Source organism: Kitasatospora kazusensis (genome assembly GCF_039529945.1).
Lineage (GTDB): Bacteria > Actinomycetota > Actinomycetes > Streptomycetales > Streptomycetaceae > Kitasatospora > Kitasatospora kazusensis.
Map to the genome: position 1 here is coordinate 1 of NZ_BAAANT010000042.1, position 56482 is coordinate 56482.

At 70.5% G+C, this 56482-nt stretch carries 51 protein-coding genes and 3 tRNA genes; 11 read left to right on the forward strand and 43 right to left on the reverse strand.

What is annotated here, in order from left to right; translation table 11 throughout:
- Positions 1-100 precede the first annotated feature (100 nt).
- From ABD330_RS26470 to ABD330_RS26515, 10 genes are all read right to left on the reverse strand, one after another.
- On the reverse strand, positions 101-1387 hold the full coding sequence (locus ABD330_RS26470) for an NsdA family TPR-like regulatory protein (protein WP_344468520.1): 1287 nt from the start codon (positions 1385-1387) through the stop codon (positions 101-103).
- Between the two features lie 105 nt (positions 1388-1492).
- Positions 1493-1565, reverse strand: a tRNA-Ala gene (locus ABD330_RS26475).
- 414 nt (positions 1566-1979) lie between these two features.
- Positions 1980-2052, reverse strand: a tRNA-Ala gene (locus tag ABD330_RS26480).
- 41 nt (positions 2053-2093) lie between these two features.
- Positions 2094-2166: transfer RNA gene (locus ABD330_RS26485), tRNA-Ala, on the reverse strand.
- A 126-nt stretch (positions 2167-2292) separates the two neighbouring features.
- Positions 2293-2943, reverse strand: a complete 651-nt coding sequence (locus ABD330_RS26490) for a histidine phosphatase family protein (RefSeq protein WP_344468564.1) — start codon at positions 2941-2943, stop codon at positions 2293-2295.
- Positions 2940-3425, reverse strand: a complete 486-nt coding sequence (rsfS, locus tag ABD330_RS26495; RefSeq protein WP_344468521.1) for a ribosome silencing factor — start codon at positions 3423-3425, stop codon at positions 2940-2942. The genes ABD330_RS26490 and rsfS overlap by 4 nt, the downstream gene beginning before the upstream one ends.
- A 102-nt stretch (positions 3426-3527) precedes the next feature.
- Positions 3528-5402 (reverse strand): LytR C-terminal domain-containing protein, encoded by a 1875-nt coding sequence (locus ABD330_RS26500; RefSeq protein WP_344468522.1) that lies wholly within the window; start codon positions 5400-5402, stop codon positions 3528-3530.
- Positions 5403-5418: 16 nt separating this feature from the next.
- A complete protein-coding gene (gene nadD / locus ABD330_RS26505; RefSeq protein ID WP_344468523.1) occupies positions 5419-6045 on the reverse strand; it encodes a nicotinate-nucleotide adenylyltransferase in 627 nt (208 codons plus the stop codon).
- A gap of 79 nt (positions 6046-6124) precedes the next feature.
- Positions 6125-6271, reverse strand: a complete 147-nt coding sequence (locus ABD330_RS26510; protein ID WP_344468524.1) for a hypothetical protein — start codon at positions 6269-6271, stop codon at positions 6125-6127.
- Between the two features lie 165 nt (positions 6272-6436).
- A complete protein-coding gene (locus tag ABD330_RS26515) occupies positions 6437-6583 on the reverse strand; it encodes a hypothetical protein (protein WP_344468525.1) in 147 nt (48 codons plus the stop codon).
- Positions 6584-6809: 226 nt separating this feature from the next.
- Here ABD330_RS26515 and ABD330_RS26520 point away from each other — a divergent pair, with 226 nt between their 5' ends.
- Positions 6810-7895 carry a M48 family metallopeptidase gene (locus tag ABD330_RS26520; protein WP_344468526.1) on the forward strand — a complete coding sequence of 362 codons (1086 nt, stop codon included), beginning with the start codon at positions 6810-6812 and terminating at the stop codon, positions 7893-7895.
- A gap of 21 nt (positions 7896-7916) precedes the next feature.
- Here ABD330_RS26520 and ABD330_RS26525 read toward each other — a convergent pair whose 3' ends face one another.
- The 11 genes from ABD330_RS26525 to ABD330_RS26575 all read right to left on the reverse strand — a co-directional run bounded on the left by ABD330_RS26525 (position 7917) and on the right by ABD330_RS26575 (position 21553).
- Positions 7917-8984, reverse strand: coding sequence for an SCO2583 family membrane protein (locus ABD330_RS26525; protein ID WP_344468527.1), 1068 nt, complete (start codon positions 8982-8984; stop codon positions 7917-7919).
- A gap of 93 nt (positions 8985-9077) precedes the next feature.
- Positions 9078-9638: an SCO2584 family spore wall biosynthesis protein gene (locus ABD330_RS26530; protein ID WP_344468528.1), complete on the reverse strand. Its 561-nt coding sequence runs from the start codon at positions 9636-9638 to the stop codon at positions 9078-9080.
- 86 nt (positions 9639-9724) lie between these two features.
- Positions 9725-11005 carry a glutamate-5-semialdehyde dehydrogenase gene (locus ABD330_RS26535; protein WP_344468529.1) on the reverse strand — a complete coding sequence of 427 codons (1281 nt, stop codon included), beginning with the start codon at positions 11003-11005 and terminating at the stop codon, positions 9725-9727.
- Between the two features lie 86 nt (positions 11006-11091).
- Entirely contained in the window at positions 11092-11586 is a 495-nt protein-coding gene (locus tag ABD330_RS26540) for a hypothetical protein (RefSeq protein WP_344468530.1), read from the reverse strand.
- An 86-nt stretch (positions 11587-11672) separates the two neighbouring features.
- Entirely contained in the window at positions 11673-12809 is a 1137-nt protein-coding gene (proB, locus tag ABD330_RS26545; protein WP_344468531.1) for a glutamate 5-kinase, read from the reverse strand.
- A gap of 226 nt (positions 12810-13035) precedes the next feature.
- Positions 13036-14508: a GTPase ObgE gene (obgE, locus tag ABD330_RS26550; protein WP_344468532.1), complete on the reverse strand. Its 1473-nt coding sequence runs from the start codon at positions 14506-14508 to the stop codon at positions 13036-13038.
- 137 nt (positions 14509-14645) lie between these two features.
- Complete coding sequence (gene rpmA, locus ABD330_RS26555) at positions 14646-14903, reverse strand: 50S ribosomal protein L27 (RefSeq protein ID WP_280718232.1); 258 nt, start codon at positions 14901-14903, stop codon at positions 14646-14648.
- 16 nt (positions 14904-14919) lie between these two features.
- Positions 14920-15234 carry a 50S ribosomal protein L21 gene (gene rplU / locus ABD330_RS26560; protein WP_280718231.1) on the reverse strand — a complete coding sequence of 105 codons (315 nt, stop codon included), beginning with the start codon at positions 15232-15234 and terminating at the stop codon, positions 14920-14922.
- Between the two features lie 226 nt (positions 15235-15460).
- Positions 15461-19027, reverse strand: a complete 3567-nt coding sequence (locus ABD330_RS26565) for an Rne/Rng family ribonuclease (RefSeq protein WP_344468533.1) — start codon at positions 19025-19027, stop codon at positions 15461-15463.
- A 489-nt stretch (positions 19028-19516) separates the two neighbouring features.
- Positions 19517-20281 carry a TIGR03936 family radical SAM-associated protein gene (locus tag ABD330_RS26570; RefSeq protein WP_344468534.1) on the reverse strand — a complete coding sequence of 255 codons (765 nt, stop codon included), beginning with the start codon at positions 20279-20281 and terminating at the stop codon, positions 19517-19519.
- 153 nt (positions 20282-20434) lie between these two features.
- Positions 20435-21553 carry a hypothetical protein gene (locus ABD330_RS26575; RefSeq protein ID WP_344468535.1) on the reverse strand — a complete coding sequence of 373 codons (1119 nt, stop codon included), beginning with the start codon at positions 21551-21553 and terminating at the stop codon, positions 20435-20437.
- A 440-nt stretch (positions 21554-21993) separates the two neighbouring features.
- Here ABD330_RS26575 and ABD330_RS26580 point away from each other — a divergent pair, with 440 nt between their 5' ends.
- Positions 21994-23664 (forward strand): recombinase family protein, encoded by a 1671-nt coding sequence (locus ABD330_RS26580; protein ID WP_344468536.1) that lies wholly within the window; start codon positions 21994-21996, stop codon positions 23662-23664.
- Positions 23665-23845: 181 nt separating this feature from the next.
- On the opposite strand, the gene ABD330_RS26585 is transcribed toward ABD330_RS26580, so the two are convergent.
- From ABD330_RS26585 to ABD330_RS26610, 6 genes are read right to left on the reverse strand one after another with little or no spacing between them, the layout of a single operon-like run.
- On the reverse strand, positions 23846-25306 hold the full coding sequence (locus tag ABD330_RS26585) for a replication initiator (RefSeq protein ID WP_344468537.1): 1461 nt from the start codon (positions 25304-25306) through the stop codon (positions 23846-23848).
- Positions 25303-25455, reverse strand: coding sequence for a hypothetical protein (locus ABD330_RS26590; RefSeq protein ID WP_344468538.1), 153 nt, complete (start codon positions 25453-25455; stop codon positions 25303-25305). The genes ABD330_RS26585 and ABD330_RS26590 overlap by 4 nt, the downstream gene beginning before the upstream one ends.
- Before the next feature lie 15 nt (positions 25456-25470).
- Positions 25471-25662, reverse strand: coding sequence for a hypothetical protein (locus ABD330_RS26595; RefSeq protein WP_344468539.1), 192 nt, complete (start codon positions 25660-25662; stop codon positions 25471-25473).
- Positions 25659-26981 (reverse strand): FtsK/SpoIIIE domain-containing protein, encoded by a 1323-nt coding sequence (locus ABD330_RS26600; protein ID WP_344468540.1) that lies wholly within the window; start codon positions 26979-26981, stop codon positions 25659-25661. The genes ABD330_RS26595 and ABD330_RS26600 overlap by 4 nt, the downstream gene beginning before the upstream one ends.
- Positions 26981-27187, reverse strand: a complete 207-nt coding sequence (locus ABD330_RS26605) for a hypothetical protein (protein ID WP_344468541.1) — start codon at positions 27185-27187, stop codon at positions 26981-26983. The genes ABD330_RS26600 and ABD330_RS26605 overlap by 1 nt, the downstream gene beginning before the upstream one ends.
- Positions 27184-27558: an SCO3933 family regulatory protein gene (locus tag ABD330_RS26610; protein ID WP_344468542.1), complete on the reverse strand. Its 375-nt coding sequence runs from the start codon at positions 27556-27558 to the stop codon at positions 27184-27186. Before ABD330_RS26610 ends, ABD330_RS26605 begins: the two co-directional genes overlap by 4 nt.
- Positions 27559-27812: 254 nt before the next feature.
- On the opposite strand from ABD330_RS26610, the gene ABD330_RS26615 reads away from it, so the two are divergent.
- Both ABD330_RS26615 and ABD330_RS26620 read left to right on the forward strand, forming a co-directional pair.
- The gene (locus ABD330_RS26615) at positions 27813-28604 is read left to right on the forward strand and encodes a GntR family transcriptional regulator (RefSeq protein ID WP_344468543.1); all 792 of its coding nucleotides are present in this window, start codon (positions 27813-27815) and stop codon (positions 28602-28604) included.
- 258 nt (positions 28605-28862) lie between these two features.
- The gene (locus ABD330_RS26620; protein ID WP_344468544.1) at positions 28863-28994 is read left to right on the forward strand and encodes a hypothetical protein; all 132 of its coding nucleotides are present in this window, start codon (positions 28863-28865) and stop codon (positions 28992-28994) included.
- A gap of 657 nt (positions 28995-29651) precedes the next feature.
- Here the strand turns inward: ABD330_RS26620 and ABD330_RS26625 are convergent.
- Positions 29652-30257: a hypothetical protein gene (locus ABD330_RS26625; protein WP_344468545.1), complete on the reverse strand. Its 606-nt coding sequence runs from the start codon at positions 30255-30257 to the stop codon at positions 29652-29654.
- 448 nt (positions 30258-30705) lie between these two features.
- On the opposite strand from ABD330_RS26625, the gene ABD330_RS26630 reads away from it, so the two are divergent.
- The 3 genes from ABD330_RS26630 (at position 30706) to ABD330_RS26640 (ending at position 34555) form a co-directional block, all read left to right on the forward strand.
- Complete coding sequence (locus ABD330_RS26630; protein WP_344468565.1) at positions 30706-32238, forward strand: ATP-dependent nuclease; 1533 nt, start codon at positions 30706-30708, stop codon at positions 32236-32238.
- A 14-nt stretch (positions 32239-32252) separates the two neighbouring features.
- On the forward strand, positions 32253-33377 hold the full coding sequence (locus tag ABD330_RS26635; protein WP_344468546.1) for an ATP-binding protein: 1125 nt from the start codon (positions 32253-32255) through the stop codon (positions 33375-33377).
- A 1031-nt stretch (positions 33378-34408) separates the two neighbouring features.
- On the forward strand, positions 34409-34555 hold the full coding sequence (locus ABD330_RS26640; protein ID WP_344468547.1) for a hypothetical protein: 147 nt from the start codon (positions 34409-34411) through the stop codon (positions 34553-34555).
- 227 nt (positions 34556-34782) lie between these two features.
- Here the strand turns inward: ABD330_RS26640 and ABD330_RS26645 are convergent, their stop codons facing one another.
- The 4 genes from ABD330_RS26645 to ABD330_RS26660 all read right to left on the reverse strand — a co-directional run bounded on the left by ABD330_RS26645 (position 34783) and on the right by ABD330_RS26660 (position 36792).
- A complete protein-coding gene (locus ABD330_RS26645; RefSeq protein WP_344468548.1) occupies positions 34783-35082 on the reverse strand; it encodes a hypothetical protein in 300 nt (99 codons plus the stop codon).
- Positions 35083-35248: 166 nt separating this feature from the next.
- Positions 35249-35542: a hypothetical protein gene (locus ABD330_RS26650; RefSeq protein WP_344468549.1), complete on the reverse strand. Its 294-nt coding sequence runs from the start codon at positions 35540-35542 to the stop codon at positions 35249-35251.
- Positions 35539-35802, reverse strand: a complete 264-nt coding sequence (locus ABD330_RS26655) for a hypothetical protein (RefSeq protein ID WP_344468550.1) — start codon at positions 35800-35802, stop codon at positions 35539-35541. Before ABD330_RS26655 ends, ABD330_RS26650 begins: the two co-directional genes overlap by 4 nt.
- 531 nt (positions 35803-36333) lie before the next feature.
- Positions 36334-36792 (reverse strand): ATP-binding protein, encoded by a 459-nt coding sequence (locus ABD330_RS26660; protein ID WP_344468551.1) that lies wholly within the window; start codon positions 36790-36792, stop codon positions 36334-36336.
- 181 nt (positions 36793-36973) lie between these two features.
- On the opposite strand from ABD330_RS26660, the gene ABD330_RS26665 reads away from it, so the two are divergent.
- Both ABD330_RS26665 and ABD330_RS26670 read left to right on the forward strand, forming a co-directional pair.
- Positions 36974-38266: a tetratricopeptide repeat protein gene (locus tag ABD330_RS26665; protein WP_344468552.1), complete on the forward strand. Its 1293-nt coding sequence runs from the start codon at positions 36974-36976 to the stop codon at positions 38264-38266.
- 17 nt (positions 38267-38283) lie between these two features.
- Positions 38284-38997, forward strand: coding sequence for a creatininase family protein (locus ABD330_RS26670; RefSeq protein ID WP_344468553.1), 714 nt, complete (start codon positions 38284-38286; stop codon positions 38995-38997).
- A 283-nt stretch (positions 38998-39280) separates the two neighbouring features.
- Here ABD330_RS26670 and ABD330_RS26675 read toward each other — a convergent pair whose 3' ends face one another.
- The 11 genes from ABD330_RS26675 to ABD330_RS26725 form a co-directional block, all read right to left on the reverse strand.
- The gene (locus ABD330_RS26675; RefSeq protein ID WP_344468554.1) at positions 39281-41236 is read right to left on the reverse strand and encodes a TIGR03960 family B12-binding radical SAM protein; all 1956 of its coding nucleotides are present in this window, start codon (positions 41234-41236) and stop codon (positions 39281-39283) included.
- A gap of 260 nt (positions 41237-41496) precedes the next feature.
- Entirely contained in the window at positions 41497-42696 is a 1200-nt protein-coding gene (gene rodA, locus ABD330_RS26680; protein ID WP_344468555.1) for a rod shape-determining protein RodA, read from the reverse strand.
- Positions 42693-44930 carry a penicillin-binding protein 2 gene (gene mrdA, locus ABD330_RS26685; protein WP_344468556.1) on the reverse strand — a complete coding sequence of 746 codons (2238 nt, stop codon included), beginning with the start codon at positions 44928-44930 and terminating at the stop codon, positions 42693-42695. The genes rodA and mrdA overlap by 4 nt, the downstream gene beginning before the upstream one ends.
- 89 nt (positions 44931-45019) lie before the next feature.
- Positions 45020-45676, reverse strand: coding sequence for a rod shape-determining protein MreD (mreD, locus tag ABD330_RS26690; RefSeq protein WP_344468557.1), 657 nt, complete (start codon positions 45674-45676; stop codon positions 45020-45022).
- A gap of 2 nt (positions 45677-45678) precedes the next feature.
- Positions 45679-46623, reverse strand: coding sequence for a rod shape-determining protein MreC (gene mreC, locus ABD330_RS26695; protein ID WP_344468558.1), 945 nt, complete (start codon positions 46621-46623; stop codon positions 45679-45681).
- A gap of 100 nt (positions 46624-46723) precedes the next feature.
- Positions 46724-47749: a rod shape-determining protein gene (locus tag ABD330_RS26700; protein ID WP_104820811.1), complete on the reverse strand. Its 1026-nt coding sequence runs from the start codon at positions 47747-47749 to the stop codon at positions 46724-46726.
- Positions 47750-48046: 297 nt separating this feature from the next.
- Positions 48047-48460, reverse strand: coding sequence for a nucleoside-diphosphate kinase (ndk, locus tag ABD330_RS26705; RefSeq protein WP_344468559.1), 414 nt, complete (start codon positions 48458-48460; stop codon positions 48047-48049).
- Positions 48461-48715: 255 nt separating this feature from the next.
- Entirely contained in the window at positions 48716-49039 is a 324-nt protein-coding gene (locus ABD330_RS26710) for a DUF4233 domain-containing protein (protein WP_344468560.1), read from the reverse strand.
- Between the two features lie 2 nt (positions 49040-49041).
- Positions 49042-50442, reverse strand: a complete 1401-nt coding sequence (gene folC / locus ABD330_RS26715) for a bifunctional tetrahydrofolate synthase/dihydrofolate synthase (RefSeq protein WP_425555645.1) — start codon at positions 50440-50442, stop codon at positions 49042-49044.
- Positions 50443-50551: 109 nt separating this feature from the next.
- A complete protein-coding gene (locus tag ABD330_RS26720; protein WP_344468561.1) occupies positions 50552-51085 on the reverse strand; it encodes a hypothetical protein in 534 nt (177 codons plus the stop codon).
- A gap of 695 nt (positions 51086-51780) precedes the next feature.
- Positions 51781-54408, reverse strand: coding sequence for a valine--tRNA ligase (locus tag ABD330_RS26725; protein ID WP_344468567.1), 2628 nt, complete (start codon positions 54406-54408; stop codon positions 51781-51783).
- 249 nt (positions 54409-54657) lie between these two features.
- Between ABD330_RS26725 and ABD330_RS26730 the strand changes: the two genes are divergently transcribed.
- Together ABD330_RS26730 and ABD330_RS26735 are read left to right on the forward strand one after the other, a co-directional pair.
- The gene (locus ABD330_RS26730) at positions 54658-55524 is read left to right on the forward strand and encodes a hypothetical protein (protein WP_344468562.1); all 867 of its coding nucleotides are present in this window, start codon (positions 54658-54660) and stop codon (positions 55522-55524) included.
- A gap of 224 nt (positions 55525-55748) precedes the next feature.
- A complete protein-coding gene (locus ABD330_RS26735) occupies positions 55749-56408 on the forward strand; it encodes a hypothetical protein (RefSeq protein ID WP_344468563.1) in 660 nt (219 codons plus the stop codon).
- The last annotated feature ends 74 nt before the right edge of the window (positions 56409-56482 follow it).

A 56482-nucleotide genomic window follows, 5' to 3' on the forward strand; every position in this document is an offset into this window, starting at 1 on the left:
TCCGATCCGACAACCGCTCACCCGCAGGTGCCTTGACCTGCCCCACCCTCGCCACACCACTACCAACGAGACAGACAGGACAAAGTCACCAGCATTGCGGCTAGCCCCGCGTCGCCGCGTCGAAGTCGCGCAGGGCCCGTGCCACCCGGACGGACTGCATCCCCGCCGCCAGCAGTCGCGCCTCCTCGGCGACCCTCGCGGCTTCCACGTGCTCCCCGGTGCGCTGGTAGGAGTCGGCGAGCCGGACCATCAGCAGGGCCTTGGCCCGGGCCCGCTCGGGCGAGAGCGCGGCGACGGCGCCGACGAGCAGCTGCTGCGCCCGCTCGTGGTCGCCGAGGAAGAGGTGGGCCTCCCCCACCATGCCCTCCAGGTCGGCCCGCTCCTGGGTGTGGCCCTCCTCGCCCTCCAGGGCCAGGAACGCCCGGTCGGCGACCGCCTCGGCGCTGATCTGCTCGCCCTTCTTGCCGTGTGCCCGGGCTATCCGGCCCAGCTGGAGCGCCCGCTCGCGCGGGGTCAGCACCTCGTCGGCGGCCCGCAGCGCGGTGGAGAGCATCGCCACCGCGTCCAGCCCCCGCCCGCCCGAGTTGTGGGTGGCCTGTACCGCGAGGCAGCCGACCACGCTCACCCCGAGCCGGGGGTCGCCCGAGACGTGGGCCGCCCGCAGCGCCGCGACGAAGGCCCGCTGCGCCGCCGCGTCGTTGCCGAGGTCGTAGTTGGCCCAGCCGACCAGCCGGGCCAGCCGGCTCGCCGCGCCGTAGAGCTCCCGTCCCAGCTTCTCGTCGTACGCGCCGAGTTCCAGCAGCTTGGCGACCATCGCCAGCTCGGCCTTGGCGAGGTCGAGGATCAGGCCGCCGCCGTAGGTGCGCTCCAGCCGCTGCTTGCTGTCGTAGCTGAGCCGGAGGTCGTCCAGGTGCTCGGTGGCGATCCGCAGCGCGCCCTCGCCCCCGGTGACCTCCGGTGGCGGCGAGGCCCAGTGGCGGGCGGCCTGTTCGAGCTCGTCGCCCCGGAAGAGGTCGGTGAGCCGGACGGGTGCGGCGTCCGCGCCGGCCTCGCGGAGCGCGGTCTGCGCGGTGTCGGCCGTCCACGGGTCGGTGAGCAGCCGGGGGGAGAGCATCTTGGCGCCGCGGTTGCTGCCCATCTGGCCCCAGAGCTGCTCGTACGTCACGGCGATGCCCAGGGTGCGGCCGAGCACCTCGCAGACCGCCTGGTCGTGCGGAGCCCTCGGCACCATGCCCCGGTCGCGCCACTTGTAGGGGGCGGTGGAGCTGATCGCCAGGGCGGCGGGGAGCACCGCGTTCACCTCGCGGGCCAGCCGCTCGGGGCTCCACCCGAGTTGGTGCAGGATCCGGGCAAGCTCTTCGTTGCGCTTACGCGCCAGATCGGCCATGCCACGACGGTAGCTGCCCGCCGCCGCAGCCGGGTAGGGCGGCGGGCACTCGCGGGGAAAAGGAAAGGCCGCCTTCCGGATTCGGAAGGCGGCCTTTCGCAAGGGTGGAGCTACGGAGAATTGAACTCCGGACCTCTTGCATGCCATGCAAGCGCTCTACCAACTGAGCTACAGCCCCTTGACCTGCAGTGTCACCGGGCGTTTCCCCCGGCGACATCCATTACTTTACACGGTCACCGGCCCACTCCCCTAATCAGTTCGCGGCGCCCCTCCCACGCCCGGCCGACCGGGCGCGCAACTGCGGGAGGCAGGACGGGACACAGGTCGGGAGATAGCGCGGACGCAGGGCGGGCGGCACGCCGGGGAGACGGCCCGGGAGGGGGCACCGACGGCCCGGCGGTGGCCGGCCCGCCCTTCCCCGAGCCCCTGAGCCCCTGAGCCGGGCGGGTGGCGACCCCGGCCCGGCCGCCCCGGCCCGCTCGCGCTCGCGCTCGCGGTCGACCACGTGCACCGGGACGGAAGGGCACCGGAACAGCGCCGGAACAGCAGGAAGGCCGCCTCCCGATGAGGGAGACGGCCTTCCTGTCCGCTGTGGAGCTACGGAGAATTGAACTCCGGACCTCTTGCATGCCATGCAAGCGCTCTACCAACTGAGCTACAGCCCCGCGACACGCACGGAACCCTTGCGGGTACCGCTGGTGCGGAGTGGAGCTACGGGGAATTGAACCCCGGACCTCTTGCATGCCATGCAAGCGCTCTACCAACTGAGCTACAGCCCCGCACTTCGGAGGAATTCCCCGCCTCCCTCTCGGTCGGCGTTCTTTCCTGCGAACGAGGAAGACTCTAGCTGGTCAGGCCCGGAAGTGTGAAATCCCGCCCCCCTGCCGGGGTGCGCCCCCCGTCACTCAGGTGTCGTCGCCGATCACCGGCTGCGGCAGGGTACCCGCGTTGTGCTCCAGCAGACGCCAGCCGCGTGCGCCCAGGCCGAGTACCGACCAGCAGCAGTTGGACAGGCCGCCGAAGCGTTCCCAGTGCGCGGGTTCCAGGTCGAGCAGGCGGCCGAGCATGGTGCGGATGGTGCCGCCGTGGCTGACGACCACCAGCGTGCCGTCCTCCGGCAGCTTGTCGACGGCCGCCAGCACGAGCGGGACGGAACGGTCCGCCACCTCGGTGCTCAGCTCGCCGTCGCCGCCGCGCCGGACCGGCTCGCCCTGCGCCCACGCGTCGTACTGCTGCGGGAAGCGCTCCCGGATCTCGGCGTTGGTCAGGCCCTGCCACTCGCCCGCGTACGTCTCGCGCAGGCCCTCGTGGTGCTGCACGTCCAGACCTGTGATCTTGGCGAGCTCGGCGGCCGTACGGGTGGCGCGCTTGAGGTCGGAGGAGATCAGCAGGTCAGGACGGAGACCGGAGAGCAGCCGGGCGGACCGCTGGGCCTGGAAGACGCCCTGGTCGGTCAGCTCGATGTCGGTGCTGCCCTGGAACCTCGACTCCAGGTTCCAGGAGGTCTGGCCGTGCCGCCAGAAGACGATGCGCGGCCCCCGCGCGGCGCGGCTCAGCTCTCGTCCTCGGCGTAGGTGTCCACGTGGTGGCTGCCCTCGTCGTCGTGGTCGGCGACCTCGACGACGTTGCCGTCCGCGTCGGTCACGGCGTTCTCCGGGCGGTTGCGGGTGGCCAGCGCGTCAGCGGGGATCGGGAGCTCCGGGCAGTCCTTCCAGAGCCGGTCGAGGGAGTAGAAGGAGCGCTCCTCGGAGTGCTGGACATGCACCACGATGTCCAGGAAGTCGAGCAGGATCCAGCGGCCCTCGCGCTCGCCCTCGCGGCGCACCGGCTTGACGTCCAGCTTCACCCGCAGCTGCTCCTCGATCTCCTCGGCGATCGACTTCACCTGGCGGTCGTTGGCCGCCGAGGCGATGAGGAAGGCGTCGGTGATCGCCAGCACGTCGCTGACGTCGAAGGCGATGATGTCGTGGGCCAGCTTGTCGGCCGCCGCCTGGGCGGCGACGTTGATCAGTTCCTGGCTGTGGTCCGTGGCAGTCACAGTGTTCTTCCGGCTTGGTGACAGAGATTCGCCTTCCAGGATCTCACGAACGAGAGAAGGCCCCGGCCGAATTCGACCGGGGCCTGCTCACGGCGACCGCCGCTACTGGCCTGCGCTCGGGCTGAAGTCCTTGCCCAGCACGACCACCAGGTCCGCGTTCTGCGGGTCGGTGACCTTCTTCACTGCGCTGTCCGGCAGGCCCAGCGTGGTCGCCAGGGACTTGGCGGCGGCCTGCTTGGCGTCGTCGGTGTAGCGGACCTCGCTGTTCGCCTGGGTCGCGCCGGCGGCGGCGCCGCTCGGGACGACGCTCAGCCCGGCGTTGGACACCTGGATGCTCGCGGCGGTGGCGTTCTTGTCGTTGCCGGAGGCGTTCTGGATGCTCACCCTGGTCGTCTTCGAGGCGGAGTCGGCGCTGTGCACGGTGCCCCCGAGGACGTCCTTGACCTGCTGCCCGGCGACGGCCGCGTCCAGTGTCCCGTCCGGCTGCACCTTCAGGGTGCTGGTGCTGAAGTGCCCGTCCTTGGCCTGCTGGGCCAGCTGCGCGAGCACCCCGGACAGTGCCTGCTCCGGCAGCGAGGGGTCGAGAACGGCGTTCATCCGGTGCACGTCGTACTGGGCGTCGGCCAGCGTCGTCGGCATGGTGCGGACGATCGCGTCGAGCACCTGCCCGAACCGCGCCAGCTGGGCGTCCCGGCCCTCGCCCGGCGCCTGGTAGGTGGCGTACAGGACGGCGGCCTGACCACTGAGCGTGACGCTCTTGCCGACCGGGGCCAGCAGCTTGCCGTCCGGCTTCCCACCCTCGTGCACCTCGGCGTTGGTGTCCACCTTGATGCCGCCGAGCTGGGCGACCAGCAGTTTCAGGTAAGGGGTGTCGAGCCGCCAGGTGCCGGCCACGGTGGTGCCGAGCACGATGCCCAGGCCGTCCCGGGTGCTGGAGGTGCCGAGGGTGTCCATCGCCTGGCCGAGCGGGGTGGTCCCGGAGTCGGATCCCGGCAGCTTGAGGGTGTCCGGCAGCATCAGCGCCGAACCCTTGTGCCCCGGAGCGTCGTTGACCAGCAGCGCGGTGCTGACGTTGCCCTGCAGGTCGCGCAGGTGCACCACGTTCACCTGGCGCTTCCCGGCCGCCGCCGCCACCGTGGCGGCGCCGCCGAACTTCCCGCTCCACCAGAGGTAGCCGCCGCCACCGGCGGCCAGCAGCACGAGCACGAGCAGGCCGCCGATCGCCCGGCTGCGCAGCTTGCGGCGGCGCTCGTCCCGGCGCTCGCTGCGCGACTCGGCGAACTTGAGCCAGTCGATGACGTCTTCGCTCTCCTCCGCCTCCTCGTCGACGAAGGTGAACTCGCCCGTCCCGTAGTCCTCCGAGCCCTTCGGCGGCGCCTTCGGCCCGCGTCGGCCGCCGACCTGCTCGGAGGGCTCCGCCGCAGCCCGCACCGCGACCGGCTCGGCCGGGCGGGGGCGCGGCGGCACCGGCACCACCGGCGGAGCGGCCCGCTGGACGGGAGGCTCGACGACGGGCGGGGCGGCGGCCGGCGGGACGACGACGGACGGCACGGCGACCGGCGGGGCCGCGGGAGCCTGGTACGGGTCCTGGACGTACGCCTGCTGCCGGCCATAAGCGTCGTACGGCTGCTGCTGCGGCTGGTACGGATACTGCTGTTGCTGCCCCTGGTAGGGGTCCTGGACGTACGCCTGCGGCCGGCCGTAGGCGTCGTACGGCTGCTGCTCGTAGGGCTGCGACTGCGGCTGCGGCTGCGGCTGCGGCTCGTACGCCTGCTGCTCGTACCCGGGCTGCCGGTACGGGTCCTGGTGGTACGCGTCCTGCTGCTGGTACCCGCCCTGCTGCTGACCGTAGGGGTCGTACTGCTGCGCGTACTGCTGCTGCTCGTAGCCGGGCTGCGGCTGCGGCGGCTGCTGGTACGGGTGCTGCGGACGGTAGCTGTCACCGTCCGGTCCGCTGCGGTCTGCCGTTCCGGTCACGCCGTCCCTCCCGGGATCAGGGCTGGGCCGGCGCGTAGAGCGCCCGCTTGTGGATGTAACGGACCACGCCGTCCGGGACGAGATACCAGACGGGCTCGCCCTTGGCGACGCGCAGCCGGCAGTCCGTGGAGGAGATGGCCAGTGCCGGGACCTCTATCAGCGAGACACCGCCCGCCGGGAGGCCGGCGTCCGACAGGACGTGCCCGGGGCGGGTGCAGCCGATGAAGTGGGCGAGCGAGAAGAGCTCCTCGGAGTCGCGCCAGCTGAGGATCTGGGAGAGGGCGTCCGCGCCCGTGATGAAGAACAGGTCGGCGTCCGGGTGGAGGGCGTGCAGGTCGCGCAGCGTGTCCACGGTGTAGGTCTGGCCCTGCCGGTCGATGTCGATCCGGCTGACGGAGAACTGCGGGTTCTCGGCGGTGGCGATGACCGTCATCAGGTAGCGGTCCTCGGGCGGCGTGACCTCCCGATGGCTCTTCTGCCACGGCTGCCCGGTCGGCACGAAGATCACCTCGTCGAGGTGGAACGCGCTCGCCACCTCACTCGCGGCGACCAGGTGTCCGTGGTGGATCGGGTCGAAAGTGCCGCCCATCACGCCGAGGCGCTTCTTCACCGGTCCGCCGGGGGTCTCGGCCTGCTGTCCCATGCCGCCACACCTTACGCGACGTCCGTTACGGCAGGGAAAGGCAGGCCGGGGCCCCCGGTCCGGTCCGGCCGGCAGCCGCTCAGCGGTCGCGGTTGAACCGCGTGGTCACGTAGAGCAGCAGCAGGAGGATGAACAGGGCCGAGCCACCGGTCAGGTACGGGTTCAGGCTGTCGTGGTTGCCGCCCTCGGCGAGCGGGGTCAGGGCTGGCAGGGTGTGAATGCTCATGGTCGGCGGGACCTTCTCGGCTCGGTGAGGGACCAGGACGCGGGCCGCACGGCTCGCGCGCTCATCGTACGGGTGCGGCCCCGGCAACCGCGCGGCGGCCCACCGCGTCTGACCCCTCGTGGAGAACCCGCCGCAGCCGGCCGGCGCCGGCCGGTCGGCGCCGCCTCAGTTGTCGCGGCCGGCCCGGACCAGGATCCAGCCGAGCAGGCAGACGCCCACGATCGAGGCGACCACGACGATCCGCAGGAACAGGCCGGGGCCGTTCTCGCTGGAGATGGGCGCAGCCAGCTGGACAAGGGTGCTGGTGGACATCGGTGGGGCTCCTCGGTCTGGCGGTGTCGGCGCTCGGCACGGTCGGCCGTCCGGCGCCGTCGGTCCGGTGGAGCCAGCGTAGACCGGGGCGTACCGGACACCGGACAGCACCCCCGGGCGTACCGTGGGCGGCGGGGACGAGTGGACGCGGACAGTCGTTAGCAGCAGTGCAGCACCGGGGGCCGGCCTGAGCCGGAGCCGACGTCGAGCAGGAGGCACTCAGACCATGACCGACCCGAAAACCGAGAACATCCCGAGCCGTCGCCGCCAACGCTTCCCGGGGATCTCCACCCGCGCCTGGGAGCACCCCGCCGACCGCTCCGCCCTGGTCGCCCTGCGCAAGCTGTCGGGCTTCGACGAGATCCTCCGCAGGCTCGCCGGGCTGGTGTCGGAGCGCAGCGTGCGGCTGATGTTCCTGGCCACGGCGGTCCGGACCTCGGAACGGCAGTTCCCCGAACTCCACGCGATGGTCCGCGACGCGGCGTACGTACTCGACCTGGAGCGGGTCCCCGAGCTGTACGTGACGCAGGACCCGACCGTCAACGCGATGTGCATCGGCATGGACACCCCGGTCATCGTGGTGACCAGCGGCCTGGTCGAGCTGCTCGACGAGGAGGAGCTGCGGGCCACGATCGGCCACGAGGTCGGCCACGCGATGTCCGGCCACGCGGTCTACCGGACGATGCTGCTGATGCTCACCAACATCGCCGGCCGGATCGCCTGGATCCCGCTCGGGGGCCTCGCCGTCACCGGTGTGGTCACCGCGCTCAAGGAGTGGTTCCGCAAGGCCGAGCTCTCCAGCGACCGCGCCGGGCTGCTGGCCGGCCAGGATCTCCAGGCGTCGATGCGCGCCCTGATGAAGCTGGCGGGCGGCCACAACCTGGCCGAGATGAACGTGGACGCCTTCCTGGAGCAGGCCGAGGAGTACGAGCAGGCCGGTGACCTGCGCGACGGCGTGCTGAAGCTGCTCCAGGTGCTGCCGCAGACCCACCCCTTCGCGGTGGTCCGGGTGGCCAGGCTGAAGGAGTGGGCCGAGAGCGAGGGCTACCGATCGGTCCTGGCCGGCAGCTACCCGCTGCGCGCCGACGACCCGGACACCTCGGTCGGCGAGCAGTGGCGGGCGGCCGCCGACTCGTACGCGAAGTCGGTCAAGGAGAGCAGGGACCCGCTGATGGGCCTGCTCCGCGAGGTCGCGGGCGGTGTCGGCACCGTGGGCGGCAAGCTCCGGGACACCTTCACGGGCGGCGGCAACGGGAACGGCAACGGGACCAGCAACGACAGCCGGACCGGGCAAGGCACCGGCACCGGCTGACGGACGGCTGCTGCGGGGTGGTCACCCGGTGATCGGGGCGAGCACCCCGCAGAGCTGCCAGGCCGGGTGCGAGTGGTCACCCGGGTTGACGGCGGGCGGCGCCGGCGCGGCCGGCGGGCCGCCCAGCGCGGCGAGGGCCGGCTCCAGGTGGTCCGCCTGCCGGCTGCCGCAGGCCGTCGGCCCCGCCTGCTCGACCGAGTCGACCAGGCGCAGCCGGCCCGCGGCGATGTCGGTGCGGTCGAACTCGAAGCGCAGCTCGCGGCGGACGGAGAACAGCGTGACCGGCGCGGAGTCGTCCGTCCCGGCCGGCCGCAGCGCGTAGACGAAGGTGTGGTCGGTGGTGACCTCCAGCGTGCCGCTGTCCGCCTCGGCGACCTGCATGGACCCGGTCACCTTGACGCCGCCTGCGGCGAGCGCGACCTGACCGGGGTCGAACCGCACCAGCCAGCCGGTGGCGGCGTGGTGCTGGTCGTCGCGCGGCTCGTTGATGCTCTGGTCGTACTGCGCCTGCTCACCGGGTGTGATCAAGGTCCGCACACCGCCGGTCTCACCCTGCACCAGCTCGGCCGGGGTGAGCGAGGAGGCCACCAGGAACTGCTGGGCGGTGTCCAGCGCCTTCGCCACCTCCGTCCTGGTGAAGTGCGCCGTCGCCGAGGACGCCGGGACGGCGAGCCCCGCGACGCCGTCGGCGTAGCCGCCCGGAACGGCGGCGAACGGGTTCTTCGGATCCGTCACGGCGGTGACGGGGGAACTCGGGGTGAGCGCGACCAGACTGACGGTGAGTTGGTTCCCGCTGGGCTGGGCGCCCAGCCTCGGCGGCGCGCTCACACCGAAGTAGACAGCCGCCGCGAACGCCATCGCGATCAGCAGCAACAGGGCCACGGCCTGCCGGGGCAGCGAACCGAGCGGTCCGAGGAAGATCCGGGGCCGGACGGCCCTGGGGTACTGGCCGCCGAGCCGCTCACGGGCCGACAGCTCCTGGATCCGGGCCGCACGCACGAACGACTCGTCGAAGACAACCGCCGCATACTCGTCGTCGTTTCCGGCACCGTCGGGCGTCCCCTCCGGAGGCTCACGCGGGTCACCCATACCACCAGGGTAAGGCGGCAGCCCGGCCCGCTACGAGAGTCCGGTCACAACTTCTCCGGACGGGTGACCCCGCCACCGGCACCGGCCCGGGCGTCAGCCGGGCAGCAGTACCACCGGGGAGGCGGACGGGCTCGACTGCGAGCCGGTGCTGCTGGCCCCGCTCTCCGGCCGGCGGGGCGATTCGGCGGCCCCGCCGCCCACCCCCCGGTAGATCGCCGCGACGGCCACCGCGACCAGGCTGACGCCCATCACCAGGGCCAGCACCAGCGCGACCGGCCGGTGCCAGCGCTGCTGCGCCACCCGGTGACCGCCGTGCCGCACCGCCTCGTACCGGGCCGCCCGCCCCCAGCGCGGCCGGCGCCGGCCGGACCACGGGTCGGAGTACAGCCGGTCGTCGTCGAGACCGCTGGGGTGCGGGCGCAGCTCCAGCGGCAGCCCATCCGCCCCGGTCACCTCGTAGCTCCGGCCCAGCGCCACGGTGTCCGGCTCGAACCTCGCCTCGGCGGCGGCCAGCTGCCGCTCCCTGGCGCTCGGCTCGTGCACGGCGGCACAGCGGACGAAAGCCTCGTCGAAAACCACGGTGGCGAACTCGTCGTCCGCACCACCGTGGTCGGCGCCGTCGGAGTCCGGCAAGCCCCCCACATCCTCAGCCACGGATTCAGCGTATTACCGGGCGGGCGTTTTGTCTGTGGCTCCCCGCAGTTGGTCCAACGCGGGGAGCCGCACCGCCAGGACGGCTGCTAGCCCCGGAGGTGGCCGTCACCGGTGACGACGTACTTGCTGGAGGTCAGCTCCGGCAGGCCCATCGGGCCACGGGCGTGCAGCTTCTGGGTGGAGATGCCGATCTCGGCACCGAAGCCGAACTCACCCCCGTCGGTGAACCGGGTGGACGCGTTGACGGCCACCGCGGCGGCGTCGACCAACTGGGTGAAGCGGCGGGCGGCGGCCTGCGAGGTGGTGACGATCGCCTCGGTGTGCCCGCTGGACCAGCGGCGGATGTGCGCCACCGCGGCATCCAGCGAGGGGACGACGGCGGCCGCGAGATCGTACGAGAGGTACTCCGTCTCCCAGTCCTCCTCGGTGGCGGGGACGACGGTGGCGGCGCTGCCCTCGGCCGCCTTCAGGACCGCCTCGTCACCGTGCACGGTGACCCCCGCCTCGGCCAGCGCCGCCAGCGCGAGCGGCAGGAAGGCGTCGGCGACGTCCTGGTGCACGAGCAGCGTCTCGGCGGAGTTGCAGACGCTGACCCGCTGCGCCTTGGAGTTGAGCAGGATGCCGACCGCCATCGCCAGGTCGGTGTCGGCGTCCACGTAGACGTGACAGTTGCCGGTACCGGTCTCGATCACCGGGACGGTCGAACCTTCGACGACCGTACGGATCAGCGAGGCGCCGCCGCGCGGGATCAGCACGTCGACCAGGCCACGGGCCCGCATCAGCTCCTGGACGGAGTCCCGGCTCTCGCCCGGCACCAGCTGGATCACGTCGGCGGGCAGCCCGGCCCCGGCCACCGCGTCGCGCAGCACCGCGATCAGCGCGGTGTTGGACCGGTACGCGGAGGCCGAGCCGCGCAGCAGGACGGCGTTGCCGGACTTCAGGCAGAGCGCGGCGGCGTCGACGGTGACGTTGGGACGGGCCTCGTAGATGATCCCGACCACACCGAGCGGCACCCGGACCTGGCGGACGTCCAGCCCGTTCGGCAGGGTGTAGCCGCGCAGCACCTCGCCGACCGGGTCGGGCAGGCCCGCCACGTCCCGGACGTCGGAGGCGATCGCCGCGACCCGCTCCGCGGTGAGGGTGAGCCGGTCGACCACCGACTCGGCGGTGCCGGCCGCGCGGGCCCGCGCGACGTCCTCGGCGTTGGCGGCGGTGATCTCCGCCGTCCGGGCGACCAGCGCGTCGGCGATCGCCAGCAGCGCGGCGTCCTTCGTCCTGCGCGGCAGTGGGGCGAGCCCGGCGGCCGCCTCACGGGCACGGCGCGCGACGGCGAGGACGGGGCTCTCGGTGCTGGCGTTACTGGTCATGCCGGAAAGGGTAGCGACTGTGCCGGGCCGTTACGGCGGGTATTTCACCCGGTGAGACTGTTGAACGAGTTGCCAACAGGCAAAGCTCAGTACGGCTGGACGCCGCCCAGGTTGCGGGGCGGGTCTCCGAAACCCTCGGCGACCCGCTTGTGGTAGGTCGGCCGGTCCACGACCTCAAGGCCGACGATCTCCCAGGGCGGGAGGTTGGCCGTCAACTTGTGCTCGCCCCAGAGCCGCAGGGCGATCGCCGCCGCGTCGTGCAGGTCGCGGGCCTGCTCCCAGTAGCGGATCTCGGCGTGGTCGGCGGCGTAACGGGCCGTCAGGAAGAAGGAGTGGTCGTGGGCCAGCTGCTCCAGCCCGGCCCGCAGTTCGGCCAGTGGTGCGGCCTTCCCCGCGACGCTGAGCACGACGTGCCAGAGCCTGGGCTGCTCGGCCTCGTCCACCACCCCGGCGGGCTTCAACTCCCGCACCGTGTCGGACGGTTCATCCACCCCGCCGCCTGTCTCGCGCCCGCCCGCGATGCTGGTGAGCCTCCGCTGGGGCGGCTGACCGGGCAGCGCTCCCTGGCGCCTGCGTCCCATCGGCTGCCTCCTGTTCGGCGACGTCGTGTCCGGGCCCGGCCGTCACTCGGCCCTACCCCTGAGGGCGGGCCCCTCGGGGCCGCGCGTCAGGCCCGCAGGACGACCAGGTCGTCACGGTGAATGACCTCGCGCTCGTACGCGGCACCGAACTCCTGGGCCAGATCTCGGGTGGACCGGCCGAGCAGACGGGGCAACTCCCTCGCATCAAAGTTGACCAGTCCACGGGCCACGATGTGGCCGTTTTCGCCAAGAAGGTCCACCGGATCACCCGCGACGAACTCCCCGTCGACCCGGGTGACCCCGGCGGGCAGCAGCGATTTGCGGCCCGAGACGACCGCCTCGACCGCGCCGGGGTCCAGCTGGAGGGCGCCCCGGGGGCTGCTGGCGTGCTCCAGCCAGAGCAGGCGGTCGGCGGTCCGGCTGCCGGTCCGCAGGAAGAGCGTCCCGGTCGGACGGCCGGCCAGCGCGTCGGCGGCCTGGCTGGCGGCGGTGAGGACCACCGGGATGCCCGCGCCGGTGGCGATCCGGGCCGCCTCCACCTTGGTGACCATCCCGCCGGTGCCGACACCGGCCTTGCCGCTGCTGCCGATCTCGACGCCTTCGAGGTCGTGCGCCCCGCGCACCTCGGCGATCCTGCTGGTGCCGGGCTTGCTCGGGTCCCCGTCGTAGAGGCCGTCCACGTCCGAGAGCAGGACGAGCAGGTCCGCGCGGACCAGGTGGGCCACCAGCGCCGCCAGCCGGTCGTTGTCGCCGAACCTGATCTCGGCGGTGGCGACGGTGTCGTTCTCGTTGACGACCGGCATCGCGCCCATCGCCAGCAGCTGGTCGAGCGTGCGGTACGCGTTCCGGTAGTGGGCCCGCCGGCTGGCGTCCTCGGCCGTCAGCAGCACCTGGCCGACCCGGACGCCGTACCGGGCGAAGGAGGCCGTGTAGCGGGCCACCAGCAGCCCCTGCCCGACGCTCGCGGCGGCCTGCTGGCGGGCGAGGTCCGAGGGGCGCTTCTCCAGGCCGAGCGGGGCCAGCCCGGCGGCGATGGCACCGGAGGAGACCAGCACGATCTCCGGGGCGTCGGGCCTGTTCCGGGCCTTGGCCAGGGCGTCCACCAGGGCGTCCACCCGGTCCGCGTCCAGCCCGCCGGCGGCGGTGGTGAGCGAGGAGGAGCCGACCTTGACGACGATCCGCCGCGCGGCCAGGACCTCCTGACGCAGTGTCCGATCGGTCATCGCTACTGTCCTCCGCTGGTGCATGCGGCGAGCCCGCCGCCGGACCGTAATGTACGCGATCCCACCAACGCTCCGCGTTGGCGGCTCAGCCGCTGGACACGGCAACGCTCACGCAACTGGGCAACCAGAAGGGGCGCGGGGACTGCGCGAGATCGGAAGGTGCGGACCTGTGCCCTGCCGATTTCGCGCAGTTCCCCGCGCCCCTTCTGGTTACCCGTAGAGAGGGTTAGTCCTCTTCGTCGATCTCGACGGCCTGGCGGCCGCTCGACATCGCCTCGAAGGCCAGGTACTCGGTCTCCGCCGCGTCGCGGCCCTTCTGCTTGTCGCGGCGGCGGTCGACGGCCGGGCGGTGGGTCTCCAGGCGGTGGTCCTCGCCACGGCGGCCGAGCATCTCCGCGCCGGCGGCCATGGTCGGCTCCCAGTCGAAGACGACCGCGTTCTCCTCGGCGCCGATGATGACGGTGTCGCCCTCCTGGGCGCCGATCTTCCAGAGCTGGTCCTCGACACCGAGCCGGTTGAGCCGGTCGGCGAGGTAACCGACGGCCTCGTCGTTGGAGAAGTCGGTCTGGCGGACCCAGCGCTCGGGCTTGATGCCGCGCACCCGGAAGGCGCCGTCCTCCTCGGTGACGGTGAAGCCGGCGTCGTCGACGGCCTTGGGCCGCAGGACGATCCGGGTCGCCTCCTCGACGGGCTTGGCCGCGCGGGCCTCGGAGACGATCTGCGCCATCGCGAAGTTCAGCTCGCGCAGACCGGAGCGGGAGGCCGCGGAGACCTCGAACACCCGGTAGCCGGCCTCCTCCAGGGAGGCACGGGTGATGTCGGCGAGGTCCTGGCCGTCCGGCACGTCCACCTTGTTGAGGGCGACGATCCGCGGGCGGTCGTCGAGGCCGCCGTACTGGGAGAGCTCGGCCTCGATGGTCTCCAGGTCCGTCATCGGGTCCCGGCCCGGCTCCAGGGTCGCGCAGTCGAGCACGTGGACCAGCACGGTGCAGCGCTCGACGTGGCGCAGGAACTCCAGGCCCAGGCCCTTGCCCTGGCTGGCGCCCGGGATCAGGCCGGGGACGTCGGCGACGGTGTAGACCGTCTCGCCCGCGGTGACCACGCCGAGGTTGGGGATCAGGGTGGTGAACGGGTAGTCCGCGATCTTCGGCTTGGCGGCCGAGAGGACCGAGATCAGCGAGGACTTGCCCGCGCTCGGGTAACCGACCAGCGCGACGTCGGCGACGGACTTGAGCTCCATCACGATGTCGCGGGCCTCGCCCGGCTCGCCGAGCAGCGCGAAGCCGGGGGCCTTGCGGCGGGACGAGGCCAGCGCCGAGTTGCCGAGGCCGCCACGGCCGCCGGCCGCGGCGATGAAGCTGGTGCCGTGGCCGACCAGGTCGGCCAGCACGTTGCCCTGGCGGTCCATGACGACGGTGCCGTCCGGGACGGGCAGGACGAGGTCGCCACCGGTGGAGCCGGTGCGGTGGCCGCCCGCGCCCGGCTTGCCGTTGGTGGCCTTGCGCTTGGGCGAGTGGTGGTACTCCAGCAGGGTGGTGACCTGCGCGTCGACCATGAGGATGACGCTGCCGCCCTCACCGCCGTTGCCGCCGTCGGGCCCGCCGAGCGGCTTGAACTTCTCCCGGTGCACGGAGGCGCAGCCATGGCCCCCGTTACCCGCGGCGACGTGCAGCTCGACGCGGTCCACGAAGGTGGTCATTGGATGTGCCTCCAGAGCGAAGAAATGGGGTCAGGGCGGACAAACCGCCCTGGGGTAAAGCAGGAAGGGCGGACCGGAAATTTCCGGCCCACCCTCCCAGAATCTCGCCGTTTACCGCTGACGCGGCATCAGGAAGATCAGGCCTCGACGGCCACGATGTTGACGACCCGACGGCCACGGTGCGTGCCGAACTGGACCGCACCGGCCTTCAGCGCGAACAGGGTGTCGTCGCCGCCACGGCCGACGTCCGCACCCGGGTGGAAGTGGGTGCCACGCTGGCGGACGAGGATCTCGCCGGCGCTGACGACCTGGCCGCCGAAACGCTTCACGCCGAGGCGCTGGGCGTTCGAGTCACGGCCGTTGCGGGTAGAGCTTGCGCCCTTCTTGTGTGCCATCTCGCTATCCCCTTACTTACTTCGCGGAGTCGATGCTGGTGATGCGGACGGCAGTGTGACGCTGGCGGTGGCCCTGGCGACGACGGTAGCCGGTCTTGTTCTTGTAACGAAGGATGACGATCTTCTCACCCTTGGTGTGGTCGACGACCTCGGCGTGAACCTTCACACCGGCGAGGACCCACGGGTCGGAGGTGACGGCTTCGCCGTCGACGACCAGGATGGTCGAGAGCTCCACCGAGTCACCCGGCTTGACGTCAACACGGTCGATCTCCAGCACGTCGCCGACGGCGACCTTGTGCTGGCGGCCGCCGGCGCGAACGATCGCGTACATGCGGTACCTGCTTTCCTTGCTCGGTCGGAACTCTCGATGCCAGCCGCTGGGTACGGACACAGCGGCCTCCCCCAGCCTGAGCCGTACGGCCCGGACCGGGAGGTGATGTGCTCGGGAGCATGGCGTAGACACGCCGAATGTCAAGAATACGGACCAGCCGCCTCAGGGGCAAACCGGCACCGTACGACCCGGGGGCGGGCAGCTGCCCGCCCCCCGGGTAACGGGCTTACTCAGCCGCCGAATCACCCTCGGCGGCCGCGGCCTTCTTGGCCGCCGCGCTCGTCCGCTTGGTGGCGGTCTTGCGGGCGGTGGTCTTCTTGGCCGCTGCCGTGGTCTTGGCGGCGGCGGTCTTCTTCGCGGCGGCCTTGCGCGGGGCACGCTTCTTCGGCGCGGGCGCCTCGGCCTCCGGCTCGGCCTCGACGGCGGCCTCGGCCACCGGCTCCGCCTCGACCACGGGCTCCGCCACGATCTCGGCCACCGGCTCGGTCACGGCCTCCGCGACCGGCTCGGCTGCGGCCTCGGCCGCGGCACGCTCGTCGGCGGCGTCCAGGGCGGCCTTCACGGCGGCCTCGGCACGGGCCTGGAGCACCACGATCTCGGCCTCACCGGGCGAACCGGCAGGCGCGGTCGCCTTGCGCACCGCACGGCGGCGCACCCGGCCACCGGCGGCCGGAGCGGCCACCGGCTCGACCGGAGCGGCCTGCGCCTCGGGCGCGGCCGGAGCCGCCGCCGGCTCGGCGACCGGCTCCGCGACCGGCTCGGTGACGACGATCTGGAGCGGCTCGCCGTTCGAAACGATCTCGAACTCCTCGTGCTCCTCCTCGTCGTGCCCGTGCTCCTCGTGCTCGTCCAGCTCCTCGACCGGCTGCGCGGCGTGCAGCTCCTCGCCGGCCGCCCCGCCCTTGCCCCGGCGGCGGCGCTTGCCGCCCGAGATCTGCTCGCCCGACGTGCCCACCGAGCCGCCGCCACCACCGAGGGCGGTCGGCTGCTCCATGTGCACGATCACGCCACGGCCGTTGCAGTGCACGCAGCTCTCGGAGAACGACTCCAGCAGGCCCTGGCCGACCCGCTTGCGGGTCATCTGCACCAGGCCCAGCGAGGTGACCTCGGCCACCTGGTGCTTGGTCCGGTCCCGGCCCAGGCACTCCAGCAGACGGCGCAGCACCAGGTCCCGGTTGGACTCCAGCACCATGTCGATGAAGTCGATCACGATGATGCCGCCGAGGTCGCGCAGCCGCAGCTGGCGCACGATCTCCTCGGCCGCCTCGATGTTGTTCCGGGTGACGGTCTCTTCGAGGTTGCCGCCCTGGCCGACGAACTTGCCGGTGTTGACGTCGACCACGACCATCGCCTCGGTCCGGTCGATGACCAGCGAACCGCCGCTCGGCAGCCAGACCTTGCGGTCCAGCGCCTTCATCAGCTGCTCGTCGATGCGGTACGTGGCGAACACGTCCACGTCGGAGGTCCACCGCTGCAGGCGCTCGCCCAGGTCGGGGGCCACCCCGCCGACGTACTCGTGGATGGTGTTCCACGCCACGTCGCCGGAGACGATGACCTTGGTGAAGTCCTCGTTGAAGATGTCGCGGACGACCCGGACGGTCATGTCCGGCTCGCCGTAGAGCAGCGCCGGGGCGTTGCCGGAGGCGGCCTTCTTCTGGATCTCCTCCCACTGCGCCTGGAGGCGCTGCACGTCACGCGTCAGCTCGTCCTCGCTGGCGCCCTCGGCGGCGGTGCGCACGATGACGCCCGCGTCCTCGGGAACGATCTTCTTGAGGATCTGCTTCAGGCGGGCGCGCTCGTTCTCGGGCAGCTTGCGCGAGATGCCGGTCATCGAGCCCTCGGGCACGTAGACCAGGTAGCGGCCGGGCAGCGAGATCTGGCTGGTCAGGCGGGCGCCCTTGTGGCCGATCGGGTCCTTGGAGACCTGCACCAGCACGGACTGGCCGGACTTCAGCACCGACTCGATCCGGCGCGGGCCGCCGTGGCCGCCCAGCGCGCCGAAGTTGACCTCACCGGCGTACAGCACCGCGTTGCGGCCCTTGCCGATGTCGACGAAGGCGGCCTCCATCGACGGCAGCACGTTCTGGACCTTGCCCAGGTACACATTGCCGACGTACGAGGTGGCCTGCTCCTTGTTGACGTAGTGCTCGACGAGCACGCCGTCCTCCAGGACGCCGATCTGGGTGCGCTCGCCGTTCTGGCGGACGACCATCACGCGCTCGACCGACTCGCGGCGGGCCAGGAACTCGGCCTCGGTGATGATCGGCACCCGGCGGCGGCCCAGCTCGCGGCCCTCGCGGCGGCGCTGCTTCTTCGCCTCCAGACGGGTCGAGCCCTTGATGGACTGCACCTCGTCCGGGTCGAAGGACGGCTCGGTGGAGCGGCGGCGCGGCTCGCGGACCTTGACCACGGTACGGACGCCGTCCTCGGTGGTCTCGGCGGCCACCTCGACACCGGCGGACTCACCGCTGCGGCGACGGCGGCGACGACGACGGCGCGAAGACGCCAGGCCACCGGCCAGGTCGTCCTCCTCGTCCTCCTCGTCGGCCTCGACCGGCTCCTCGACAGCCTGCTCGGCCTCGACGGGCGCCTCGGCCTCGAACTCCTCGGCCTCACCACGACGGCGGCGACGGCCACCCCGGCGACGGCGGCGGGACGGACGGTCGTCCTCCCAGTCGCCCTCGGCCTCGGGGCCGGTGGTGACGACGGCGGTGGGCTCCTCGGCGGCCTCCGGCTCGGCGACCGGCGGGGCCGGCGGCGCGACGACGGCGGGGGCGGCCTGCGGCGCCACCGGCTGGGCAGCAGCCGTCTGCGGGGCGGTGGCCCGGCGCGAACGCTTGGCCGGCTCCTTGGCCGCGGCGGCCTCGGCGCGGTTGGTCGGCTGCACCCGGACGGGCTGGCGGCCGGTACGACGACGACGGCCGACGCCGCTGTACTCGAACTCGTCCTCGGGCTCGGACGCGGCGGCGACCGGGGCCTGGACCGGCGCGGCCTGGGCGGCCGGAGCCGTCCGGGCGGCCGACTGCGGCGCTGCGAACGGGGCGGCGGCGGCCGGAGCGGCCGGAGCCGTGAACGGAGCCGGCTCCTGGAAGACCGGGGCCTGGAAGACCGCGGTGGACGGCCGGACGGCGCGACGGCGGGCCCGGGGCGCCGGAGCGTCCTCGACGACCGGTGCGGGCGCGGGCTCGGCGGCCGGCGCGGGCTGCGGCTCCTCGGCCACGGCCTCGGGCTCCTCCTCCGGGGTCTCCTCGACCACGACGGGAGCGGGCTCGACCACGCGGCGCGAGCGGCGGGCCCGGCGGGCCGGCGCCTCCTCGGCGGCGGGGGCCTCCTCGGCCACCGGCGCCGCCGGAGCCTCGGGTGCGGCCTCGGCGCTCTCCGGCGCACCGGCCGGGGACTCGGCGCGCTTACGGGTACGGCGGGCCCGGACCGGCTTCTCGGCAACCGGCTCGGCCGGCGCCTCGACGACGGGCGCCTCGACGGTCGGCGCGGGGACGGCGGCCGGGGTCACGACGACCTCGGCGCTCTCCGGCGCACCGGCCGGGGACTCGGCGCGCTTACGGGCACGACGGGCCCGGACCGGCTTCTCGGCCGGAGCCTCGACGGCGGGCGCCGCCTCGGTGGTGATGGCCTCGGCGGGCACCACGGTCTCCGCCGCCTCGGCGGCCGCGCCCTGCGGCGTGCCGGCCGGGCGGGAGACCGCCCGGCGACGACGGCGCGGCGGTGCGGCCCCGTCGGAATCAGCGGTGGTGGCCGGTGCCGCAGCCTGCTGCGGTTCGGTGTTCTCGAGCATGCGGGTGGATCTCCCGTCAGGCCCCCGGGCTCCGCATCCGGGCACGGCGCGGCACCTGTGTTCCGGTCGGCCGCGAGAGTTCGCGGGCCGACTTCCACGGTGTCGCCGTGCGGACGCGAGGCCGCACAGGGGCTCGTAGTCTCGCTCGGCGCCCCGCACGGTGCGGGGTGTCGAAAGTCTTCTGGTTCTCGACCAGTTCTTCTAAGTTTTCAAAGCCGGGCCGTCCCCCGAACCGGATGGCTTCCGGCGGGCCCCTCTGCCCCAGCCTCACGGCTGAGCGGGGCCCTCAACCCGATGACGGGCAAGGAGGGCGGATTCCTCGGGCCCACCGACCATCCGGGCCGGCGGGCCACAAGGAGACGGCCTGCGTTCGACGGCGCTCGCTCCCCTGGGGAGCCGCGGGGGCCTGGAGAGCCGGCGGCCCGGAGTGGCTCCGGGCCTGGCTCGCCTCCCACTAGGCGGACGCAGGTGCGCGCGGCCCGGCGGCCGCTAGAGGCCGGCCGGGGCCGCGGCGCGGTCGAGCGCCAGCGGGTCGGTCACCGTGCCGGACTCCTCGTCGAGCGGCCCCTGCGCCAGCCTGGTCACCTCAGCGGGGACCGGCGGCGCCAGGTCGGCCGTTGCACGGAGACCGGACAAAACGTCGTCGGGTCGTACGGCGGGTGTGACGTGTCGTACTACCAGCCGCAGTATCGCACAGGGATTGCCCGAACGAACATCGGCGGCACGTTCCGTACCGGTGTCGTTACCGTCACCGACCTGCGGCGGGAGGAGTTCCATGGCCGCCACGGCGGACCGGGCGTCGAATACCCGCAGGCCGTTCTTGGTCTGGCGCTTCACCTCGACCTGCTCGGCGGCGAGGAACGCGGCCACCGCACGGGCGGCGTCGGCGGGCTCCACATCGGCCAGCCGGACCAGCCACTCCGAGGCTTCGAGGCGCTCGACGAAGTTCGGGGTACGAACCTCGACGGCCTCGATGATGTCCAGGCCGACCGGCATCGACTCGTCGAGCTGCGCGCGCAGCGCCTCCGGGTCGCGGAACTCGGCGAGGCCGATCTCCAGGTACTCGGCCTCGCTGGCCACCCCGGTGGGGGCGGCGTTGGCGTACGAGACCTTGGGGTGCGGGGTGAACCCCGCCGAATAGGCCATCGGGACGGCCGAGCGGCGCAGCGCGCGCTCAAGGGCCCGCTGGAAGTCGCGGTGGCTGGTGAAGCGCAGACGGCCCCGCTTGGTGTAGCGCAGACGGATGCGCTGCACCGTCGGTGCGGGAGGCGGGCCGTCAGGCGTGCGGCGTGCCAGAGTCACTCAGTCCTTCGTCCGTGGCCGCGCCCGGCCGGCGCGTACTGGCTCTGGCCGGACTCTGTCAGGACAAGGGTACGCGCCCCGCCCGGCGGATCGTGCCGCACCCGGTCAGCGCAGCAGCGCCCGGCGCACCTCGCGGACGGTCTCACGGACCGTGTCGGCCGTGGTCCGCCAGGCCCGGCGCACCTCGGCCCGGACCGGCCACCACACCTCGCGCCGCACCCAGCGGCAGGGCCGCAGCACCAGGAACCGCCACAACCGCCCGCCGAGGCGCCAGGCCCGGACGACCAGCCGCCCGAGCCATCCCAGCGGACGCAGCACCAGGCGTTCCAGCAGCCACCCCAGAGCCCGCAGCACCGGCCGCAGCAGGTAGCGCCAGAGACCCCCGGCCAGCCGGGCCGCCGCCCGCCCGCCCGGGACCAGGACGTACCGCACCAGGGCCAGCACCGGGCGCACCACCAGGTACCGCAGCACCCGGGGCACCGCCGCCCGGACCAGTGCGAGCAGCCGGGCCACCCCGCGCCCGGTCGCGGACAGCCCGCCGGCCACCCCCCGGCCCAGCGGCCGCAGCACCCACCGGTAGAGCCGCACGGCAAGGCCGGGCAGCAGCGTCTCCAGCAGCCACCCCTGGGCCCGGTCCAGCAGATCGACGACGGCGGCCAGAACCAGCCCGACCGGACGCAGCAGGTAACGGACGGCCCACCGCAGCGGCACCAGCAGCAGCCGCCCGGCCAGCGGCCCGCCCGCACGCGCGGCGGCGGCCAGCAACCGGGCCGACGGCACGAGCAGGGCGCGGTACAGCCGGCTCAGCGGGAGCACCAGCAGGACGCCGATCAGCCAACCGAGCACCTCGCCCAGCCCGGCCGCACCGGCCTCGATGCCCCGCTTGCCCCAGCGGACCAGCACGGCCGCCAGCCGGAGCAGCCACAGCAACCCGCGCAGCGCCTGCCCGGCCACCCGGGCGAGCAGCCGGGCGAGCACCCGGGCGGCGGCACGGGCGGCGGCCGCCGACGCCCGGCCGACCGGTCGCAGGACATGCCGGTGGAGCCTCCCGAGCGGCCACCCCACCAGGGCGTACAGAGCCAGCCGGACGGCCCGGTCCAGCACCCGCCCTGTCCTGGCGGCCAGCCGTCGCACCGGCGCCAGCACCGCCAGCAGCAGCTCCCAGGCGAACCGCAGCGGCACCACGACCAGCACCGCGACGATCCGCGCGGGCACCCGCACCACGGCGACCAGGCATCCGCCGGCCTGCTCCTCGGCGCCCGGCCCGGCCGTCCGCCGGTCGTCTGTCGGGCCATCGGATCTCGGACCTTCGGGTCTCGGACCTTCGGCTGGGCGCATCACGGACTCCCCCGGGCGGTACCGCCGCCGGTCGGTCGAACGACCCCGGCTCGGCGAGCCGACGGGTCTTCAGTTCGACCGGCCGGGCGACGGTTTCGAAAGCGCGATCGTAGTGCAGGACACCGACGCCGCAGGCCACCCCCCGGCGGGCTCCGCACCTCCGGACACGGCAAACGCCCCCCTCGCAGGCGAGGGGGGCGTCCGGTGCCTGGCTTACTTGACGACCGTCAGCGGCAGCAACTTCACGCCGGTGGGGCCGATTTGGATGGAGGTGTCCATCTGCGGACAGATAGACACAGCTCGAAATCCATCCCTACGCTCTGCACATGGGCAATCGCAGGGGGCGAACGCGCTCCGCAGCAGCACGTGAGCAGTACTCCGTCGAGACGGAGTGGACCGAGGCCGACCTGGCCTTGTTGGAGGAGCTGAAGAGGAGAGAGGAGCTGCTGCCGGCGGACGCGCCACGGGGCCTCATCTCGGTACGGCTGTCCGTGCTCACCGAAGACACCACCTCGCCGGTGCGCCAGGAACTGGACCTCCGCATCCTGGCCCTTGAGCACGGCATCCGGGTGGCGGGTGTCGCGAGCGACCTGAACGTGTCCGCCACGAAGGTCCCGCCGTGGAAGCGCAAGCAGCTCGGCGACTGGCTGAACAACCGGGGGCCGGAGTTCGATGTCCTGCTGTTCTGGAAGATGGACCGGTTCATCAGGCGACTGACCGACCTCAGCACCATGATCGACTGGTGCCTGAAGTACGGGAAGAACCTCATCTCCAAAAACGACACGCTCGACCTCACCACCGCAGTCGGCAAGATCCTGGCGACACTCATCGGCGGCTTGGCCGAGATCGAGGCCACCAACACCAGCACGCGGGTGACCAGCCTCTGGGACTACACGAAGACCCAGTCCGACTGGCTCGTCGGCAAGCCCGCCTTCGGTTACGTCACCAGCGAGGACGAGAAGGGCAACGTCGTCCTGGCCGTCGACGAGGACGCGCACCGGGCACTGCACTGGTGCCGCCAGGCCGCGCAACGAGGTGTCTCTACTCGGCGCATGGCCATCGTGCTCAAGCGCTCGGGGCTGTGCGGCCCTGGACTGACCACCGCCACCCTTCTTCGCCGCCTCAGGAACCCTGCACTCCTGGGCTACCGGGTGGAAGAGGACAAGAACGGCGGGATCCGCCGATCGAAGCTCATCCTCGGACGGGACGGCAAACCGATCCGCGTGGCTCCGCCGATCTTCACGGAGGAGGAGTTCGAGTCCCTGCAAGCGGCGCTGGACCGCAGGTCCAAGAACCAGCCGACCCGTCAGCCGGGTGGCGCAACCAAGTTCCTCGGCGTGCTGATCTGCACCGACTGCAAGAGCAACATGAACGTCCAACACACGGTACGGACGGTGGAGAAGCCGCCGCCTTCGGATACGCCCCCGGGCCAGTCACCCGATGTCGAGGTCTTCCGGTACGCCTATCTCCGATGCCAGAAGTGCCGCAGTGGCGGTCTCGGCGCACCCAACCCGGACGTGATCTACGCCAAGCTCGTTGAGGACGTGCTCTCCGTACTCGGTGATGAGCCGGTCCAGATAAGGGAGTACGCACGCGGCGAGGAGGCCCGGAAGGAGCTGAGGCGCCTTGAGGAGGCCGTGGCCTACTACATGCGCGAACTGGCACCCGGCGGGCGGTTCGCCAAGACCCGGTTCACCCGCGAGCAGGGACAGCAGACGCTGGACAAGCTGATCGCCGATCTTGAGGCGATCGACCCCGAGACCACCCAGGACCGATGGGTGAAGGTCCACAACGGCAAGACCTTCCGCGAGCAGTGGGAGGCCGGCGGTATCGGCGCCATGGGTGCCGATCTACTTCGGGTCGGGATCAAATGCGAAGTGACCAGGACGAAGATCCCCAGGCAGCGTGCGCCCCAGGTCCACCTGAAGCTGATGATTCCGAAGGATGTCAGGGACCGGTTGGTGATCAAGCCTGACGACTTCGCAGATGTGTTCTAGACACCGATGCTCTTCGTGCAGCCCCCAGATCCGTTCGGGGGCTGCACGGCATCGAGGCCACCTGGGCCATAGGGCTCTTCGTTCCCTGCCACGTCCACAATGACGATCTCGCTGCTGACGACCGGTCCGGGACGGCTCACGGCAGACGGCTCCTTCGAGACGACTACGGCAGGGCTCCTGGTCACGGCAACGGCCCGCTGCGGTCATCCCTCGCCAGCTCTTGGCGTGCGATGTCGCGGTTCGTGGCGATGTCTTCGGCGATTCCGGCGGCGATGAGTGCTTCGGCGGGGGTGTGGCCGGTCCCGACGAAGCGCCAGGCGGTTTCGGTGGTGGTGTCGTCGTCCCGGTCGGCGAACAGCTGGCGGGCGCCGACCGAGGTGCGAGCGTGTTCGGCGCGGTCGGCCCGCAGCTGGCCGTAGGTGGTGGAGTAGGCGCGGGTTTTGGTGAGGCAGTGGCCCCGGTAGCCGAGCATGTGCGCCCAAGCCCGCAGCCGCAGGTGCTCCAGCTCCAGCAGGCCGCCGAGCCGCCACGCGGTCGAGATCAGCGCCCGGACGTGCGGGGTGACTTTCAGGTGCCGGATCTCGGTGAGGGAGTCGATGCGCCGGTCAACCGCTCCGGCCGTCTCCACGCTCTTGGAGGTGTACTTGGCGACGTACGCCGCCACCGCTTCATCGGTGATCCGGCCGCCGTCCCCGTCCGTGAGCGGGTGGGCGTCGAGCTGGGTGCCGAAGCGCAACCGGATGTCTCCGTAGGCGGCGGAGTCCGGTGGTGTGAGCGCCACGGCGGCCGCCGCCGACCGGACCGTCTCCAGCAGCAGGTCCGTGGTGGCCCAGGCCGGGGGCTTCGAGGTCGGTCCGTCGGGTCCGTCGAGGCGGATGACGGCGTGGAAGTGGACGGCTCCGCGTTTCTGGTACTCGGCGACCTTGGCGGCCGACACCCTGACCAGGGTGCGGACGGCGGTGCGGCCGACCCCGGCGCGGGCGGCCAGGTGGTGGTACAGGTTGTCCCGGAACGCCTTCCACAGCGCCGGGGCGGCCGAGTTCCACAGCACATGCCCGACGTAGTCGTAGCAGCCGGCGCACAGCGGCTGACCGGTCAGCGCGTCACCGCCCCCGTGATCCCGGCCGCAGCCGCGCCGCCCGCCGTGCTCGCACCTGCCACGCCGCACCGGATGGCACTCGCCCGCACGGTGGACCGGGCCGAACGAGGGGGCGGTGAGGGTGACGAACAGCCGGGGATGCGTGCGCACCGACTCGGGTACGCCCTTGCCACCGGACAGCCCGGCGCGGACCAGGTGGAAGGTGTCCCCGGAGTGCTCGCGGGAGCAGGGCGCGCAGCGGGACGCACGCCGGTTGCGGCAGCGCATGGCCAGGCGGCCGCCGGGTTCGGTGGCGGTGGAGTAGTGCCGCAGGACGTCACCGGTCGCCGTGTCGCGGGTGGTGCTGTGCCCGGCCAGGAAGACGGGGTGGGCGCAGCCGCCGGTGGTGGTGATTTGTTCCAGCCAGCGGGTGAGGTCGGGCATGGCACCGAGGCGGACCAGGTCGCGGTCGAGGTCGGGGAGTGCGCGCAGCCGCGCCTCACGGGTGAGGTGGGCGCGGCGCGCGGTGGGGTCGGTCCAGGGGTTGCCGGGGCTGGGGGTCATGTGGGGTGTCTCCAGGGCAGGTGGGCGCTGTGCCCCGGCCAGGCGAGGCGTTCGGGGGCCGGGCCGGGGGCAGCGTTGAGGTGACGTGGTGCGCGGGGCGCGGGGGTGGTGCTGGTGGTGGTGCGGTCGGTGGTTGTCGCGGGTGTCACGGCGGTCACGTCCTTTCAGTGGGTGTGGGTGAGGCCCTGGGCGAGCCAGGTGACGGCGTAGATGATCGGGTCGGTGTAGTGGGCCCGGTCGAGGTAGATGCCGAGGAGGCCGACCAGCGCGACCTGCCAGGTGCGCAGTTCGCCGGAGCGGATGAGCAGGTAGGTGACGAGCGCCAGGATGAAGATCAGGAGCGCGGCGAGGCTCACAGGTACACCCCTTCCTCGGAATCGGGTTCGGTGCCGGTGTCGGCGGGTTCGGCCAGGCCGGGCCACGAGGGTGCGAGGTGCGCGTACTTGCGGGCCGCGCGGCGGGCCTGGGCGGGGGTGACGTGGACGGAGCGGGCCCGCGTCCACCGGCCGTCGTCGCCTGCGGTGATGGCGACGCCCTGTTCGGCGAGGGTGATCCGCTGGGCTGCGGCCAGGGCGTCCTTGTCGAGGTCGCCGAGTGCCATCTCCGCCGTCCCGGGATCGCTGACCCGGTGGCAGACCCTCCCCGCCAGCTGGGCGCGCAGGGCGGTGACACCGGGGCCGAGGTCGGAGCCGACCCGCTGCCCGGCAATCACCAGATGCACCCCCAGCGCGGCACCGAGCTGCGCCAGCCGCAGCAGGTTGGTGGAGATCTCGCCGACCTCCGCCTTGTCGTCCCTGGTGGCCGTCAGGTAGAGCTCGGCGACCTCGTCCACGATCACGACGATGGGCACCTTGCGGAGCTTGGCGGGCAGTTCCCAGATCGAGCGGGCGCCGGCCGCGCGGCACAGTTCCATCCGCGCCTGCGCCTCCGCCACCAGCTCCCCGAGCAGCCGGGCGGCCTGGGTGCGGTCGGAGGCGAGGGCGGACAGCCGGTCCTCGAACAGGGACAGTTCCATCCCGCCCTTGAGGTCGATCCCGAACAGCGCCACCCGCTGCGGGGCGAGCTGCCGGACGAGGGCGGCGATGAGGGTGGACTTGCCGGAGCGCGTCGCACCGACGACCAGCCAGTGCGGGACCTTCCGGAAGTCGACCACCCACGGCCGGCCGTCCTCCAACAGCCCGACCACCGCCCGCAGGAGCTGCGCGCCGAGGCTGTGCGGGAGGGCGGGGGCGGCGAGCGGGTCCCAGGCGAGCGCCGTCACGGTGACGAAGCCGCGCGCGTCGGAGACCACCCGCAGCGAGTGCACCCGCCACGCGTGGGTGAGGGCGTCGGCGACGGCCATGACGTGCTCGGGGACCTGCCCCGGATGCAGCCGCACCGCCACGCTCAGGCCGCCGTGCCGCAGCTTCGGCATCCCCAGCCGGGGTGGCACCGGCTTCAACGGATCACCCCGGACGACCATCCCGCCGACCATGGCGCGGGCCGGACGCCGGGGCACCGCCAGACCCACGTTCGTGGTGAGGCGCCGCCAGGTCACCAGGATGCGGAACACCGTCTGCGGGTAGCCGAGCAGGCACCACCAGACGTACGGGTAGGACTGGCGCATGGAGGGGGCGGCGATCAGCAGCCCCAGCGCCACGGCGAGCAGGCCCAGCCAGAGAAGCTGAACAGCCATCAGCTCGGCCCCTCGTTCTCGGCGGTGCGGTTGTGGGCGTCGGTGGCCAGGTTCCGGGCCAGCCCGGCCGCCTGGTCCGCCTTGCCGGCGATCTCCTCGAAGAGCAGGGCGCCGGAGTCGTCGGGGTCGAACGGGTCGATGTCGTCGCTCAGGTCGGACAGCGCCCAGAGCAGCGACCGCAGCCGCACCCGGTTCTGCGGGCTCACGCGTCACCGCCCTTACGCCCCGAAGCCGCAGCGGCCGGAGCGGAAGCGGTCGGGGCAGCGGGGGCGGGGGTGATGGAGTCCGCGCGGAACGACAGACCGTGCCGGTCACCCATCGCCCACGAGAACGCCGTCAGGCCCGTCACGGTGACGCGCACGCCCTCGGTGACGCCCGCCGGCTCACCGGACACGCTGATCTCGATCAGCGACGCCCGCCGCTGTTCCTGGCGTACCGCGACGCCGACCGTGTAGACGGTCTGACCGTCCCGGTCCTTCTTGATCTCGCCGGTCTCCCGGTTGGCGATCCGCACCTCCGGGGCGACGATGCAGGTCATCGTGCCGAGCCGGGTTCCGTCCACAGGGATGGACTGCATGATCGGGCACTCTCCTCAGGTCAGCAGAGGACGCATGACGCTTTTCGTCAAACGTACTTACCTTTGCCGTCCTGATGATGCGCTTGCTTGACGCCCGAGCGCAAGCGATTCATGCTTACGTTTGACGCATAGCGTCTGACGACAGACTCTCCACATGCCGCCCGAGCTGGGCAGACGATCACCGACAGCCACTCAAAAAAACAACTCACACGAAGCGGGCCATCCCCCGGCGCCCGCACCAAGGGGCCACAGCCATGGCGATCATCCGCAACGAAGCACTCCACAAGCAGGTGGCGACAGCGATGCGCCAGTCCATCGCCTCAGGCGAGTGGCCCCCCGGCAGCCAACTCCCCACCGAGACCGATCTCGCCGAGCTCTACGGCGTCTCCCGCCCCACCGTCCGTCAAGCCGTCGCCGTCCTACGCAGCGAAGGCCAGCTCGACGTGAGGCAGGGCCGGGGCACCTTCGTCCGCCCCACCGCCCTCGGACCCACCCACACCATCGAACGCACCATCACCCAGCACGGCACCCTCTACCAGACCCCCGCCGACGCGTGGTTCGACGGCGCCGAGGAACCCGCCGTGTTCCGAACACGCACCGACGCCGTCACCGGCCCGCTCCTCGGCCTGGACCCCGAAGAACTCCTCATCGGCGCCGACCGCCTGATCACCGACCCCGCCGGCCCCGGCCGCGCCCTCCACCGCCAGTGGCTTCCCATGGAGCGGATCGAGGGCACACCTCTCATCAAGACCCCCGGCGTCACCCCGGCCAAGGCGTATGCCGTACTGGCCGCCGCAGGCCACGACCTCGCCTGGCGCGAGCAGGTCAACGCCCGCATCCCCCAGCCCGACGAACGCGAAGCCCTCCGACTGTCCGAGGCCGCCGTCCTGTTGGTCGTCCACCGCATCACTTACGACCGGGCCGACCACCGGGCGCTCATGCTCGAAGAGACCCGCCTCTCCGCCGAAGCTGCCGCCCTCAGCTACACCATCGAGGCCGGACCGACGCACGCTGCCCGCACCCGCCGCGCCGGCACCGCCCAATAAGCACGCTACGACCCTCAACCGGCCCCGTGGCGGCGAGTACGCTTCCCCTCGGCCAGACAGCTACTCAATTGACAGGCGGGGAAAGCAATGCACGCGCATGCGGGGGATTGGGCGGAGATCGGTGGTGGCTTCCTACTGGCCCTTCTCGGACTCTCGGCCATGCTGAGATCCCAGCCGGAGGCTCAAACCGGGGTGGCCTTCAAGCTCCACAGACTGCGCTTCGTCCTCACATGTATGGGGCTGGGCATACTGGCGGTCATGCTTCCCGACTCCTTTGGCGCACCGCTTCCGGCAAAACTGCCCATCATGCTTGCCGGCTTCGGACTGGTCCTTACCTCAGGTCTCCTGGCACTTCCCGTCATCAAGGAAGAAGTGCGCCGCAGGACCTGAGTCCACCTGCCCGTCAGAGCCCGTCAGGGTGGCGACGGGCCGACGGGACACCCAGACCATCCTCGTAACGGACGATGGCTGGGCGCGCTTCGCGTGCGGCGCCGTACACAGGGCGCATGCCGTAGGGAGCAGCAGCGTTACTGAGTCTCGGGTGGTGACAGCGGAGACGGAAAGGCGAAGAAGCGTGGTTGCTGTCGCAGATGGCTGATCCACATCCGCCTCACCGGCCGCTCTCCGCCACGTGCATTGGGGTGGCCCACTATGGCTGACCTCTCAAGCCGGGGCTGTCGCACATCTTCTTCACTTACTCAAGGCTCGCTGCGCTCGCGGCGCTCGCCGCCCCGCTCGCCGTCGCTCCTGTCTTCGCCCCGCTCCCGGCGGCGACCGGCAGCGCCAGAGCTGGCGGCCAGAAGTGGCAGAGGTACTAGACCCGCCGTGGCCGGGGGCGGGCGGCTCCACGGTTTTACCCACCTGCCAGGACCGGGACCCGCACCGAGCAAGAACGAGGGGCCACTCGGCCAAATTGCGGTCAGGCCCAAAAGCCCTGACCGAGTCGCAACAGCTTACGGCCCCCCGATCATGCTCGGACCCAGACCAGACAGGACACCGGCCAAAACCGCTCCACCACCCGCGTTTCCGGCTCGCCAGTAATCAGCCCTAGCGTGCCAATCCGGCAATGTAGCGCCTGTACCACTCTTCGATGTCGTCGTCCGCCAGATACGCACCGCAGGCGTTCCGCCAGCGCTCTTCGTCTGCCCAGCTCCTGGTCACCTCGTCCGAGCTAACGGGCGCAAGTAGCCCATTCATCACCTTTTCCAGGTCGGCCCTGATCTGCGCATCGGTCCTAGAGACGCCATCGCGCTCCTGAGCAGAAGCCATGGACTTGAACTCTTCGAAGGCAACATCATCATCGAGGACCCGCTGAAGCCTCGCGCGATCTTCTTCACGATTCTTGTTCGCAGCTTCGAATGATGTTTGGCTACGCACCCAGCGACTGACCGAATCTCGGACGCTAATGGCAAGGAAGCTCTCCATGACATTCATGTCACGCAGGATGAGCAGCTTTCGCTGGACGCCCCGCAGAAATACTTCGGCGTTCCATTCATTCGAGATCGGCAAGCCAAGTGTTATAGCTACCGAAACGATAGCCGTAGGCGGCGAGGTCGACTGGTCCTTGATGTTGGACCGCAGCGCCATGATCAGCCGCTCGATGAGCTCGCCGCTGATACCTTCGATCACCGGTGGAACCGGGAAGTCCGTCATGGGCTGATGGTAGACCAGAAGCGCTCAACTAGCTTGGAACGCTTGAGCCTAGGCCGTGCCACAGCCGTGCCAGATCACCCGGTATGCCACGGTCTATCGGAGTCAGGAGCGGGCCGACTCGCCGGTCTGCGCCGACGCGGGATCTGCGCAGGTCACGCAGCGTGTGCACCTGCCGCCCTCCGGAGGCGGGTGCCTTGTGGTCGGCGGCTTAACTCAGTCATTGAGACTCCACCGGCCTCAGGAACCCAAGGGCTGCGATACTGGTGGCGGGTGCCTAGCCTGTTGCGCTGCGGTTGCACAAGTTTGCCAGACGCCACTGTCGCCTGTGAGTACGATGCCCAGTCAGGATCTCGATAGGCGGCCAGCGAGGGGCGGCCCCACGGACCAGGCACCTTCCGGCGCTCAGGCGGAGTGCCGCAGGAAGTCACGGAACAGGGCTGGGGTGGCGATGAAGATTTTTAGTTCGGCTCACATCAGGGGGTTCAGGTCGATTGAAGATAGTGGCAAGCTGCATCTTGGTTCGATAACTCTTCTCGTCGGCCGCAATAACACGGGAAAGTCATCGCTCTTGCGCGCCCTCTATCTTCTCCAGGATGGCTCGCCATCGAGCATCGATGACGTTCGACACGGGCACCAAGAGGCCGAGGTCGAGCTTGGATACCAGGATCTTCCCCTAACAGCCCTCAGGAACATCAGCCAGCCGATAGACCAGCTTGAACAGAACAATCTCGTCCTGACGCTCGGATCGAACGGGTTCTCCATTTTTGCCCGGGAATCGGAGGGCACTGTCATGTGCCAACGATCCCCCGGAACCTCGCCCGACAATCTTATCTACCCGGTATTCACGGGCCGAGTGCGACCGGGGCAGGCCGAGCAGGTTCGCCGAGAAAACTCTCTGAGCGTTTGGCCTCACGACGGAAATATCGTTTCTCGTGTCGCCGTCCTGGCTACCGGCCAGTTCCCCGAGGCCCTCCAGTTTAGGGAGCTATGCCGAGAGGTCCTAGGCTTCGAGGTTAACGTCATTCCAGGTGACCACGAGCAACACCTAGGTCTGCAAATAAACAAGTTTGACAGCATTCCCCTGGATGCAATGGGTGCGGGCGTTGCCGGCGTCCTCAATTTGATTGTCAGCCTATGCGGATCTCAGGGCAAGCTATTTCTGATCGAGGAGCCTGAAAACGATCTGCATCCACATGCCCTCAAGGCGCTTCTTGATGCTGTGCTGGCCGCCAGTGATAAGAATCAATTTATCATCAGCACCCACAGCAATATTGTACTGACTCGCCTTGGTGCTCTGCCCGATTCGGTTGTTCTTCATACTGCGACGGACGATACACTTCCTCCGCGTACAAGCTTTGAAGTGATTGAAACAACCGAGCGCCGGATTGAAGCCCTTCAGGAGCTTGGATACGAACTCGCCGATATGCATCTTGGTGGCGGCTGGATCATATTTGAGGAATCGAGCGCGGAAACGCTAATCCGGCAGTATCTGATTCCCTGGTTTGCGCCAGGACTCAGGACGATTCGAACCGTCGCTGCGACCGGCACGAGCCGCGTAGGGCCGCTTTTCATCGACTTCAAGGACATGCTGCTCTTCGCTCATCTAGAGCCGCTCTACAAGTACAGAGCCTGGGTGATTGTAGACGGAGACGAAAGTGGTCTTGAAGTTGTCAAGGAGCTCCGGAAGACCTTTAGAGAGTGGCCATCGGACCGATTCTCATCCTGGTCCGTAGATTACTTTGAAGAGTTCTATCCGAACCGGTTCCGCGCACGCATAGATGAGACTTTCGCCATCGAGGACAGGCGGAAACGCAAGGCTGCGAAATGGGAGCTTCTCAAAGAGTTGCTTGAATGGATGGCGGGGAACGAGGAGGAAGCAAAGGAGGCCTTCGCCCAAAGCGCCGCCGAGGTCATCGGGTACCTGCAAAAAGTTGAGCTTGAGATCTCCGCCCACGAGTTCACGATTGATCAATCGGAATAATGAGGATGACCCCCATGGCACCAGGCGCGATCCCGTCAGTTGCTCAGGTTTTCGTCGTCGGCCGGCTTCCCACCGTCACCTACAACCCGCGCGAGAAGTGGGGCCTTGAAGGACAGCTGGCTGAGTATCTTGAGGATCGAGGCACGCTCCTCTCTGTCTCTGGACCCACTAAGACAGGCAAGACCACTCTCCTGCAGAACGTGACCGATGATGCAATCTGGCTGTCCGGCGGGGCCATCTCATCCAGGCAGGAGTTCTGGAATACGGTCGCCGAAGAGTTGGGGGGAAATCCGGGGTCGCTGAATTCCGCCAGAAAGGAGCTCCTTACAGCGGGCAAGTGCCTGATCGTGGACGATTTCCACTACATTGATCAGGACGTCCAGTTGGAGATTGTACGCTCTCTCAAGGATCTCGTCTTCCGAGGTCAGGCCGTCATCTTTGCTTCCGTGCCACATCGTGCTTACGATGCCGTGAGAGTAGAGAAGGAGATGACGGGCCGCGTCACACATTTGGGGATTCAGCCGTGGGACTACGATGATCTCATCAGCATTCCACAGCGTGGTTTCAAGGCTCTAAATCTTACCGATGATGACGGAGCTCTGGCGCACCGCCTGGCCAAGGAAAGCTTTTCCAGCCCGCATTTGATGCAGCAATTCTGCAAGCAGCTCTGCAAAGTCAATAATGTGACTAAAAGGGCTGTCCGGCCAACCCCGGTGCAATCGCCGGGTTCCTGGCAAGATTTCTTTAGACAAAGTGCCGCCGACACTTCCAAGGCTGCATTTGATTTGTTGGCCCAAGGCCCTCGTCGTCGAACTGACCGGATTCAGCGCGAGTTGCAGGATGGCAGAACGGTCGACATCTACGGTGCAGTACTTGAGGCAATCGCCCACACTGGCCCGGCCCTTAGTATCGGATACGACCAGCTTCGCATTTCCCTGCGGGGCGTTCTCAAGAGTGATGTTCCTCAGCGCCACGAAGTAACCCGTGTCCTGGATCAGATGACGAAGATTGCAAAGGATGAAATTGAAGGAGAGCCCGTCGTTGACTACGACGAAGGGCTGTCTACCTTGCACGTGTCTGATCCTTACTTTGCCTACTATCTGCGTTGGGGACACGCTGACAGGGAAGTAGTGGGCTAGAAGGCTCTTGAAGATCTTGTTTGTGGATGGGCGTCTCCGGGTCGGGGGCGCCCGTCTCGCTGTTATGGGGTGGTGGGGGCGAGGGTCCAGGTGCCGCTTGCGCGGGTGAGTCCAACATTCCTCCCCCTTTCGAGCGGGTGCCTGAGTTTGTGCAGCAACGAAGTACAGCAACCGTTGCGGTCGTAGCTGACCGCTGGCGGACGCCACAGGCTGAGTGACCGGGACAGGAGATCTCGGCGACCAAGCGCATCGAGGGGCGCGGGCGTGCCATAGCCGTGCCAGATCGAGCGGTACATGACGATCAATCACGGCAGTTGGCGGCGACTGCCCCCACAAGCAGGCGGCGTGGGCTACCCGCAGCTCAGAGCGGGTAGCCCACGCCAATCCTTGCAAGGCAGGGGTCGTCGGTCCGAATCCGACGGGAGCTCTGCACCTTTGGCCCAGCCTACGGCTCGGTGCAGACCATGGGATCCAGACAGCAGAAGACACCCGTCAGGACGCCCTGCCACTCCTGAACTGCACGACCCTCGCTCACGCTGTCTCCCCACCGACGGAGTCTCGTGTGTGGCCCTGACCAGCTAGGACGTCAGTCTGACCGTTCCTATCGCACCCGTCACGTGCAGCAAGAGGCCGGAAGCATGCGAGATTCGGCCAACCAGAGGCACCAGGAATGTCGTGAAGTCACGACATTTTCTTGGCATTGTTCTTCTCGTGTGAGAAGAAGTCGGGTGCGCATATGCGCAGCCCCGCAGCTCAGCCGCGGACGGCTCTCTGCCTTCTTCCAGCCGCGCTCGAACTGCACGACGCTCTTGCAAGTGTCCTGTTCAGAGCGACCGCGAAGCGGCCCGGCCAGACAGGCAGTTAGCTTCTAGTTCGACGGCGAGATCGCCGCGCAAAACGCCCGCCCAGCTGCCCGGCTGGAGACCACAGCAGCATGGACGGGCGCGACGTACCCCATCTCAGGAGGCACATCCATGACTCTTTCCCCTTCCCCTAACCCTGTGTCAACCCCGGCTCCCCAGATCTGGCCAGTGGCCGTGATCGTCATCGTGGTCGTGCTGCGGGCACCGGCTGACATCCTGCCGGCTGCCCTCTCGGCGGTCGCTGGCATCGTGGCCCTCGTGGTCGGCGGGCGCCACGTGGCGGCGACGGCGGGCACGCGAGCTGCGCGCAGCTGAGTGTCTAACTGCGCGACAACGGCCCCGCACAACGCCGCACGTCCACGGACGCCGATGGACCGTTCGCACAGGTCACTGGCACATTGGGCCTTGGCGTTCCGCTCCCCCGAGTTGCTTCGGGACGAAGAGGCCCGATCGACGCGGGGTGAGTTCGTCCATGCCCGACCCCAACCCCGCAAGGACACCACCCAACGTCCGCGCCACCTGCCCCACCAGGGCCGCCCCCGTCACGCCGCCTCGCGCAAGCCGCCGTACCCCCGGGCCAGTGTCAGCAGCAGCTCCAGCCGCCGCCAGCCGAACGGCACCCCGACCAGGCGCACCAGGCCCCGGCCCTGTGCGTCGGTATCGGCGACTGCCCGCAGATGGCAGCGCTCCACCCCCAGCTCCGCGAGCACCGCGTTCAACTCCTCCGCAGCGTCTCGGGCCGCGCGCCAGCCCGACGCGTAGTCCACGCCCGGCAGCCACACCCACGTGTCCGGGTCCAGGCCGTCCGCCGGCCCCGCGAAGAAGCCGCCATCCCCGTCCAACCGACCGTCAACTCCCCTGATCAACAACCGAACCGGCGCCTTCCGTGTACAGACATGCCGATGAGCCCGGTACCATCGGCACCGGGTTCACACCCACCGGACCACCCCACTGCCCGCCAAGGATGCGGGGTGGTCCGGCAAGTCTTCAGTTGTGGCCACTCACAGGTCAGGGCCGGTCAGGATCCCAGTCCTCCCACTCGCAGCCGAAGATGCTGTGGAACAGCTCCGCCTCGCTCATCACCGGCACCCGCGCATCGATCCCGAGCTCCCGCAGCCTGGCCGCAGCCGTCAGCCGGAGTAGTGCCGCCTCCCGGTACCCGGGCTCCGCGACCCGCGCTGCCGCCCGTTCATGAGCCGACCGGCGGCGCGGGCTGACCAGCAGCGCCGGCCGGGAGAACTGACCCTGCAGACCCCACCACATCTCCAGCCGCGCCCACCGGCCCCAGAGCCACCGGATCACTTCGCACCCGCTTCGGCCGGGCGCACCCACACCACATGCGACTTGCCGCACATGGCGAACGTGAGCTTCAGCTCGCCGTCACGCTTGATGAATTCGGCTACCCGCTCCGCCGCGTCCGGCCGGGTGAGGAAGTACTCGTAGGCGTCGTACTGCACCACGCCCAGCGGCAGCGGCCGCAGCGACGACCACAACGCCGCCAGCGCATCCGGCAACCGGGAGAAGGTCGCCGGTCCCGTCACACCCCCGATCTCGACCGTCACCGGCCCCTCACCGACGGCGGCCGGGGTACGGGTGCTCTTTCCGACTCTCATCGCCGGTCCTTCCCAAGAGGCGCCCCCTGAGGCGCAATTGAATGCCTGCCGCGAGGACGGCGGCTCGGACGGTGTTGGCACTGGCCCCCGGCCGGGTGGCAACGGCGTGGATCGATGCCCGCCGGCCGACGCAGAGAAGGACGGTCTCCGTCCTTGGCAGCAGCAGCGGAGACTGCCAGTCCCGCGCTACGCCACAGCGCTCCAACGGCAACCCTTGGGGTACGCCACCGGCCGCACCGATCCGCGCCCACGACATCCCGGCCCGGTAGTCCGGCGATCACTCGCTGAGCCACGCCGCCCAACGTGCTCCAGTCGGGCCCCACGCTCACGCGGGCACCTCGCCCGTACGCCGGGGGTGGTGCCGATGGACACCGACCACACCACTGCCCACGACGATGAACCGTGCTGTCCCCGTCCGCAGGCCCGCGCCGCAGTAGAAGCACCGCGACACCTCCACCCGCGCCGAGCGCTTGACGCGCCTCACGACGCACCCTCCGCCGGGCCTACGTGCGCCCATACGAACTTCCCGGCCCCGCCCGGACGCGGACAGCATCCCCACGCCACCGCCAGCGACTGGACCAGCGGCAGCCCGCGCCCCGACTCGTCGTCACCGTCCCGCAGCGGCCGCACCTCCGGTCGCTCACAGCTCGCGTCGTGCACCTCGATCCGCAGCCGCCCAACCGCCACCCCGAACTGCACAGCGATCGACGGCGACACACAGGCATGCTCAACGGCATTGGTCACCAGCTCGCTGAGCAGCAGCTCGCCCACGTCGACGTAGAGTTCGCCGCCCTCCAGCCCGGCCAGGAACTCGCGGAGCAGCAACCGGGCAACGCCGGCCGACCTCCGGTGACACGGCAACCGATGGACGCGCTCGCACGCCACCTCCACCCCCTTGGGCAAGGTCACACCGCCGGAAGCACCCTTCGAAGTGATCACACCCGCACCGCCCTCCGGAAGCCACTCCGTGCGCATCCGGACTGTCCAGGCGCCTGCCTTCAGGATTGCGAAGCGGAAGAGCGAAGACGTACCCAGCGTGATTACCCAATGTGGGTAAACTCACAGGTACTCAACTTGCCTGCGGGAAGCCGAAGATCATCACAATGCGAGGGGGCCGCTCATGGCGGATGTCGGAATTCCGCAGAGGCTGCCAAGAGCCCTCCTGGCCGACCCTGAAATGATCACGGCTTGCAGGACCCGGGACTTCTCCGCCGTCTTCCGTCTGCTCAAGCACGCGGGGATCTATCCGTCCCTCATCGCGCGGGCGTGCGACCTGACTCCGAGCCGGGTCGGTGAGGTCATCGCAGGCAAGCGCCGGATCGAGAAGATCGACCTTGTGGAACGTGTGGCCGATGGTCTGCACCTCCCCGGGCACATGCTCGGTCTCGCCGCCCGGAGCTGGGAGCAGTTCACCGCAGCCCCCGGATCCGACCCCGCGTTCAGCCGACGACCAGCCACTCCGTCCTGCGGCGTAACGGCCGCCGGTCCTGTGATCGACGCCGAGTTCTTCGCCTCACAGATCCGCACCATCATGCCCGGCCACTACAAGGCCGCGAACCTGTTCGGTTCTCGGCATGCGCTCGATCCGGTGGAGCGGCACGTCCGGTCGATCGACCGCTTACAGGCCCACACCGCCGGCCCCGCCCGGGACGACCTACTCGTACTCGGTGCCCGGATCGCCGAGTTCCTCGGGTGGCTTCACCAGGATCTCGGCGACTTCACGCAGGCAACGTACTGGTCGGACCGCTCCATGGAATGGTCCCAGGAGACCGGCGACGACCTCATGACCTCGTACGTCCTGTTCCGGAAGAGCAACCAGGCCACCGCCCGCCGTAACCCTCAGCAGGCCGTCAGCCTCGCGCGAGCCGCTCAGCGGGTGCCTGGTGTGACACCGCGAATCCGGGCGCTGGCAGTGCAGCAGGAGGCCCAGGGGCATGCCCTCATGGGTAACCCGAAGTTCGCTCAGACGAAGTTCGACGAGGCGCACGAGTTGGCAGCGTCGCCGGACGAGCCGGAGGACGACGACGCGTTGGACACCGCCTACTGCACCGCCACCTATGTGGAGATGCAGCGCGCGAACTGCTGGATCGAGCTCGGTGACCCGCAGCGCGCGGCCGAGGTGTTCGAATCGGAGCTCACGGTCCTGCCGCAGGTTTACCGCAACGACCAGGGCGTGTACCTCTCGCGGCTTGCGCGTGCCTATGCGACCGCAGGCGAGCCGGAGCAGGGCGCGGCAGCAGCCGACCGAGCTCTGTCGATCGTGCTCGATACCGAGTCGGCGAGGGCCTTCGGCGAACTGTCCGCCGCCAACCAGGCGTTGAAGAGATGGAGCGCCACGCCGGCCGTGGCGGCTTTCTCCGGTCGCCTCGCGCTGGCCCGCAGTGCGGTCGGCCCTCGCCTTCAGACGAGTTGATGGGAGAAGCTGGGATCATGGACGCACTGATCACGCAGGCCACTTCCGCCGACGAGCGCCGTCGAGGCTCCAGGGTGGCGGTCCTGCCGGTGGGAAGTTTCGAGCAGCACGGCGCACACCTGCCGCTGACCACCGACACGGTGATCGCGAGCATGATCGCCCAGCGCATCGCCACCGACTACGACTTGTTCCTGCTCCCGCCGATCACCGTCGCGTGCTCGCACGAACACGCGCCCATCACCGGGACGGTCAGCATCAGCGCCACCACCCTCTACGCCATCGTCAACGACATCTGGAAGTCGCTCCAGGCGTCCGGCGTCCCCGGGCTGCTCGTCGTCAACGCCCATGGCGGCAACTACGTACTCTCCAACGTCGTACAGGAGGCCAACACCACCGGACGGAACCTGGCGCTCTTCCCGGTCCGGGAGGACTGGCACCAGGCCCGCGCACAGGCCGGGTTGGAGACCACCGGGGCGGAGGACATGCACGGCGGCGAAGTCGAGGTGTCACTCCTGCTCCACGGCGCGCCGCACCTCGTCCGCGAGGGGATCGAGCAGGACGACCACGACGCCCCCGAGCGCCCCCACCTGCTGACGCTGGGCATGGCCGGCTACACCGAGAACGGCATCATCGGCCGCCCGTCCCTGGCCACGGCCGTCAAGGGCAAAGCCGTCCTCGACAGCCTCTCGCGCTCTGCCGCCGCCCACCTGGCAGCCCTCAACGTGATCTGAAAACCAGGGCCAGCGCCCCAGCCGGGGCCGCTAGCTTGGAGCGCGCAATGGAGCCCTCCCCGCGCTTGATCGGGGAGGGCTCCATTTTTCACTCTCAGGGGTCAGACCCACTCGATCTCGGAGTGGACGTTGGATCCAACCTCTCGGGTCGGCAAGGGCGTCCTGATGACCTCGCGCCTCGCCTGGGGGAGGGAAGCCCTCGCCCCGAGCTCGCCGAGGATCTGCTCTCGCTCCCCCTCCGGAAGGCTGTGAATTAAGTCACACAGCTCTTCCATGGCCCCACTCATGCCGACGGGGCTTTCTGCTGGTCAGCGGGCTTTACCACCGTCAGCGGCAGCAACTTCACGCCCGTGGGGCCGATTTGTATGGCCGTGTCCATCTGCGGGCACACCCCGCAGTCGAAGCAAGGCGTCCAGCGGCAGTCCTCGACCTCGACCTCTTCGAGGGCGTCCTGCCAGTCCTCCCAGAGCCAGTCCTTGTCGAGGCCGCTGTCCAGGTGGTCCCAGGGGAGGACCTCCTCGTAGGTGCGCTCGCGGGTGGTGTACCACTCGACGTCGACGCCGGTGCCGGCCAGGCCCTTCTCGGCGGCGGCCATCCAGCGGTCGTACGAGAAGTGCTCGCGCCAGCCGTCGAAGCGGCCGCCGTCCTCGTAGACCGCCCGGATGATCCCGGCGGTGCGGCGGTCGCCGCGGGAGAGCAGGCCCTCGACGATGCCGGGCTTGCCGTCGTGGTAGCGGAAGCCGATGTTCTTGCCGTACTTGCGGTCCTGGCGGATCGCGTCCCGGAGCTTGCCGAGCCGGGCGTCGGTGGCCTCGGCGGAGAGCTGCGGGGCCCACTGGAAGGGGGTGTGCGGCTTGGGGACGAACCCGCCGATCGACACCGTGCAGCGGATGTCGTTCTGGCCGGTGACCTCGCGGCCCTTCTGGATGACGTTCTTCGCCATCTCGGCGATCTGCAGCACGTCCTCGTCGGTCTCGGTGGGGAGGCCGACCATGAAGTACAGCTTCACCTGGCGCCAGCCGTTGCCGTACGCGGCGGCGACGGTGCGGATCAGGTCCTCCTCCGACACCATCTTGTTGATCACCTTGCGGATGCGCTCACTGCCGCCCTCGGGGGCGAAGGTGAGGCCCGAGCGGCGGCCGTTGCGGGTCAGCTCGTTGGCGAGGTCGATGTTGAAGGCGTCCACCCGGGTGGACGGGAGCGACAGGCCGACCTTGTCCTCGGTGTAGCGGTCGGCCAGGCCCTTGGCGATCTCGCCGATCTCGGTGTGGTCGGCGCTGGAGAGCGAGAGCAGGCCGACCTCCTCGAAGCCGGTCGCCTTCAGGCCGCGCTCGACCATCTCGCCGATGCCGGTGATGCTTCGCTCCCGGACGGGACGCGTGATCATGCCGGCCTGGCAGAAGCGGCACCCTCGGGTGCAGCCCCGGAAGATCTCGACGGACATCCGCTCGTGCACGGTCTCGGCGAGCGGGACGAGCGGCTGCTTGGGGTAGGGCCACTCGTCGAGGTCCATCACGGTGTGCTTGGAGACCCGCCACGGCACGCCGGGGGCGTTCGGCACCACGCGGGCGATCCGGCCGTCGGGCAGGTACTCGACGTCGTAGAAGCGCGGGACGTACACGCCGCCGGTCTTGGCCAGGCGCAGCAGCACCTCGTCCCGGCCGCCGGGCCGGCCCTCGGCCTTCCAGGTGCGGATGATCTCGGTCATGTCGAGCACGGCCTGCTCGCCGTCGCCGATGACCGCGCAGTCGATGAACTCCGCGATCGGCTCGGGGTTGAAGGCCGCGTGGCCGCCCGCGAGGACGATCGGGTCGTCGATGGTGCGGTCCTTGGCCTCCAGCGGGATGCCCGCGAGGTCCAGGGCGGTGAGCATGTTGGTGTAGCCGAGCTCGGTGGAGAAGGAGAGCCCGAACACGTCGAACGCCTTCACCGGGCGGTGCGCGTCGACGGTGAACTGCGGGACCTTGTGCTCGCGCATCAGCGCTTCGAGGTCCGGCCAGACGCTGTAGGTGCGCTCGGCGAGCACGCCCTCGCGCTCGTTGAGCACCTCGTAGAGGATCATGACGCCCTGGTTGGGGAGCCCGACCTCGTAGGCGTCCGGGTACATCAGCGCCCAGCGGACGTCGCAGGCGTCCCAGTCCTTGACGGTCGAGTTGAGCTCGCCGCCGACGTACTGGATCGGCTTCTGGACGTGCGGGAGGAGGGCCTCCAGGCGTGGGAAGACCGATTCGACTGTCATAGAACTAGGAACCCTTACGACATGGAAGGTGTCGCGCTGAGCACGTCCCGTGGAGGGGGCGGCGGGCGACGGGGCTGACCCTCAAGGGTAGCCGAGCCTCGGGGGGCCGCAGGGCGCGCCGGTGCCGAAAAGGACGAGCGACAAGCGACCGACGAAGGAGGGAGTGCCGGAGGGTGGGCCCCTCCTGCCCGATGCCGGGCAAGGAGGGCGATTGTCGGCACCGGGTCGAAGCGCCCGGAGGCCCCGAAAGGAGGAGACGTTCAGGTTCCTATGGGTCGCTGCGAACGCACGGACTGCAGCAGGCCGATGGCGATCCAGACCGCGAACATCGAGGACCCGCCGTAGGAGACGAACGGCAGTGGGATGCCTGCGACCGGCATGATGCCGAGCGTCATGCCGATGTTCTCGAAGGCCTGGAAGGCGAACCAGGCGATCACCCCGCCGGCCAGGATGGTGCCGTACAGGTCGGTGGCCTGGCGGGCGATCCGGCAGGCGCGCCAGAGCACCACGCCGAGCAGCAGGATCAGGGTGATGCCGCCGACGAAGCCGAGTTCCTCGCCGGCGACGGTGAAGACGAAGTCGGTCTGCTGCTCGGGGACGAACTGGCCGGTGGTCTGGGTGCCGTGGAACAGGCCCATGCCGGTCAGGCCGCCGGAGCCGATGGCGATCCGGGCCTGGGCGGTGTTGTAGCCGACGCCGGCCGGGTCCAGGGCGGGGTTGGCGAAGGCGGCGAAGCGGTCGATCTGGTACTTGCTGAGGACGCCGAGCTGCCAGATCGCGGCGGCGCCGCCGCCGCCGGCCACCAGCAGGCCGAAGACCCAGCGGTTGGGGACGCCGGAGGCCAGCAGGATGCCCATGATGGTGACGGCCATCACCATGACCGAGCCGAGGTCGGGCATCAGCATCACGACGCAGATCGGGATGCCGGCGATCACCAGGGCCTGGAGCACGCTCTTGTCGCCGGGGATCTCCCGTTCCCCCGCGTCGACGCGGGCGGAGAGCACCACGGCCATCCCGAGCACGATCGCGAGTTTGGCGAATTCGGCGGGCTGGAGTGAGAAGCCGCCGCCGAACTGGATCCAGGAGTGTGCGCCGTTGACGCGCGAGCCGAGCGGGCTGAGCGCGGTGACCAGTATCACCAGGACGGCCAGGTAGAGGACGGGTACGGCGGTGCGCACCCGGCGTACTCCTATCAGGACCGTGATCCCGCAGAGCACCAGCCCGATCAGCAGGTTGGTGAGGTGCCGGTAGAGGAAGTACTGCGGGTCGCCGTGGGTGAGGTTGTCGCGTCCTCTGGTCGCGGACCAGACGAGCAGGGAACTGCCCAGCGAGAGCGCCAGCGCGGCCAGGATCATGATCCAGTCGAGCCGCCGCAGCGGGGAGTCCTTGGCCAGCGCCCGGGCGATCGAGCCCCGCTGCGGGGAGAGCCGGACGGGCCGGTACGAGCCGTAGGCGGTCATGCCCGGATCCTTCCGTTGAGGGCGCGGGCGGCGGGCCGGCCGGCGGCGCGGGCCGGTTCGAGGGCGGCGGGCAGCGCCTGGTAGCCGCCGGAGGTGTCCATCGGCTGGACCGGGTCGAGGAACGAGGCCTGGGTGAGGACGGCGGTGCCGTCCGGGTTGAACTTGGGCAGCTCGGCCTGCGGCTTGTTGAGCAGGGCCTTGGTGGTGTCCACGTTGCCCTTGTCGTCGACGCCGTACAGCGCCTGGTAGATCCGGCGGACGGCGTCGCCGGAGCCGCCGGAGCCGGTGCCGCCCTGGCTGATCGTCATCACGACCGCGTAGTCGGCGCTGTAGGTGGTCAGCCAGGAGGTGGTCTGCTTGCCGTAGACCTCGGCGGTGCCGGTCTTGGCGTGCAGCTCGATCTTGCCCTGCGGCCAGCCGGCGCCGGCGAACTTCCAGGCGGCGGTACCGCTGGTGATGACGCCGGCGGTGGCCTGGTTGATGTACTGCAGGGTCTTGTCGTCGTCCGGCAGCTTGCCGTCCGCGTGCGGGTCGATGTTGCGGACGAGCTGTCCGCTCGGGCTCACCACGGCCTTGGCGATGGTCGGGCGGTAGAGCGTGCCGCCGTTGGCCAGCGCCGAGTAGATCCGGGCCATCTGGACCGGGGTCACCAGGGTGTCGCCCTGGCCGATGGCGTAGTTGACGGCGTCACCGGCGCGCATCTGGTAGCCGTCGATGCAGTTCTCGCGGGCGATCTGGTCCGAGTAGCCGGTGCCGCCCTTGGCGGCCTGGGCGCACCAGGCGTCCTTGTTGCTGTCGTAGAAGGACTGCTTCCACTGCCGGTCGGGCACCCGGCCGGTCACCTCGGAGGGCAGGTCGATGCCGGTCTTGGCGCCGAGGCCGAACTGGTGGGCGGTCTTGAAGAACCAGTCACCGGGGTCGGACTTGGGCTTGATGCCGCCGTCCTTGACCCACTGGTCGTACGCCAGGCCGTAGAAGACGGTGTCGCAGGAGATCTCCAGGGCCTTCTCCAGGCTGATGTCGCCGAAGCTCTCGCCCTCGAAGTTCTTGAACTCGCGGCCGCCGATGGTCATGCTCGGCGGGCAGGAGTAGTGGCCGTCCAGCGAGTAGCCGGCCTGCACGGCGGCGGAGGTGGAGACGACCTTGAAGGTCGAGCCGGGCGCGGACTGACCCTGTATGGCCCGGTTCAGCAGCGGGTAGTTGGAGTCCGTGTTGGTCAGCGCCTGGTAGTCGTTGGCCGAGATGCCGCCGACCCAGAGGTTGGGGTCGTAGGTCGGGGCGCTGGCCATCGCGATGATCCGGCCGGTGTGCACGTCCATCACCAGGGCGGCGCCGGAGTCCGCGACGAAGTTCTCGTTGGTCACCGTGTCGAAGGTCTTGCGGGCGTCCGACATCGCCTGGAGCAGGTTGTCCTCGACGGACTTCTGCACCCGTGCGTCGAGGCTGGTGACCAGGTTGTTGCCGGGCTGCGCGGGGATGCTGCCGGGATCGGTGCCGATCACCCGGCCGAGGTTGTCGACGGCCAGCTTGTCGACGCCGGTGGTGCCGCGCAGGTCGCTGTCGTAGACGGACTCCAGTCCGGCGCGGCCGACCTGGTCGGAGGGCAGCCGGCGGTCCCGGCCGGTCTTGTCGGCGGACTTGGCGACCTCGTCGTCCGTCACCGGGGAGAGGTAGCCGATCACCTGGGCGGCGTTGGCGCCGTCGGGGCCCGGGTACTGGCGGACGGCGGTGGGCTGGGCGGTGACGCCGGGGAAGTCCTCGCGGCGTTCCATTATCTGCATCGCCTGCTGGGTGGTGGCCTGCTGGGTGACCGGGATCGGCTGGTACGGCGAGCCGTTCCAGCAGGGCTGCGGCGTCTTGGCGTCGCAGAGCCGGACCTTCTCCTGGACCTCCTTGGCGGGCACCCCGAGCACGTCGGCGAGCCGGCCGAGCACGGCCTTGCCGTGGTCCTTCTGCTGGAGCAGCGAGGTACGGCTGACCGAGACCACCAGCTTGGTCTGGTTGCCCGCCAGCACCCGGCCCGAGGCGTCCAGGATCTCGCCGCGGACGGCCGGTTCGACCACCTCGCGGATGTGGTTGCCCTGGGCCTTGGCGACGTACTGGCTGCCGGTGCGGATCTGCAGGTACCAGAGCCGTCCACCGAGGGTGGCGAGCAGTGACAGCACCAGGACCTGGAGGACCACCAGACGGATCGTCACCCGGCGGGTGCGGCCGGTCTCCGGGATATTGCTCATGCCCCCTCCTCGCTACGCTCGTCGGTTGCGTCGCAATACGCGCCCCTGTTGACGGTTCTCTCGCTCCGCTCGCTCACTGTGGTCGCTCCTCAGGGGCGCTTGGCCAGGCCGGGCACGCGCTTCTTCCGGCCGAACGCCGTCCGGCCGTACGAAGGGAGCGGGGAGGCCTCGCGGGTGGTGCGGTAGCGGGCGAGGCTGCCGAGGCCGGAGCCTCCGCCGTCGCCCGTCTCGGCGGACATCGGGTCGCGGTCGAAGCGGCGCGCCAGCAGCATCACGGCGGGGACCACGAACGGCGCCAGCAGGACGTCGTACAGCAGGGCGCTGAAGACCAGTCCGGTGAGGCCGACGTGGCGGGCGGCGGTGTCGCCGACCAGGGCGCCGACCATCGCGTACAGCAGGGTGGAGACCACGGCCGCGCCGGCCACCACCACCAGGGCGCTGAGGGCGGAGCGCTGACGGCTGCCCTCGGGGCGGAGCAGGCCGACGGCGTAGCCGACCACGCAGAGCACCAGTGCGTAGCGGCCGATGGCGTGGTCGGACGGCGGTGCGAGGTCGGCCAGCAGACCGGCGGCGAAGCCGACCACGCAGCCGCCGGACGGTCCGTAGACCAGGGCCAGGCCGACCACGATGAGCATCAGCAGATCGGGGGTGGCGCCGGGCAGTTGCAGCCGGCCGAGCACGCTGACCTGGAGGACCAGGCCGAGCAGCGTCAGGACGGCGGCGAGCAGGATGCGGGACGGTCGCACGGTCAGTTCCCCCCTGTGGGGCTCGCGGCAGGCGGTGCGGCGGCGGCCGGCGCGGCCGGCTGCGCGGCGGCGGGCGCGGGGGCCGCCGGGGCCGGCGGCAGCACCGAGTCGCGCGGGTCGGTGCGCGGCGGTACGACCACCACTCCGACCAGGTCGAGCCGGGTGAACTGGACGAAGGGCTCGACCAGGACGGTCTTGGTCAGCTCGCCGGGAGTCGCTTCGACGGTGACCACCTTGCCGACCGGCACGCCGGCGACGAACGGGCGGCCGCTCTGCGAGCCGAAGGTGACCAGCCGGTCGCCCGGCTTGACCTGCGCCTTGCCGTTGAGCAGCGAGACCCGCATCGGGCCGGTGCCCTGGCCGTTGGCGAAGCCGATCTCGCCGGAGCCCTCCAGCCGGGTACCGGCGGTGAAGCCGGGGTCGGTGGCGAGCAGGACGGTCGCGGTGGTCGGGGCGACGGTGGTGATGCGGCCGACCAGGCCCTGGCCGTTGATCACGGTCATGTCCCGGGTCAGGCCGTCGTCGCTGCCGGCGTCGATGGTGATCGTCCAGGAGAAGGCCTGGGCCGCGCCGATCGCGATGACCTGGGCGGCCTTGATGGTGTAGCCCCCGGCGCCGGCGGTGCGCAGCAGGTCGTCGAGCTGCTTGGTCCGGCCGGTCGCGGTGTCGGAGGAGGCGACCCGCTGGCGGAGCTCGGTGTTCTCGCGGGTGATCTGGTCCAGCCGCTGCTGGTGGGTGCTCGCGTCGCGGACCGCCCGGACCGTCTCGGCGACCGGGTCGACGGCGCCGGACGCCGCCCGTTCGACGGGCCCGAGGACTCCGGCGGCCGCGCGTCTGGCGCCTACCAGCGGTGAGCTCTCGCCGCCCTTGATGTCGACGGTGATGAGCGCGAAGGCTACGGCGACCAGGAGGACGAGTAGTAGCCGGCTCTCTCGGGTGTCCCTCACGGTGCTGGAGCTGCCCCTTCAGTTCCGGACCACCCACCCCGTGCCGTCGGGCCCGGGGTGGGGAGCGTTCAGTTGGAAGACTGTCTGTCGCCGGAGCCGGCTAGCGGCGCGGCTGGGCGTCGAGGACCTGCTGGAGGGCCTCGAACTCCTCGACGCACTTGCCGGAGCCGAGTGCGACCGAGTCCAGCGGGTTCTCGGCGATGTGGATCGGCATGCCGGTCTCGCGGCGCAGGCGCTCGTCCAGGCCGCGCAGCAGGGCGCCGCCGCCGGTGAGCACGATGCCACGGTCCATCACGTCGCCGGCCAGCTCGGGCGGGCACTGGTCGAGCGTGGTCTTCACCGCGTCGATGATGGAGTTGACCGGCTCGTCGATGGCCTCGCGGACCTCGGCGGCGGAGATCACCACGGTCTTCGGCAGGCCGCTGACCAGGTCGCGGCCGCGGATCTCGGCGTGCTCGTCCTTCTCGCCCTCCAGGCCGAAGGCGGAGCCGATGCTCATCTTGATCTGCTCGGCGCTGCGCTCACCGAGGAGGAGCGAGTACTCCTTCTTGATGTGCTGGACGATCGCGTTGTCCAGCTCGTCGCCGGCCACCCGGATGGACTGCGCGGTGACGATGCCGCCGAGCGAGATGACGGCGACCTCGGTGGTGCCGCCGCCGATGTCCACGACCATGTTGCCGGTGGCCTCGTGGACGGGCAGGCCCGCGCCGATCGCGGCGGCCATCGGCTCCTCGATGATGTGCACCTGGCGCGCACCGGCCTGCGAGCTGGCCTCGATCACGGCGCGGCGCTCCACCCCGGTGATGCCGCTGGGCACGCAGACCACGACGCGGGGGCGGGCGAGGTAGCGGCGGCGGTGGATCTTCAGGATGAAGTAGCGGAGCATCCGCTCGGTGATCTCGAAGTCGGCGATCACTCCGTCCTTGAGCGGCCGGATGGCGACGATGTTGCCGGGCGTGCGCCCGATCATCTTCTTGGCCTCGGAGCCGACCGCCAGGATGCCGCCGGTGTTGGTGTTCACGGCGACGACGGACGGCTCGTTGAGGACGATCCCCTTGCCCCTGACGTACACCAGCGTGTTGGCAGTGCCGAGGTCGATCGCCATGTCACGGCCGATGAACGACAGGTTGTTGGCCATGGGGTGTGGAGTGCCTTCCCGGGCTCGGAGTCATCAGACGACGGGGAGTTGGGCGGACACCAGCTGAGCAGCCGTACCGGGCCCGTGAGTTGTGTCCATCGTAGCCACGCCGGTCAGCTCGAACGCGACGTCCGGCATACACCCCATTGTCCGGGGTGTGACTACTTCTCCCTGGATTGGGACGCCGTGTCGGGGCATGGAGTTCCGTATTTGAGGATCAGAATCTCAGATTCACCTGGTCGGGCCAGAGTGGGGGTCCCACCTGGCCCGACCAGGGCGAACCGGTCACGCGTGCGAGGGGAAGAAGATCTTGATCTCGCGCTCGGCGGACGCCTCGGAGTCGGAGGCGTGGATCAGGTTCTCGCGGGTGATCGTGGCGAAGTCACCACGGATCGTGCCGGGGCCGGCCTGCAGCGGATCGGTCGCACCGGCCAGCGCGCGGATGCCCGGGACGACGTTCTCGCCCTCGACGATCAGCGCGAGCGACGGGCCGGAGGTCATGAACTCCAGCAGCGGCTCGTAGAACGGGCGGCCGATGTGCTCCTCGTAGTGCTGCTCCAGCGTGGCCCGGTCGAACGTGCGCAGCTCGACGGCGGCCAGCCGCCAGCCGGCCTTCCGCTCGATCCGGCTGATGATCTCGCCGGCCAGGCCGCGGCTGACGGCGTCGGGCTTGAGCAGAACGAGAGTGCGCTGGGACACGGTGCGGCTCCTGGGGATTGGGTACGGCATGGTGTATGCGGCTACCCCTGAGGTTACCTTGCGTGAGCAGCACGTCCGTGCGAGCCGCGCTCCGCGCGCGGGGAGTCGTACCCGCCCGGGCAACCTACGCACGTGGGCAACCAGATCAGGGGCGCGGGGAACTGCGCGCGCAACCGTGCACCTTCGTGGGTGCCTGGTCGCGCAGTTCCCCGCGCCCCTGGGAGGGTGCATGGCTGAGGCGTTGCCCCGGCGGGGCTACGCGCGAGCTGCCTTGATGGCGTCGATCTTGCGGCCGTAGTGGACCGAGCACCACCAGAGGCCGGCGAAGACCGCACCGACGACGTACATCATCGGGAGGACGGTGCCGCTGGCGATCAGGGCGATCTGGAGGGCCCAGCCGACGGGGACCGCGCCCGGACGGCTGAGGGTGCCGCAGAGCAGGACGCAGAGCACCATGGCCGCGCCGGTGACGGCCCAGATGGTCGCCGACGGGACGTCGGTGAGCCGCATGGCCACCAGGCCGCCGAACAGCAGCACCAGGACCTCGCCGATCAGGGTCGACGAGCAGAGAACCCGCATGGTCACTTCCTCCCGAGCAGCAGGCGTGCCTCGCCCACCGTGATGACCGAACCGGTGACCAGGACGCCGCAGCCGCCGAGGTCGCCGTCCTCCTCCGCCAGGGTGACGGCGGCGTCGATCGCCTCGTCGAGGCGGGGTTCGACCTGGACCCGGTCCTCGCCGAAGATCTCGACCGCGAGGGCCGCGAGCCGGTCGACCGGCATCCGGCGGTGCGTCGAGTTCTCCGTGACGACGACCTCGGCGAGCAGCGGCTCGAAGGCCGACAGCAGGCCCGAGACGTCCTTGTCCCCGCTGGTGGCGATCACGCCGACCAGCTTGGTGAACCCGAAGGACTCGTTGATCGCCGCGACGGTGGCCTCGGCCCCGGCCGGGTTGTGGGCGGCGTCCAGCAGGATGGTGGGGCTGCGGCGGACGACCTCCAGCCGGCCCGGCGAGCTGACGCCGGAGAAGGCCTGCCGCACCTTGTCGATGTCGAGCTTCCCGGCCCGCGCACCGCCGATGCCGAAGAAGGCCTCGACGGCGGCCAGCGCCATTGCCGCGTTCTGGGCCTGGTGCTCGCCGTGCAGCGGCAGGAAGATGTCCTCGTAGTCCTCGCCGCCCAGGCCGCGCAGCGTCACCAGCTGCCCGCCGATGGCGACCTCGCGGTGCCGGACACCGAACTCCATGCCCTCGCGGGCCACCGTCGCGTCCACCTCGACCGCGCGCTTCAGGATGGTCTGCGCGGCGTCCAGCTGCTGCTGCGCGACGACCGCGATGGCGCCCGGCTTGATGATCCCGGACTTCTCGACCGCGATCTCGCCGGTGGTGTTGCCCAGCTTGTCGGTGTGGTCGAGCGAGATCGGGGCGATGACCGAGACGTCCGCGTCGATCACGTTGGTGGCGTCCCAGGAGCCGCCCATGCCGACCTCGACGACGGCGACGTCCACCGGGGTATCGGCGAAGACCGCGTACGCCATCGCGGTGAGCACCTCGAAGAAGGAGAGCGCGACGGGCTGCTGCTCGTCGACCATCCGCAGGTAGGGCTCGATGTCGCGGTAGGTCTCGACGAACAGCTCGGGGCTGATCGGCGAGCCGTCCAGGCTGATCCGCTCGGTCACCGACTCGACGTGCGGGCTGGTGTAGCGGCCGGTGCGCAGCTCGAAGGAGTTCAGCAGCCGCTCGACCATCCGGGCGGTGGAGGTCTTGCCGTTGGTACCGGTGATGTGGATCGAGGGGTAGGCGCGCTGCGGGGAGCCGAGGATGTCCATCAGCGCCGCGATCCGGTCGAGCGAGGGCTCCAGCTTGTTCTCCGGCCAGCGCTGCGCGAGCGCGGCCTCCACATCGGACAGCTCGGCCGCCGGGGCGGCGGGGTCTGCGCTCGTGGGGCGGATCGTGTACGGGTTCTGCTCGGCCTTGTCGCTCACGTCCCCAGTCTACGGAGCCGCCGGCCTCCGCAGGCGCCGCCCCGGGGGTGTGCCGCCGGGGCCCGTCCCGGCCGGCCGTCGTGCCCGGTGATCCGACCGGTCTCCCCCGCTAGGACTGCCGGGCTTCCGGGATCCCGGGGGCCCGGCCCGTCCGGCCGCCGTGGCGGCGCCGCAGTTCGGCCGCGACCTCCTCCGCCTCGCCCTCGGGCAGCAGCGGCAGCATCATCGCCACCGCCTGGAGCAGGCCGCCGAGCAGGTAGGTGGTGTCCGCCGTGGCGCCGACCAGCGTCTGCACGGTGCCGACGTCGCCGTCCGCGACCGCCTCGACCAGGCGGGCGACGTCGGCCGTCTCCTCGTCGACGGCCACCGCCGAGGTGTCGCCGGGGGCCCGGTGCGCCAGTGCGCGCAGCACCCGGTCGCCGACCTCGGGGGCGTACGCCTTGCGGACCGCCTCCGCGGCGATCCACACCAGCAGGGTGGTGACCTCGCGTTCGACCTGCTCCTCGAAGAGCAGCTCCAGCTCCTGGTCGAAGGCCAGCTGGTTGCCGTGCCGGAAGGCCAGCAGCAGCGTCGCCGCCCGGGCCTTGGCGGCCTCGACCGCCTCCGCAGGCAGTTCGTCGGCCAACTCCTTGGTCACCGCCATGCCGTGCCCTCCCGTCAGTCGCCACCACTGCCGAACTCCTGCTCACCGTACACAGTGGAACTCCAAGTTCCGGTGAACCCGCGCGTGTAACAGGCAGGGATAATCGGCGCAACTCGAAGAGTCCGGCATTGCACCGGAAAGGGGCCGCGCTATCACGGCCGGGATGGCGGCCCGGTATGCCGCACCGCTATCGGTGTCGAATCGGACCAATTCAGCTCAAACACCGACCGCGAAACCCGCCGGAGCGCCCCGGCCTCCCCGGCGCCGCGCCCGGAGCCGGCCGCCACCCGCACCACCTGCCCGGTCTCCCGGCAGATCCGGTGTCCGGCCGCGCAGCAGGGCTCCTCCGCCGGTGCGGAGGACACCGTCCCCGTCACCTGGCCGGCCGGTTCGGGCGGAGCACGGCCCGGGGTCGGATCGAATCTCTTCGTGCACATCTGCCACCGGCGGGAGCACAGGCGGGAATTCGGCCGAACGGGCTATCAGGAACCCCGGATAGCCCGCCGAATAGCGATCGTGACGACGGCCGGACCGGGCCGGGAGTTTCGCCCCGGTGTTATGCAACTCCCTTTGCCGGAACGCCAGAAGAGCGAAAGTACGGAACAGTGCAGCAGGGCGGCAGGGCCGGGGAACGGCCGAGGGCCGCGCCCTCCGCTCGGTGCGGGAGGCGCGGCCCTCGTGGAGGTGCCGGCGGGTCAGCCCTGCGGCAGGGCGGCCAGCTGGGCGGTGAGCCGGGCGATGTCGGCCTCGGCGGCCTCCTGGCGGCCGCGGATCTTCGCCACCACGTCGTCCGGCGCCTTGCCGAGGAAGGCCTCGTTGCCGAGCTTGGCGGTGGTCTGGGCCTTCTCCTTCTCGGCGGCCGCGAGGTCCTTGGTGAGGCGCTTGCGCTCCGCCGGGACGTCGATGGTGCCGGAGAGGTCCAGCGCGACGGTGGCGCCCGCGACCGGGAGCGAGGCCGTCGCCGAGAAGCCCTCCTCGGGGGCGGTCAGGCGCAGCAGCGAGCGGATCGCGTCCTCGTGCCCGGCCAGCGGCGTGCCGTCCAGGTCGAGGGTGGCGGGCACCTTCTGGCCCGGCTTGAGACCCTGGTCCGAGCGGAACCGGCGGACCTCGGTGACCACCTGCTGGAGCACGGCGACCTCGGCCTCGGCGGCGGCGTCCCGACGGGCCGGGTCGGCGGCCGGCCACTCGGTGACGACCAGCGACTCGGCGCCGGTGAGCGTCGTCCACAGCGTGTCGGTGACGAACGGGACCACCGGGTGCAGCAGACGCAGCGTCACGTCCAGCACCTCACCGAGCACCCGGCGGGCGGCGTCGGCCTGCGGGCCGCCCTTGGCCAGGGTGGTCTTGGAGAGCTCGACGTACCAGTCGAAGACCTCGTCCCAGGCGAAGTGGAACAGGGTGTCCGAGAGCTTGGCGAACTGGTAGTCGTCGTACAGCGCGTCGGCCTCGGCGACGGTCGCCTGCAGGCGGGAGAGGATCCAGCGGTCGACCGCCGTCATCTCCTCGGGGGCCGGCAGCGGGCCGTCGACCGTGGCGCCGTTCATCAGGGCGAACCGGGTGGCGTTCCAGATCTTGTTGCAGAAGTTGCGCGAGGCCTGCACCCAGTCCTCGCCGATCGGCACGTCGGCGCCGGGGTTGGCGCCACGGGCCAGCGTGAAGCGGACGGCGTCGGCGCCGTAGGCGTCCATCCAGTCCAGCGGGTCCACGGCGTTACCGGAAGACTTGGACATCTTCTTGCCGAACTGGTCGCGGACCAGACCGGTCAGCGCGATGGTGTGGAACGGCGCCTGGCCGTCCATCGCGTACAGGCCGAACATCATCATCCGGGCGACCCAGAAGAAGATGATGTCGTGGCCGGTGAGCAGGACGTCGGTGGCGTAGAACTTCTCCAGGTCCGGCGTCTGCTCGGGCCAGCCGAGCGTCGAGAACGGCCACAGGCCGCTGGAGAACCAGGTGTCGAGGACGTCCGGGTCCTGGTGCCAGCCCTCGCCGGCCGGCGGCTGCTCGCCGGGGCCGACGCAGACGACCTGGCCCTCGGGGCCGTACCAGACCGGGATGCGGTGGCCCCACCACAGCTGGCGCGAGATGCACCAGTCGTGCATGTTGTCGACCCAGCTGAAGTAGCGGCCCTCCATCTCCTTCGGGTGGATCTGCACCCGGCCGTCGCGGACGGCGTTGCCGGCCTCGGTGGCCAGCGGCTCGACCTTGACCCACCACTGGAGCGACAGGCGCGGCTCGACGATGGTGTGGCAGCGCGAGCAGTGGCCCACGGCGTGCATGTAGGGGCGCTTCTCGGCGACGATCCGGCCCTGCTCGCGCAGTGCGCCGACGACGGCCGAGCGGGCCTCCAGCCGGTCCAGGCCGAGGAAGGGGCCGTGCACGGTGATGGCGCCGTGCTCGTCCATCACGGTCAGGTTGGGCAGGTTGTGCCGCTGGCCGATGGCGAAGTCGTTCGGGTCGTGCGCCGGGGTCACCTTGACCGCGCCGGTGCCGAACTCCGGGTCGACGTGGGTGTCGGCGACCACCGGGATGCGACGGTCGGTCAGCGGCAGCGCGATGGTGCGGCCGATCAGGTGCGCGTAGCGCTCGTCGTCCGGGTGGACGGCGATCGCGGTGTCGCCCAGCATCGTCTCGGCGCGGGTGGTCGCGACCACGATCGAGTCGTCGCCGTCGCCGTAGCGGATGGAGACCAGCTCGCCGGGGCTGTCCTCGTGCTCGACCTCGATGTCGGAGAGCGCGGTGAGGCAGCGCGGGCACCAGTTGATGATGCGCTCGGCGCGGTAGATCAGGCCGTCGTCGAAGAGCTTCTTGAAGATGGTCTGGACGGCCGTCGAGAGGCCCTCGTCCATGGTGAAGCGCTCGCGGGACCAGTCCACGCCGTCGCCGAGGCGGCGCATCTGGCCGAGGATCTTGCCGCCGTAGTTCTCCTTCCACTCCCAGACCTTCTCGACGAAGGCCTCGCGGCCCAGGTCGTGGCGGGAGAGGCCGGTCTCGGCGAGCTGCTGCTCGACCCGGTTCTGGGTGGCGATGCCGGCGTGGTCCATGCCCGGCAGCCAGAGCGTCTCGTAACCCTGCATCCGCTTACGGCGCGTCAGGGCGTCCATCAGGGTGTGCTGGAAGGCGTGGCCCAGGTGCAGGGCACCCGTGACGTTCGGCGGCGGGATGACGATGGTGTAGGCGGGCTTGTCGCTCTTCGCGTCGGCGGTGAAGTAGCCGCGGTCCACCCAGCGCTCGTACAGCGCGCCCTCTACCTCCGCCGGGGCGTAGGTCGTAGGGATGCCCCCGCTGTTCGCGGGAGATGCAGCTGCGTCGTCCCCGGGCATGGAGTTCTCGGGGCGCTGGTTCGTCGTGTCGGTCACGACACACAGTTTACGTATGCCGGGGGGCGTGTTACGAACCGGTTCTCCACCGACCCGGCACGAGCCGTCCGGACGGCGCGGCGGCGAGGTGCGGTAGCGTGCCCCGTTGTTCGTACGGTCATTTCGTACGAATGGTTGGGGCCGTCCTATCAACGGCACCGACACACCGGCACCGACAGGCCGCTCCCGGGCGGCGGGGGAGAACAGCGACCGATGTACGGCCAGGGGCAGCAGTATCCGCAGGGTCAACCGCAGCAGCCGTACGGGCAGCCGCCGCAGTACGGCGCACCGCAGCAGCAGCCGCCCGCCTACGGGCAGCCCCCGCAGCAGCCCGGCTACGGCCAGCCGCCGCAGTACGGCGCACCCCAGCAGCAGCCGCCGCAGTACGGCGCGCCGCAGCAGCCCGAGCAGGGGTACGGCTACCCGCCGCAGGCCCCGTACGGCGCTCCCGGCGGCTACCCGCCGCCCCCGCCGAAGAAGAGCAACACCGGTCTGGTGGTCGGCCTGGTGCTCGGCGCGCTGGTGCTCGGCGGCGGCGGGATCGCGGCGGCCGTCATGCTCAGCGGCAAGAGCGGCACCGGCGGCTCGACCGCCGGCAAGTACAAGCTGGTCGCGCCGGCCACGGTCGGCGAGTACACCCAGAAGTCCAAGAACGTGAGCGCCGGCGACCAGACCAAGCGCGGCAGCGGTGTCTCGTACGACGGCAGCCTGCTCGCCACGTACACCAAGGGCGGGGACGCCACCGACACGATCACCGTCGGCGGCTCGTACGGCACGATCGACAGCCCGGCCGCGGTCATCGCCGAGTCCGGCACCCAGATCGGCACCAAGATGACCTGGAAGACGCCGCTGACCAGCGTCGACGCGGCGGACAAGCAGGACCCGGGCGGCAAGATGGAGTGCGGGGTCGCCTCGGGGAGCGGGTTCGACCTCCCGATATGCATCTGGACCAACCACTCCACCGCGGCCTCTGTCAGCTTCAGCCACTTCTCGCTGAGCGGCGGCGTCACCCCGATCTCGCAGTCGGACGCGGCGGCCGAGACCCGCCTCATCCGTGACGCGATGGTCGTCCCCAAGTAGCCGGAGCGGCCGCGCCCGACTCCCCCGGTCCTCCGTTCGAAGGCGAACCCGCTGTGTCCGAGCCCCTGTCCGCGCCAGGCCACGAACCGCATCCGTTCGGCGTACCGGCGCCGGCACACGCCCCCACGCCGGTACCCGCGCCCGTCCGGCCGCCGTACCCGCCGGGTCAGCCCTACGGCGCTCCGCCGCCCGCCGGGCCGCCCCACCAGCAGTGGGGGCGGCCGGTGCCGGCGCCGGACCGGACGGCGGCCGCGTACGGGTACCGGCCGCAGCCGCCGGTGCGGTCGCGCAGGCGGCTGCGGATCGCGCTCGGCTCCGCCGGGGCGGTGCTGCTGCTCGGCGGCGGCCTGCTGGGCTACTTCGTCTTCGGCACGGCCTCGGACACGGACACCCACAAGGTCGTGCTGCCCGACACCTTCCAGGGCGTCCAGCGCGACTCGGGCAACCCGCTGGCGCAGCAGCTGGGCAGTAGCGTCCAGGAGCAGTTCGACAAGGGCGGCCACGCCGGGCGGCCGACCGCCGTCAGCGCGGTGTACGCGGACAAGAAGGCGGGGAAGGCCGTCGCGGTGTTCGGCGGCTACGGGGCCGTACTCGCCCCGAGCACTCAGGTGGACGCCTTCTTCACCACCTTCGAGCAGGGCCCGGGCGGCCAGGGCAGCACCTTCGCGGGCCGGCGGAGCTTCCCCGCCGGGCCGCTCGGCGGCACGCTGTCCTGCGAGGCGATGAAGGCCGCCACCGAGACCGACAGCCTCTGCGTCTGGGGCGACGGCAGCTCGGTGATCGCGGTGCTGGCCGGCCAGGCGGGCTCCACGGCCACCCCCGACCTGGCCCAGGCCGCCGCCACCGCGCTGGAACTGCGGCAGGCCGCCGAACTGGCCAGGTAGGCACCCGGCCGGGCACGAAGAGGGGCGCGGGGAACTGCGCGAAGCGGGAGGCAACGGTCCGTGGCCTCCCGCTT

What these genes read in the sequence shown, in the direction of transcription:
- ABD330_RS26730 (WP_344468562.1), top strand. Translation starts at nt 54,658, where the DNA reads ATGTACGGCCAGGGGCAGCAGTATCCGCAGGGTCAACCGCAGCAGCCG.
- ABD330_RS26585 (WP_344468537.1), bottom strand. Translation starts at nt 25,306, where the DNA reads ATGACCCCCAGCCCCGGCAACCCCTGGACCGACCCCACCGCGCGCCGC.
- ABD330_RS26620 (WP_344468544.1), top strand. Translation starts at nt 28,863, where the DNA reads ATGCTTCCCGACTCCTTTGGCGCACCGCTTCCGGCAAAACTGCCCATC.
- mrdA (WP_344468556.1), bottom strand. Translation starts at nt 44,930, where the DNA reads ATGAGCAATATCCCGGAGACCGGCCGCACCCGCCGGGTGACGATCCGT.
- rpmA (WP_280718232.1), bottom strand. Translation starts at nt 14,903, where the DNA reads ATGGCACACAAGAAGGGCGCAAGCTCTACCCGCAACGGCCGTGACTCG.
- ABD330_RS26525 (WP_344468527.1), bottom strand. Translation starts at nt 8,984, where the DNA reads ATGGGTGACCCGCGTGAGCCTCCGGAGGGGACGCCCGACGGTGCCGGA.
- ABD330_RS26540 (WP_344468530.1), bottom strand. Translation starts at nt 11,586, where the DNA reads ATGGGACGCAGGCGCCAGGGAGCGCTGCCCGGTCAGCCGCCCCAGCGG.
- ABD330_RS26720 (WP_344468561.1), bottom strand. Translation starts at nt 51,085, where the DNA reads ATGGCGGTGACCAAGGAGTTGGCCGACGAACTGCCTGCGGAGGCGGTC.
- ABD330_RS26675 (WP_344468554.1), bottom strand. Translation starts at nt 41,236, where the DNA reads ATGACAGTCGAATCGGTCTTCCCACGCCTGGAGGCCCTCCTCCCGCAC.
- obgE (WP_344468532.1), bottom strand. Translation starts at nt 14,508, where the DNA reads ATGACCACCTTCGTGGACCGCGTCGAGCTGCACGTCGCCGCGGGTAAC.
- ABD330_RS26635 (WP_344468546.1), top strand. Translation starts at nt 32,253, where the DNA reads ATGGCACCAGGCGCGATCCCGTCAGTTGCTCAGGTTTTCGTCGTCGGC.
- ABD330_RS26510 (WP_344468524.1), bottom strand. Translation starts at nt 6,271, where the DNA reads ATGAGCATTCACACCCTGCCAGCCCTGACCCCGCTCGCCGAGGGCGGC.
- proB (WP_344468531.1), bottom strand. Translation starts at nt 12,809, where the DNA reads ATGACCGATCGGACACTGCGTCAGGAGGTCCTGGCCGCGCGGCGGATC.
- ABD330_RS26665 (WP_344468552.1), top strand. Translation starts at nt 36,974, where the DNA reads ATGGCGGATGTCGGAATTCCGCAGAGGCTGCCAAGAGCCCTCCTGGCC.
- ABD330_RS26565 (WP_344468533.1), bottom strand. Translation starts at nt 19,027, where the DNA reads ATGCTCGAGAACACCGAACCGCAGCAGGCTGCGGCACCGGCCACCACC.
- ABD330_RS26625 (WP_344468545.1), bottom strand. Translation starts at nt 30,257, where the DNA reads ATGACGGACTTCCCGGTTCCACCGGTGATCGAAGGTATCAGCGGCGAG.
- ABD330_RS26600 (WP_344468540.1), bottom strand. Translation starts at nt 26,981, where the DNA reads ATGGCTGTTCAGCTTCTCTGGCTGGGCCTGCTCGCCGTGGCGCTGGGG.
- ABD330_RS26610 (WP_344468542.1), bottom strand. Translation starts at nt 27,558, where the DNA reads ATGCAGTCCATCCCTGTGGACGGAACCCGGCTCGGCACGATGACCTGC.
- ABD330_RS26630 (WP_344468565.1), top strand. Translation starts at nt 30,706, where the DNA reads ATGAAGATTTTTAGTTCGGCTCACATCAGGGGGTTCAGGTCGATTGAA.
- ABD330_RS26710 (WP_344468560.1), bottom strand. Translation starts at nt 49,039, where the DNA reads ATGCGGGTTCTCTGCTCGTCGACCCTGATCGGCGAGGTCCTGGTGCTG.
- ABD330_RS26725 (WP_344468567.1), bottom strand. Translation starts at nt 54,408, where the DNA reads ATGCCCGGGGACGACGCAGCTGCATCTCCCGCGAACAGCGGGGGCATC.
- ABD330_RS26535 (WP_344468529.1), bottom strand. Translation starts at nt 11,005, where the DNA reads ATGACCAGTAACGCCAGCACCGAGAGCCCCGTCCTCGCCGTCGCGCGC.
- ABD330_RS26580 (WP_344468536.1), top strand. Translation starts at nt 21,994, where the DNA reads ATGGGCAATCGCAGGGGGCGAACGCGCTCCGCAGCAGCACGTGAGCAG.
- ABD330_RS26515 (WP_344468525.1), bottom strand. Translation starts at nt 6,583, where the DNA reads ATGTCCACCAGCACCCTTGTCCAGCTGGCTGCGCCCATCTCCAGCGAG.
- rodA (WP_344468555.1), bottom strand. Translation starts at nt 42,696, where the DNA reads ATGACCGCCTACGGCTCGTACCGGCCCGTCCGGCTCTCCCCGCAGCGG.
- ABD330_RS26470 (WP_344468520.1), bottom strand. Translation starts at nt 1,387, where the DNA reads ATGGCCGATCTGGCGCGTAAGCGCAACGAAGAGCTTGCCCGGATCCTG.
- ABD330_RS26670 (WP_344468553.1), top strand. Translation starts at nt 38,284, where the DNA reads ATGGACGCACTGATCACGCAGGCCACTTCCGCCGACGAGCGCCGTCGA.
- ABD330_RS26520 (WP_344468526.1), top strand. Translation starts at nt 6,810, where the DNA reads ATGACCGACCCGAAAACCGAGAACATCCCGAGCCGTCGCCGCCAACGC.
- ABD330_RS26615 (WP_344468543.1), top strand. Translation starts at nt 27,813, where the DNA reads ATGGCGATCATCCGCAACGAAGCACTCCACAAGCAGGTGGCGACAGCG.
- nadD (WP_344468523.1), bottom strand. Translation starts at nt 6,045, where the DNA reads ATGGGACAGCAGGCCGAGACCCCCGGCGGACCGGTGAAGAAGCGCCTC.
- rplU (WP_280718231.1), bottom strand. Translation starts at nt 15,234, where the DNA reads ATGTACGCGATCGTTCGCGCCGGCGGCCGCCAGCACAAGGTCGCCGTC.